61 protein-coding genes and 4 pseudogenes (1 of these 65 running past the window's edge) are annotated in these 54,179 nt (G+C 63.1%); 34 read left to right on the top strand and 31 right to left on the bottom strand.

All coding sequences use genetic code 11. The features are described from left to right. Nucleotides 1-157: 157 nt before the first annotated feature. On the bottom strand, nt 158-871 hold the full coding sequence (locus AC0L26_RS28090) for a GcrA cell cycle regulator (protein WP_473635497.1): 714 nt from the start codon (nt 869-871) through the stop codon (nt 158-160). A 73-nt stretch (nt 872-944) separates the two neighbouring features. Next, complete coding sequence (locus AC0L26_RS28095) at nt 945-1,247, bottom strand: hypothetical protein (RefSeq protein WP_473635498.1); 303 nt, start codon at nt 1,245-1,247, stop codon at nt 945-947. An 83-nt stretch (nt 1,248-1,330) separates the two neighbouring features. On the opposite strand from AC0L26_RS28095, the gene AC0L26_RS28100 reads away from it, so the two are divergent. Then, entirely contained in the window at nt 1,331-2,026 is a 696-nt protein-coding gene (locus tag AC0L26_RS28100) for an XRE family transcriptional regulator (RefSeq protein ID WP_473635499.1), read from the top strand. Between the two features lie 55 nt (nt 2,027-2,081). Here the strand turns inward: AC0L26_RS28100 and AC0L26_RS28105 are convergent, their stop codons facing one another. Continuing rightward, nucleotides 2,082-2,384: a hypothetical protein gene (locus tag AC0L26_RS28105; RefSeq protein ID WP_473635500.1), complete on the bottom strand. Its 303-nt coding sequence runs from the start codon at nt 2,382-2,384 to the stop codon at nt 2,082-2,084. 208 nt (nt 2,385-2,592) lie between these two features. On the opposite strand from AC0L26_RS28105, the gene AC0L26_RS28110 reads away from it, so the two are divergent. From AC0L26_RS28110 to dinB, 3 genes are all read left to right on the top strand, one after another. Further along, nucleotides 2,593-2,961 carry a hypothetical protein gene (locus AC0L26_RS28110; protein WP_473635502.1) on the top strand — a complete coding sequence of 123 codons (369 nt, stop codon included), beginning with the start codon at nt 2,593-2,595 and terminating at the stop codon, nt 2,959-2,961. A gap of 82 nt (nt 2,962-3,043) precedes the next feature. Beyond that, complete coding sequence (locus tag AC0L26_RS28115; protein WP_473635503.1) at nt 3,044-3,502, top strand: GNAT family N-acetyltransferase; 459 nt, start codon at nt 3,044-3,046, stop codon at nt 3,500-3,502. A 401-nt stretch (nt 3,503-3,903) separates the two neighbouring features. Further along, nucleotides 3,904-5,145 (top strand): DNA polymerase IV, encoded by a 1,242-nt coding sequence (gene dinB / locus AC0L26_RS28120; protein ID WP_473635504.1) that lies wholly within the window; start codon nt 3,904-3,906, stop codon nt 5,143-5,145. A gap of 77 nt (nt 5,146-5,222) precedes the next feature. Here dinB and AC0L26_RS28125 read toward each other — a convergent pair whose 3' ends face one another. The 3 genes from AC0L26_RS28125 to AC0L26_RS28135 form a co-directional block, all read right to left on the bottom strand. Beyond that, nucleotides 5,223-6,743: an FAD-dependent oxidoreductase gene (locus AC0L26_RS28125; RefSeq protein WP_473635505.1), complete on the bottom strand. Its 1,521-nt coding sequence runs from the start codon at nt 6,741-6,743 to the stop codon at nt 5,223-5,225. A 97-nt stretch (nt 6,744-6,840) separates the two neighbouring features. Then, entirely contained in the window at nt 6,841-7,734 is an 894-nt protein-coding gene (locus AC0L26_RS28130) for a DUF2182 domain-containing protein (protein WP_473635506.1), read from the bottom strand. Between the two features lie 8 nt (nt 7,735-7,742). Further along, a complete protein-coding gene (locus AC0L26_RS28135; RefSeq protein WP_473635507.1) occupies nt 7,743-8,375 on the bottom strand; it encodes a DUF1326 domain-containing protein in 633 nt (210 codons plus the stop codon). A gap of 525 nt (nt 8,376-8,900) precedes the next feature. Between AC0L26_RS28135 and AC0L26_RS28140 the strand changes: the two genes are divergently transcribed. Continuing rightward, complete coding sequence (locus tag AC0L26_RS28140; protein WP_473635508.1) at nt 8,901-10,058, top strand: sulfite oxidase; 1,158 nt, start codon at nt 8,901-8,903, stop codon at nt 10,056-10,058. 307 nt (nt 10,059-10,365) lie between these two features. Further along, the gene (locus tag AC0L26_RS28145; protein WP_473635581.1) at nt 10,366-12,561 is read left to right on the top strand and encodes an adenylate/guanylate cyclase domain-containing protein; all 2,196 of its coding nucleotides are present in this window, start codon (nt 10,366-10,368) and stop codon (nt 12,559-12,561) included. A gap of 11 nt (nt 12,562-12,572) precedes the next feature. On the opposite strand, the gene AC0L26_RS28150 is transcribed toward AC0L26_RS28145, so the two are convergent. The 4 genes from AC0L26_RS28150 to AC0L26_RS28165 form a co-directional block, all read right to left on the bottom strand. Next, nucleotides 12,573-13,091, bottom strand: a complete 519-nt coding sequence (locus tag AC0L26_RS28150) for a YHS domain-containing (seleno)protein (RefSeq protein ID WP_473635509.1) — start codon at nt 13,089-13,091, stop codon at nt 12,573-12,575. A gap of 13 nt (nt 13,092-13,104) precedes the next feature. Then, entirely contained in the window at nt 13,105-13,695 is a 591-nt protein-coding gene (locus tag AC0L26_RS28155) for an ankyrin repeat domain-containing protein (protein WP_473635582.1), read from the bottom strand. A 114-nt stretch (nt 13,696-13,809) separates the two neighbouring features. Further along, entirely contained in the window at nt 13,810-14,322 is a 513-nt protein-coding gene (locus AC0L26_RS28160) for an OmpA family protein (RefSeq protein WP_473635510.1), read from the bottom strand. A 10-nt stretch (nt 14,323-14,332) separates the two neighbouring features. Continuing rightward, the gene (locus tag AC0L26_RS28165; protein WP_473635511.1) at nt 14,333-14,992 is read right to left on the bottom strand and encodes a L,D-transpeptidase; all 660 of its coding nucleotides are present in this window, start codon (nt 14,990-14,992) and stop codon (nt 14,333-14,335) included. Between the two features lie 270 nt (nt 14,993-15,262). Between AC0L26_RS28165 and AC0L26_RS28170 the strand changes: the two genes are divergently transcribed. Further along, nucleotides 15,263-15,472: a hypothetical protein gene (locus tag AC0L26_RS28170; protein ID WP_473635512.1), complete on the top strand. Its 210-nt coding sequence runs from the start codon at nt 15,263-15,265 to the stop codon at nt 15,470-15,472. Nucleotides 15,473-15,721: 249 nt separating this feature from the next. Here AC0L26_RS28170 and AC0L26_RS28175 read toward each other — a convergent pair whose 3' ends face one another. Together AC0L26_RS28175 and AC0L26_RS28180 are read right to left on the bottom strand one after the other, a co-directional pair. Continuing rightward, complete coding sequence (locus AC0L26_RS28175; protein ID WP_473635513.1) at nt 15,722-16,312, bottom strand: flavodoxin family protein; 591 nt, start codon at nt 16,310-16,312, stop codon at nt 15,722-15,724. Next, nucleotides 16,282-16,706 (bottom strand): annotated as a pseudogene (locus AC0L26_RS28180) (ATP-binding protein); the annotation flags it as partial. The gene AC0L26_RS28175 and the pseudogene AC0L26_RS28180, both read right to left, overlap by 31 nt. Nucleotides 16,707-16,892: 186 nt before the next feature. Here AC0L26_RS28180 and AC0L26_RS28185 point away from each other — a divergent pair. Continuing rightward, nucleotides 16,893-18,612: pseudogene (locus AC0L26_RS28185) on the top strand (adenylate/guanylate cyclase domain-containing protein). A gap of 329 nt (nt 18,613-18,941) precedes the next feature. On the opposite strand, the gene AC0L26_RS28190 reads toward AC0L26_RS28185, so the two are convergent. Both AC0L26_RS28190 and AC0L26_RS28195 read right to left on the bottom strand, forming a co-directional pair. Further along, nucleotides 18,942-19,832: a sigma-70 family RNA polymerase sigma factor gene (locus AC0L26_RS28190; protein ID WP_473635514.1), complete on the bottom strand. Its 891-nt coding sequence runs from the start codon at nt 19,830-19,832 to the stop codon at nt 18,942-18,944. 10 nt (nt 19,833-19,842) lie between these two features. Continuing rightward, a complete protein-coding gene (locus AC0L26_RS28195) occupies nt 19,843-20,154 on the bottom strand; it encodes a hypothetical protein (protein ID WP_473635515.1) in 312 nt (103 codons plus the stop codon). Nucleotides 20,155-20,322: 168 nt separating this feature from the next. Here AC0L26_RS28195 and AC0L26_RS28200 point away from each other — a divergent pair, with 168 nt between their 5' ends. After that, nucleotides 20,323-20,688 (top strand): VOC family protein, encoded by a 366-nt coding sequence (locus AC0L26_RS28200; RefSeq protein WP_473635516.1) that lies wholly within the window; start codon nt 20,323-20,325, stop codon nt 20,686-20,688. A gap of 84 nt (nt 20,689-20,772) precedes the next feature. Here the strand turns inward: AC0L26_RS28200 and AC0L26_RS28205 are convergent, their stop codons facing one another. Next, nucleotides 20,773-21,510 carry a cation efflux transmembrane domain-containing protein gene (locus AC0L26_RS28205; RefSeq protein ID WP_473635517.1) on the bottom strand — a complete coding sequence of 246 codons (738 nt, stop codon included), beginning with the start codon at nt 21,508-21,510 and terminating at the stop codon, nt 20,773-20,775. Nucleotides 21,511-21,575: 65 nt separating this feature from the next. On the opposite strand from AC0L26_RS28205, the gene AC0L26_RS28210 reads away from it, so the two are divergent. After that, on the top strand, nt 21,576-22,001 hold the full coding sequence (locus tag AC0L26_RS28210; protein ID WP_473635518.1) for a MerR family transcriptional regulator: 426 nt from the start codon (nt 21,576-21,578) through the stop codon (nt 21,999-22,001). A 106-nt stretch (nt 22,002-22,107) separates the two neighbouring features. On the opposite strand, the gene AC0L26_RS28215 is transcribed toward AC0L26_RS28210, so the two are convergent. Then, nucleotides 22,108-22,812: an SDR family oxidoreductase gene (locus AC0L26_RS28215; protein ID WP_473635519.1), complete on the bottom strand. Its 705-nt coding sequence runs from the start codon at nt 22,810-22,812 to the stop codon at nt 22,108-22,110. Nucleotides 22,813-22,939: 127 nt separating this feature from the next. Here AC0L26_RS28215 and AC0L26_RS28220 point away from each other — a divergent pair. The 14 genes and pseudogenes from AC0L26_RS28220 to AC0L26_RS28285 form a co-directional block, all read left to right on the top strand. Continuing rightward, nucleotides 22,940-23,206: pseudogene (locus AC0L26_RS28220) on the top strand (LysR family transcriptional regulator); the annotation flags it as partial. A 44-nt stretch (nt 23,207-23,250) separates the two neighbouring features. Continuing rightward, a complete protein-coding gene (locus AC0L26_RS28225) occupies nt 23,251-23,586 on the top strand; it encodes a hypothetical protein (protein ID WP_473635521.1) in 336 nt (111 codons plus the stop codon). A 93-nt stretch (nt 23,587-23,679) separates the two neighbouring features. Continuing rightward, nucleotides 23,680-25,155, top strand: coding sequence for a multicopper oxidase family protein (locus AC0L26_RS28230; RefSeq protein ID WP_473635522.1), 1,476 nt, complete (start codon nt 23,680-23,682; stop codon nt 25,153-25,155). A gap of 25 nt (nt 25,156-25,180) precedes the next feature. After that, on the top strand, nt 25,181-25,621 hold the full coding sequence (locus AC0L26_RS28235) for a DUF411 domain-containing protein (protein WP_473635523.1): 441 nt from the start codon (nt 25,181-25,183) through the stop codon (nt 25,619-25,621). Nucleotides 25,622-25,655: 34 nt separating this feature from the next. After that, complete coding sequence (locus tag AC0L26_RS28240) at nt 25,656-25,790, top strand: hypothetical protein (RefSeq protein ID WP_473635524.1); 135 nt, start codon at nt 25,656-25,658, stop codon at nt 25,788-25,790. After that, nucleotides 25,787-26,242: a c-type cytochrome gene (locus AC0L26_RS28245; RefSeq protein WP_473635525.1), complete on the top strand. Its 456-nt coding sequence runs from the start codon at nt 25,787-25,789 to the stop codon at nt 26,240-26,242. The genes AC0L26_RS28240 and AC0L26_RS28245 overlap by 4 nt, the downstream gene beginning before the upstream one ends. Further along, nucleotides 26,239-26,784 (top strand): TlpA family protein disulfide reductase, encoded by a 546-nt coding sequence (locus tag AC0L26_RS28250; protein ID WP_473635526.1) that lies wholly within the window; start codon nt 26,239-26,241, stop codon nt 26,782-26,784. Before AC0L26_RS28245 ends, AC0L26_RS28250 begins: the two co-directional genes overlap by 4 nt. Before the next feature lie 23 nt (nt 26,785-26,807). Further along, nucleotides 26,808-27,425, top strand: a complete 618-nt coding sequence (locus tag AC0L26_RS28255; protein ID WP_473635527.1) for an SCO family protein — start codon at nt 26,808-26,810, stop codon at nt 27,423-27,425. 225 nt (nt 27,426-27,650) lie between these two features. Further along, nucleotides 27,651-28,778: a multicopper oxidase domain-containing protein gene (locus tag AC0L26_RS28260; RefSeq protein WP_473635528.1), complete on the top strand. Its 1,128-nt coding sequence runs from the start codon at nt 27,651-27,653 to the stop codon at nt 28,776-28,778. Beyond that, nucleotides 28,775-29,986, top strand: coding sequence for a ZIP family metal transporter (locus AC0L26_RS28265; RefSeq protein ID WP_473635529.1), 1,212 nt, complete (start codon nt 28,775-28,777; stop codon nt 29,984-29,986). The genes AC0L26_RS28260 and AC0L26_RS28265 overlap by 4 nt, the downstream gene beginning before the upstream one ends. A 101-nt stretch (nt 29,987-30,087) precedes the next feature. Then, nucleotides 30,088-30,345 carry a LysR substrate-binding domain-containing protein gene (locus AC0L26_RS28270; RefSeq protein WP_473635531.1) on the top strand — a complete coding sequence of 86 codons (258 nt, stop codon included), beginning with the start codon at nt 30,088-30,090 and terminating at the stop codon, nt 30,343-30,345. Nucleotides 30,346-30,705: 360 nt separating this feature from the next. Next, nucleotides 30,706-30,939 carry a hypothetical protein gene (locus AC0L26_RS28275; RefSeq protein WP_473635532.1) on the top strand — a complete coding sequence of 78 codons (234 nt, stop codon included), beginning with the start codon at nt 30,706-30,708 and terminating at the stop codon, nt 30,937-30,939. Nucleotides 30,940-31,310: 371 nt separating this feature from the next. After that, the gene (locus AC0L26_RS28280; RefSeq protein WP_473635583.1) at nt 31,311-31,550 is read left to right on the top strand and encodes a DUF982 domain-containing protein; all 240 of its coding nucleotides are present in this window, start codon (nt 31,311-31,313) and stop codon (nt 31,548-31,550) included. 362 nt (nt 31,551-31,912) lie between these two features. Next, entirely contained in the window at nt 31,913-32,101 is a 189-nt protein-coding gene (locus tag AC0L26_RS28285) for a DUF982 domain-containing protein (RefSeq protein ID WP_473635533.1), read from the top strand. Nucleotides 32,102-32,247: 146 nt separating this feature from the next. Here the strand turns inward: AC0L26_RS28285 and AC0L26_RS28290 are convergent. Beyond that, nucleotides 32,248-32,718, bottom strand: a pseudogene (locus AC0L26_RS28290) (DNA cytosine methyltransferase); the annotation flags it as partial. A gap of 328 nt (nt 32,719-33,046) precedes the next feature. On the opposite strand from AC0L26_RS28290, the gene AC0L26_RS28295 reads away from it, so the two are divergent. After that, entirely contained in the window at nt 33,047-33,355 is a 309-nt protein-coding gene (locus tag AC0L26_RS28295; RefSeq protein ID WP_473635534.1) for a hypothetical protein, read from the top strand. A gap of 244 nt (nt 33,356-33,599) precedes the next feature. On the opposite strand, the gene AC0L26_RS28300 is transcribed toward AC0L26_RS28295, so the two are convergent. After that, on the bottom strand, nt 33,600-34,475 hold the full coding sequence (locus AC0L26_RS28300; protein ID WP_473635535.1) for an NmrA family NAD(P)-binding protein: 876 nt from the start codon (nt 34,473-34,475) through the stop codon (nt 33,600-33,602). A gap of 90 nt (nt 34,476-34,565) precedes the next feature. On the opposite strand from AC0L26_RS28300, the gene AC0L26_RS28305 reads away from it, so the two are divergent. Both AC0L26_RS28305 and AC0L26_RS28310 read left to right on the top strand, forming a co-directional pair. After that, the gene (locus tag AC0L26_RS28305; RefSeq protein WP_473635584.1) at nt 34,566-35,513 is read left to right on the top strand and encodes a LysR family transcriptional regulator; all 948 of its coding nucleotides are present in this window, start codon (nt 34,566-34,568) and stop codon (nt 35,511-35,513) included. A gap of 396 nt (nt 35,514-35,909) precedes the next feature. Further along, nucleotides 35,910-36,131: a hypothetical protein gene (locus tag AC0L26_RS28310; RefSeq protein WP_352937911.1), complete on the top strand. Its 222-nt coding sequence runs from the start codon at nt 35,910-35,912 to the stop codon at nt 36,129-36,131. Nucleotides 36,132-36,150: 19 nt separating this feature from the next. On the opposite strand, the gene AC0L26_RS28315 is transcribed toward AC0L26_RS28310, so the two are convergent. The 5 genes from AC0L26_RS28315 to AC0L26_RS28335 are packed head-to-tail and all read right to left on the bottom strand — an operon-like array spanning nt 36,151 to nt 40,581. Continuing rightward, a complete protein-coding gene (locus AC0L26_RS28315; RefSeq protein ID WP_473635536.1) occupies nt 36,151-36,777 on the bottom strand; it encodes an NAD(P)H-dependent oxidoreductase in 627 nt (208 codons plus the stop codon). Then, nucleotides 36,774-37,205 carry a nuclear transport factor 2 family protein gene (locus AC0L26_RS28320; RefSeq protein WP_473635537.1) on the bottom strand — a complete coding sequence of 144 codons (432 nt, stop codon included), beginning with the start codon at nt 37,203-37,205 and terminating at the stop codon, nt 36,774-36,776. The genes AC0L26_RS28315 and AC0L26_RS28320 overlap by 4 nt, the downstream gene beginning before the upstream one ends. Next, entirely contained in the window at nt 37,202-38,029 is an 828-nt protein-coding gene (locus tag AC0L26_RS28325) for an energy-coupling factor transporter transmembrane component T family protein (RefSeq protein ID WP_473635538.1), read from the bottom strand. Before AC0L26_RS28325 ends, AC0L26_RS28320 begins: the two co-directional genes overlap by 4 nt. Further along, on the bottom strand, nt 38,030-39,805 hold the full coding sequence (locus AC0L26_RS28330; RefSeq protein WP_473635539.1) for an ABC transporter ATP-binding protein: 1,776 nt from the start codon (nt 39,803-39,805) through the stop codon (nt 38,030-38,032). Beyond that, nucleotides 39,805-40,581 (bottom strand): ECF transporter S component, encoded by a 777-nt coding sequence (locus tag AC0L26_RS28335; protein ID WP_473635540.1) that lies wholly within the window; start codon nt 40,579-40,581, stop codon nt 39,805-39,807. The genes AC0L26_RS28330 and AC0L26_RS28335 overlap by 1 nt, the downstream gene beginning before the upstream one ends. A gap of 292 nt (nt 40,582-40,873) precedes the next feature. On the opposite strand from AC0L26_RS28335, the gene AC0L26_RS28340 reads away from it, so the two are divergent. Beyond that, nucleotides 40,874-41,128, top strand: coding sequence for a type II toxin-antitoxin system Phd/YefM family antitoxin (locus AC0L26_RS28340; RefSeq protein WP_473635541.1), 255 nt, complete (start codon nt 40,874-40,876; stop codon nt 41,126-41,128). Then, on the top strand, nt 41,125-41,379 hold the full coding sequence (locus AC0L26_RS28345; RefSeq protein ID WP_473635542.1) for a Txe/YoeB family addiction module toxin: 255 nt from the start codon (nt 41,125-41,127) through the stop codon (nt 41,377-41,379). Before AC0L26_RS28340 ends, AC0L26_RS28345 begins: the two co-directional genes overlap by 4 nt. Nucleotides 41,380-41,433: 54 nt before the next feature. Here AC0L26_RS28345 and AC0L26_RS28350 read toward each other — a convergent pair whose 3' ends face one another. Together AC0L26_RS28350 and AC0L26_RS28355 are read right to left on the bottom strand one after the other, a co-directional pair. Beyond that, the gene (locus AC0L26_RS28350; protein ID WP_473635543.1) at nt 41,434-42,339 is read right to left on the bottom strand and encodes a LysR family transcriptional regulator; all 906 of its coding nucleotides are present in this window, start codon (nt 42,337-42,339) and stop codon (nt 41,434-41,436) included. Nucleotides 42,340-42,539: 200 nt separating this feature from the next. Next, a complete protein-coding gene (locus AC0L26_RS28355) occupies nt 42,540-43,820 on the bottom strand; it encodes an NAD(P)/FAD-dependent oxidoreductase (RefSeq protein ID WP_473635544.1) in 1,281 nt (426 codons plus the stop codon). 108 nt (nt 43,821-43,928) lie between these two features. On the opposite strand from AC0L26_RS28355, the gene AC0L26_RS28360 reads away from it, so the two are divergent. Next, nucleotides 43,929-44,603 carry a GntR family transcriptional regulator gene (locus tag AC0L26_RS28360; RefSeq protein ID WP_473635545.1) on the top strand — a complete coding sequence of 225 codons (675 nt, stop codon included), beginning with the start codon at nt 43,929-43,931 and terminating at the stop codon, nt 44,601-44,603. Between the two features lie 27 nt (nt 44,604-44,630). Continuing rightward, a complete protein-coding gene (locus AC0L26_RS28365; RefSeq protein ID WP_473635585.1) occupies nt 44,631-45,422 on the top strand; it encodes a pseudouridine synthase in 792 nt (263 codons plus the stop codon). Between the two features lie 72 nt (nt 45,423-45,494). Here AC0L26_RS28365 and AC0L26_RS28370 read toward each other — a convergent pair whose 3' ends face one another. The 4 genes from AC0L26_RS28370 to AC0L26_RS28385 form a co-directional block, all read right to left on the bottom strand. Then, on the bottom strand, nt 45,495-47,225 hold the full coding sequence (locus AC0L26_RS28370) for a Na/Pi cotransporter family protein (protein ID WP_473635546.1): 1,731 nt from the start codon (nt 47,223-47,225) through the stop codon (nt 45,495-45,497). An 84-nt stretch (nt 47,226-47,309) separates the two neighbouring features. Then, complete coding sequence (gene pstS, locus AC0L26_RS28375; protein WP_473635547.1) at nt 47,310-48,401, bottom strand: phosphate ABC transporter substrate-binding protein PstS; 1,092 nt, start codon at nt 48,399-48,401, stop codon at nt 47,310-47,312. Nucleotides 48,402-48,747: 346 nt separating this feature from the next. Beyond that, nucleotides 48,748-49,491, bottom strand: coding sequence for a 2OG-Fe(II) oxygenase (locus AC0L26_RS28380; RefSeq protein ID WP_473635548.1), 744 nt, complete (start codon nt 49,489-49,491; stop codon nt 48,748-48,750). Between the two features lie 112 nt (nt 49,492-49,603). Continuing rightward, nucleotides 49,604-50,497, bottom strand: coding sequence for a DMT family transporter (locus AC0L26_RS28385; RefSeq protein WP_473635549.1), 894 nt, complete (start codon nt 50,495-50,497; stop codon nt 49,604-49,606). 204 nt (nt 50,498-50,701) lie between these two features. Here AC0L26_RS28385 and AC0L26_RS28390 point away from each other — a divergent pair, with 204 nt between their 5' ends. Both AC0L26_RS28390 and AC0L26_RS28395 read left to right on the top strand, forming a co-directional pair. Then, a complete protein-coding gene (locus tag AC0L26_RS28390; protein WP_473635550.1) occupies nt 50,702-51,043 on the top strand; it encodes a hypothetical protein in 342 nt (113 codons plus the stop codon). Next, a complete protein-coding gene (locus AC0L26_RS28395; RefSeq protein ID WP_473635551.1) occupies nt 51,044-51,595 on the top strand; it encodes an RES family NAD+ phosphorylase in 552 nt (183 codons plus the stop codon). Nucleotides 51,596-51,704: 109 nt separating this feature from the next. Here AC0L26_RS28395 and AC0L26_RS28400 read toward each other — a convergent pair whose 3' ends face one another. Continuing rightward, the gene (locus tag AC0L26_RS28400) at nt 51,705-52,634 is read right to left on the bottom strand and encodes a LysR family transcriptional regulator (protein WP_473635586.1); all 930 of its coding nucleotides are present in this window, start codon (nt 52,632-52,634) and stop codon (nt 51,705-51,707) included. A gap of 98 nt (nt 52,635-52,732) precedes the next feature. Here AC0L26_RS28400 and AC0L26_RS28405 point away from each other — a divergent pair, with 98 nt between their 5' ends. Next, nucleotides 52,733-53,743 carry a zinc-dependent alcohol dehydrogenase family protein gene (locus AC0L26_RS28405; RefSeq protein ID WP_473635552.1) on the top strand — a complete coding sequence of 337 codons (1,011 nt, stop codon included), beginning with the start codon at nt 52,733-52,735 and terminating at the stop codon, nt 53,741-53,743. Between the two features lie 398 nt (nt 53,744-54,141). On the opposite strand, the gene AC0L26_RS28410 is transcribed toward AC0L26_RS28405, so the two are convergent. Then, nucleotides 54,142-54,179, bottom strand: partial view of a xanthine dehydrogenase family protein molybdopterin-binding subunit gene (locus tag AC0L26_RS28410; protein ID WP_473635553.1) — the end only. The gene runs 2,284 nt beyond the window's last position; the window shows 38 of its 2,322 coding nt (coding positions 2,285-2,322); the start codon falls outside the window, past its right edge; the stop codon is at nt 54,142-54,144.

Consider the following 54,179-nt stretch of genomic DNA (forward strand, 5'->3'; position numbering starts at 1 on the left):
GCCCGCGCCCCCCCCCCGCCCCCCCCCGCCCCCCCCCCCCCGGCCGCCCCCGCCCCCCCCCCCCCCCCCCGCCCCCCCCCCCCCCCCCCCCCCCCCCACCTCTCCCCCACTGCGTGGGGGCGAGGAACCCAAGATTGCCGTCCGTTTGGCGATCAGTTCACCCCGCATCCGCCAGAGCCGTACGGCGTTGATCGCAGAAGCGCGCCGCGTGGTAGGCGCAGTAGCTTTTCAGCGGCCGCGTGCGCAGGCCGCAGCACAGCATGTCCAGTCCCGGCCGGCTGCCGGGCGCATCGTTTTCGGGGTCTTCCTCCAGCGTCAGATCGAGCGGCGCGCGGCAGCGGTTGAACAGGCAGTCGATGAAGCGCATGGCCGCGACATGCGGCTGGCGCCCGACGGCGGCAACGGGGCGCGGCACCGGCACTTTGAGCGGCTCGCTGTCAGGCCCGTGGATCTCATGCACGAACTGGCGCTGCGGCAGCCAGACAGGCGGCGCCAGCCTGGCCGGCGTGACATGCCTTGCAGGCCCGCTTTGCTTTACCGGCTTCGCTTGCCCGGGCAGCTTCGCTTGCCCAGGCAGCCCTGCTTGCCCCGGCAGCCCTGCTTGCCCCGGCGGCTTGGCCGGCCTGGCGGATCTGCTCGGGCTGACGAGCTTCGCCGGGTTTTTTCTGGGCCGGCCGCCGGACCTGCCCTGAGGATTGGCAAAGCCGATCGCGCGCAAGTCGGCGTTGCGGTGAACGACGCCGATGACCGCGTTGCGCGAGGCCGGGCCACCACGCAGTGCGCTCAGCCGGTCGGCGATCCTGGCGGCGGACAATCCGTCCTTTAGCCAGCGGGCGATGCTTTGCAATTCTGTGTCGGTATAGGCGGGCATGGTGTCGATCCATCGAAAGGTTGCGTAGATGCCGAAGCTGCGTCCCTCTCCCCGTTCACGGGGGAGAAGGAGATCACCCACCTCGGCCGAGCTTGGCCGCGGCCGCCTCGCGGGTGGCGCCGGAAACCGCCCTGCCCGCTTGCCGGTCGAAGACGATGACCGTGCCGTCCTCGGTGCGGATGCACGAAAGGCCCGCATGACACGCGCCGAAATTCGTGGCCGGAGCCGTGAGGGGAACGGCTCCGGCCGTTCCGGTCGCCGCCAATGTCGGCAGGACGACCGGATCCGAGGCGTGAGCCTCGGGCTTCGTCCCGGCCGGGGAGGAGGACAGCCGGGACGGATGGGAAAGCGAGATGAGGCGACATGGCTTGCGCATGGGCCGCATATAAGCATAACTCTAAAAATAATGCAAGCCCTTCTTTTATGGACGAAACCGATTCTTATGTTTCAGATGGCGCCATGGCGAAAACCGCATTGTCGATCAAAGTCGGGGCAGCGATCCGCAAGGCGCGCAAGCAGCGTGGCCTGGTGATGCGCCACATTGCCGAGCACAACGAAACCGATGTCGCCGCCGTCGGCAATTGGGAAACCGGCCGCAACCTGCCCAAGACCGAGAACCTTTTGAAGACCGCCGCCTTCCTGCGCGTCGACCCGGTGGCGCTCGGCAAGGGCGAGGTCGTCTTCCTCGACGACGCCGACAATGTCGCCGATGCGGAGATCGTCACCGACGCCGCCCCCCTGCCCGCCGGCCCGATGGACATCGAGCTTCTGGGTGCGGCGGTCGGCGGCGACGACGGCGACTTCACTTTCAACGGCGAGGTCGCCGGCTATGTCCAGCGCCCGCCCGGCATCGCCCATTTGCGCAAGGTGTTCGCGCTGCATGTACTCTCCGATTCGATGGTTCCGCGCTATGAGCCCGGCGAGATGCTCTATTGCGGCGGCCGCGACGCCGTGCCCGGCGACCACGTGGTGATCGAAATGTTTCCCGAGGAAAACGAGCGCAACGGCAAGGCGTTCATCAAAAAGCTGGTCAAGCGCACCGCCGCCGAGCTGGTCGTCGAGCAGTACAATCCGCCTAAGACGCTGACCTTCAACCGCTACGCGATCAAGGCCGTCTTCCGCGTCATCCCGCTCAAGGAATTGCTGGGATATTGAGGGGTGGCGGAGCGGGTGTTATCTCCCCCACAAAGGGGGAGATGTTGCTATTCCCTCAAGCCCGCCTGGATCTCTCCAGGGGAACCTCGCGCTCATTGAGCATCCGCGCCTCGGCACGGCGCTGCTGCTGCTCGTCGATGAACGCCGCCTGGATCGCGATCGCCGTGCCCGGCAACCCATCGGCGCGACAGGCCTTGCAAATGAGGCGCCCCGAAAGGGCTGCCAGCGGCGTCTGCGCGCTCACGCCGTAACGCCTGAGCTCAGCTGGCTTCCACCATCTATTGCGGCCGCAATCCATACACTCGACCGCGATCGAGACAACCTCGGCGATCGTCGCTTCCTTGCCCGGCAATGCCATCGCCCCTAGTGCCTCCGTTCCTGTTTTGTTCACATTCTTATGGGTTTTTCCCAAGGAGTCGAGTCGGTTCCGCTCAAACCGATGAAAAAGTTTAACTTGTATCAGTTTTTAAGTTATGCTTATATTCGATAGCGACGGATAATAGTGCCGCGGACGAACGGATGGGCCGAGTATCCGTCGCGGCCGCCGCCCAGCCAAGGAAACGAGCATGGACGCCCTCTCCGCTCAATTCGCCCGCGATTGCGGCTATACCGGCGACAGCCCGGCCATGCTGGCAGCCTTGGCGGCCATCCGTCTCGACGGCATAGGCAAGGCGCGGCTAGGGCATGGCCAGCGCAAGGCGATGGTCGACCGGTTGAAGCACGGCGAGGCCTTGTTCCTGGCAGCGATCCGCCCGGCGCAGTCGGCCGAGGAGGCGCTGGAGGACGCCGCCCGCTTCATCGCCTCTTATCGCAACATGCCGCGCTGGCGCCAGGAAAGACGCGGCGCCGATCTCGCCCGTGCCAGGCAGCAGCGGCTCCTGGCGCGCTTCTTCCGCCGTTTTGGTCACCGCCTCTGGGCACAGCAGGCGGCGTAAGCCGGCGGTAGCCGACGCCATCCGCCGCCAATGGCTGGACCGCACTTGCCGTCGCCGACGCCACGCCGTAAATCTCCCCTCGATGAGCGAGATTGAATTCCGTCGCGCGCAAGCGCCCGATCTGCCGGCGATTGTCGCACTGCTTGCCGACGATGCGCTCGGCGCCGGCCGTGAAGACCCGTCGACGCCGCTCACGCCGTCCTATCTCGAAGCCTTCAGCGCAATCGAAGCCGATCCCAACCAGCTGTTGGCCGTAGCTGTCGAAGCCGGGCAAGTGATCGCAACCCTGCAGCTCAGCTTCATCCCAGGCATTTCGAGGAAAGGCGCCTGGCGCGGCCAGATCGAAGGCGTTCGCGTCGCCCGCCACCGGCGGTCCGGCGGCGTCGGCAAGCAGATGATCGAATGGGCGATCGAAGCGTGCCGTTCGCGCAATTGCAGCTTTGTCCAGCTCACCACGGACAAGAGCCGAGGCAAGGCGCACGCTTTCTACGAGCGCCTCGGCTTCACTGCGAGCCATCTCGGCTACAAGATGGCGCTGTAGGGGGCACCTTGAACATTCCGGAGTAGGTGCCGTCGGCGAAGCATCCAATCTCCCCCCTTGCGGGGGAGATGCCCGGCAGGGCAGAGGGGGGTGCTGTCCCTCCGGCCTGTCAAACAATCGCAGCCACGCCCTCGGGCTGGTTTCCGGTTGGGAATGACTGTAGTCGACAGTTTGCGATCCTTCCCGCCCCCCTCTGTCCTGCCGGACATCTCCCCCGCAAGGGGGGAGATCGGCCGTCATCGCAGCTTTCGCCAACCAGCAACGCTGGAAGGCAGGCGGATTGGGGGCAGACCTGCCCTCCACAGTCCTTGACAATCCGCCCCATTTGTTCTCTTTATGTTCCACACGAAACCACCCTCAAAACAATGCGGCGTTCGAACCGCCGCGGGCGAACGGGCCGGATGGAAGCCAACATCCTCCACGCGGATCTGGACGCCTTCTATGCCTCGGTCGAACAGTTGCTCGACCCGGCCCTGCGCGGTAAGCCGATCGCCGTCGGCGGCGGCGTCGTGCTGGCCGCGTCCTATGAAGCCAAGGCTTTCGGCGTGCGTGGCGGCATGCCGGGGCGGCGCGCGCGCGAACTCTGCCCCGGCCTGATTTTCGTCGGCGGCCATTTCAAGGATTACCAGCGGCTGGGCGATGCGGCTATTCAGGTGCTCGGCGATTTCACGCCGCTCGTCGAGCGGATTTCCATCGACGAGGCCTTCGCCGACGTCACCGGCTGCACCCATCTGTTCGGCCCACCGGCCGAGATCGCCGGCACGATCCGCCGCCGCGTGCGGGCCGAGCTCGGCCTGCCGATCTCGGTCGGCGTGGCGCGCACCAAGCATCTGGCCAAGATCGCCTCGCAAGTGGCCAAGCCCGACGGGCTGATGGTCGTCGATCCCAGCCACGAGCTGGAATTCCTGCACGATCTGCCGGTCGAGCTGATGTGGGGCGTCGGCCCGGTGACCAGGGAGCGGCTGGCCGGCATCGGCGTCAACACCATCGGCGAGCTGGCGAAGACGCCGGGCTGGTCGCTGGAGCGCCTGCTCGGCCCGGCGGCGGGCGAAAAGTTCAACGCGCTGGCTTGGAACCGCGATCCGCGCAAGCTAGAGACGCAGCGCCGGGCGCGATCGGCCGGCGCGCAATCGGCGCTCGGCAGCAAGCCCGCCGAGGAACAAGTCTTCGTGCCGGCGCTGCTGCATCTGGCCGACAGGGTGGCCACCAGGCTGCGAGCGAAATCGCGACCCGGCCGCACGGTGACGGTCCGTGTCCGCTTTGCCGACCTGCGCTCGGTGACGCGCTCGATCACGCTCGACCAGCCGATTTCGGCAACCGCCATGCTGGCCGAGATCGCCGAGGCGCTGGTGCGCAAGGTGCTTGCCGATCATCCGCACGAAAAGACCATCTCGCTCTTGGCGATCGCCGTCTCGCATCTTGAGAAGCAATCGGCCCTGCAGCTGGAACTGCCGCTCGGCCTCAACGACGACAGGCGCCGTCCCGGCACCAGAAAGGGCGCGGCGCGCTGGACCGCCGACCGCGCCATCGACAAGATCCGCGACCGTTTCGGCTGGGAGGCGGTCGGTTATGCCTCGGTCGCGCTCGGACTGTCGCGGTCGGTTCCCGACGCATTTCGCGAGCTGGCGGAAAAGGAATTGTGAGGCGGCTTGGCCGGTGTAGGGAAGTAGGGGGTGTGGGGGAGTACGGAAATTGGCCTTTGCCTTACTGCCCTACTCCCCTACTCGAGCGAAGCCAACGGCGACACCGCAGGTCCGTTCAAAGCCGTGCCGTCGATAGCGAAATGCGAGCCATGGCAAGGGCAGTCCCAGCAGCGCTCGAGGGAGTTCCAGTGGACATGGCAGCCGACATGCGTGCATGCGGCCGAGCGCTTGTAAAGCGTGCCGTCGTCATCGCGAAACGCGGCGATTTTGCTGAGCCCTTCGCGAACGATGGCACCTTCTCCCGCTCGCAGTCTGTCGGCGGAATCAATTTCGCCAGGCGCGACATACTCGGCAAAACTCTTGATCGCAGTCGCATTCTCCGCCAGGTAGTCGCCGATCGCGCCTGCCGTCTTGCGCGACGGCTCGTAAAGCTCGCGCCAGGGGCTTTCCCCCTTCAGAATCAGGTCGGAGATCAACAGGCCGGCGACGACGCCATGGGTGATGCCCTGGCCGGAATCCCCAGTCGCCACAAAGACGCGGCTGTTGCCAGGATTGCGGCCGATGAACCCCGCATAATCGACGGTCTCCATCACCTGCCCGGACCACCGGTTCGTTTCCACGCCGATATCGGGCGCCAGCCTTCTGGTCCAGGCTGCCAGGGCCGCGAAGCGGTCGCCGGCATCGTCGGCCTGCCCTGTTTTGTGGTCTTCACCTCCGACGATCAGGAAGTCGGTACGGCCTTCGCCAGGCTGAAGCCGAACGTAGTGATAAGGGTCCTCAGTGTCCCAATACAGCGCATCCGGTAGGGTATCGCGCGCGATCTCGAACGACATCGCGTAGGTCCGATAGGGCGCTTGCTTGGTATGGAGGGCGACCCGGTCGTTGATCGGCGAGTTGGTGGCGACAACGGCCGATTTGGCAGACACGGTAAAGCCCGAAGCCGTGGTTACGCGCACGCCGCCGTCAGTCTCCTCGACCTTTTCAACGATGGTATCGGCATAAAGCGCGCCGCCGCGCGCGCGGATGGCTGCGACCAGCCCGCGGAGATATTTGAGCGGGTGGAAGGTCGCCTGATTGGCGTATCGAAGGGCCTGTGCATCTGAAAAGCCCGCAAACGGCACGCCCCTGATCTTCTCGACGTCGACCCCGATTTTCAGAGCCGCGTCCAGCTCGCGCTTGATATCGGATGCCTGCCTGCCGGAAGCCGGAAAGAGAAAGCCATAGAGGCGCCGGAAATCGCACGCGATACTCTCCGTCTCCTGGATTGACTGGATACGGTCGATAGCAGCCGATTGGCTTTGATAAAAAATCCGCGCCAGGTCCTCACCGCGCAGTTTGATCAGTTCCGAAAAATAGTCATCGCAGACGGATGACAGGTGCGCAGTGGTGCGAGCCGTCATGCCGCTGCCGATCCGGCCGCGATCGACGACAGCTACCTTTTGTCCGGCGGCGGCCAGTTCGTACACGACCGACAGTCCGGCAATTCCAGACCCGACGACGACGACATCGACCTGTTCGCTCCGCCCGAGCGGGACCGCATCGGGCGCTACTTCGGTCGGCGCCCAGAGCGATACGGTCCTTTCGTCGCTCACATTCATCGGCGGAACCTCCCATCCCCCAACATTCGGGTAAACGAATACGAGGTTTCAAAGTTCCTCCACGCGTTTGAGAGCCCGCATAGGCGGCCCCTGGTCGTCAGACCAAAAGCGTTGCGCTGCCCCAGGCGATCAGGGCGATGCCGGCTGCGCGGCCGACCCACTGGCCGGCAGGAAACACTTTTTCAGCCAGCACCAGAATGGCGAGCGCGGCAACCCACACCAGGTTCATTACGCCACCCACGAACAACAACGCCATCAGCGTCCAGCAGCATCCGACACAGAACGCCCCGTGCAGGGCGCCCAAACGCAGCGCGCCAAACGTGTGGGGGCGCCAGTGTCGGGCAAGGAACGCCGTCGGCGTCCGGCAATGCGACAGGCAGGCATTCTTGAGCGGCGAGAGCTGATACAGGCCCGCGGCGATCAGGACGATGCCTGAAAGCCAGCGGCTCTGCGAACTCATCATCGCTGCGGAAACGAATGCCTCGCGTTCGAGCAGCCAGTGCAGTGCGGCTGCCGCGACGGAGAACCCCAGCCAGACCAGGAGATAGCCTGCCATGAATACACCGGTGGGCGCGAGCTTGTCCTGGATCTGACCCTGTGCGAGCGCATGGCGATGCACGCGCGCATAGAGCAGGATAGTCGGCGCCGCACTCGGGGACATCATGGCGACCATCATGACCCACCACATCGCAATCATCAGCGCCCAGATCGCGGCCCCCCAGACCCGCGGTTCCGTAGCCATGGCCATACCGCTCATGTCCATGCCAGACATATCCATGCCGGACATATCCATGCCAGACATATCGGAGGCCGCGTCGGCGGTTTGCTGGTGGGGGAATAGCGCGAGCCTCGACATCTCCCACGCATTCATGCCGAGCCCTGCCCCGGCGACGATATAAAGCCAGGCCAGCAGGCACAGCGCCACCACGCCCGCAATCGTGATGACGCGGTCGCGCCTAAGCAGGCGTTCCAGTGCCGACGCCCCGTCCATGCGGCGCGTCAGGCTCGTACCACCCCGTGATTGTTGAGATGCAGCCGCGCGAACTGGCCGTAACTGTCCTTCGTGTTCACCTGAACCGGCCCGCTGGTCGTGCTCGAGGCACTACCGATCTCGGCGACCGCATATTCGAAGCCGTCCGGCAACACGATCTGAGCGCGCGACTCCGCGCCCGTCACCTTGTTGCGGATCGGCTCGCCGACGGTTTCGATGTAGTCCTTGACGAAGATGCGGCCCCTGCGGCCGTCGATGTCGAGGTCGAGATCGATCTTGGTGAAAACTGGATCATTCATTTTTGTCACGGTTGACGCGTATACGGCGAACATCGTCGCGAACGGGTCAGTGTCCTGGCCGGTCATGATGCGCAGCAGCGCGTCACGCTGCCGGTCGGTTGCATTCTCGTCGACGAAAGCGATGCATTCGCCATTGCCTTCGTGGACCGCGCCAGGCCATTTGAAGATCGCAGCGATCCGCAGGCCGTCGAGAGCGGTTTCGCCATGATGGCCTTCATCGATCTGGATGCCGGCCACCGCATGGCAATGGCCCTTGTCGGGCAGCGCATTGAATTGACAGCCACAGCCATATTCGCAAGTGCAATTGACGAGTTCGCGTCCCCTGATCTCCCAAGATGTCATGCTGTCCCCCTGATCTCGAAATATTAGATCACCATCATACACCTGCGCCGGCTGCGCCGCCATCCTGTGGCGCCAAGGTTGATCGCGACAAGACGGCAGGCCAACGCGGTTTCTTGCCGAACTTGGGTGAACATCCGCCCTGGAGATGGCCAGGCCGATACCGGAACGGCAGTGATTGGGTCGGAACGGGCCTTTCCGACCGCGCCCCGAAGGTTCCGGAAGTGCTCAGAAACGGGCGTTCGGTAGCGATCCGAGCAACAACGATTTGGCAGAAAATCGGTCTGGAATGCTGCAATCATCATCATGTCCCGCCCAGGTTGTGGACACTTCCAAAGGCGCACTCTTTGCGCACGAAACGCGAGCTAGTGTTTCGCCAATGCTTCACATGCTTGACTTGCGTCGGTGATTGCCTGACCTATCCGGATACTTCCGGGTGGGCAGACCTCACATTGTGTCGCTATCCGTGATCAGGCTACGGCCTAAAGCACGCTGCAGCCCGTTCCGGATCAACCGGGAGGTAACAACATGCCTGATTTTCAGCGCAGAGAACTTCTTGTTCAAGGAAGCGCGGCTCTTGCCGCAATTGCCGCTCTCTATACCTCGCGTCGGGCTTACGCATCTCCAACACAGCCGAGCGAGGAAGTCATTCCGTGGCTGGATCAGCCGACCGAAAATCCTGACCCGGTAGGTATCCAGACGCAGCTCGTCTGGGAGGATTTGGATAGTTGGATAACGCCAAACGACAAGTTCTTCAGCATCTCGCATTTCAACCGACCAACGATCGACGAGAAGACGTGGTCCGTGGAGATCGGCGGCCTGGTCAAGAAGCCCTTGAAATTGACACCCGCCGACGTCAAGGCGCGGCCGCGGCAGGAGGTCGTTTTCACCGTGGAATGCTCGGGCAATCACGGATTTCCCTTTTTCACCGGCGGCATCGGCAATGCCCGCTGGGCAGGGACGCCGCTCGCCCCGATCCTCGAGGAGGCCGGCGTTATGGAGGGCGGCATCGAGGTCGTCTTTTTCGGTACTGACACAGGCGAGGTCGCGATACGCGACGTCAAGATGCGGCAGAACTTCGCGCGCAGCATGTCGCTCGCCGACGCGATGAACCCCGACAATCTCCTCTGCTATGAAATGAACGGAGCCGCCTTGCCGGCGCCCAATGGTTTTCCGCTGCGGCTCATTGCGCCGGGCTGGTACGGGATCGCCAACGTCAAATGGCTGGAGCGCATCGAGGTTCGCGACACCCGCTTCATGAGCCTTCTGATGGCCCGTGACTATGTCACCATCCGGGAGGAAGACCACAACGGCGAGACCGTATGGGTCGAGACTTCGGTCGGGCGAGCGCTGATAAAGTCCGCGCCTGCGAAGGCTACCCGGAAAGGTTCGGACTACCGCGTCCTTGGGGCAGCCTGGGGGGCGCCGATCGACCGGGTCGAAGTGCAAATCGATCAAGGGCCTTGGGCACCAGCGACCATCGACCACAGTGAGGAGGCCGAGCACGCCTGGAAGATCTGGTCCCTGGATTGGGCAAATCCCGCCCCTGGAGAACACACGGTGACCTCGCGCGCGGTCAGCACCACGGGACAAATTCAACCGGCAATGGACGATCCCTTGATTGCCAAGAAACACACATACTGGGAAAGCAATGGCCACGTGACGCGCCGCGTGCGTGTCGACTAATAACTTGCTGCCATGTGGCAATTGCGTTTGGATCTGCCTGATCCGGAAGCTTGCGGAGAGGGCTGGCGCGCCTATCAAAAGGGCTGCGGCGGGCACACCGCCGGGCGACTTTGACCACGGCTTCGATTCCCTTCTTCTTCGACACCAATTACGACGCGCTTCTGCTGCCGAGCTGCAGCGGCGAAAATCGGCGGCCATCCTCTAGTTATAGCCATAACACGGTCTCGCATACTCGCGTCCGGAGCAGGACTAGAATAGGGTGAAAGGCAAAGCCGCTACGACCGACCAGGGAAGGCGCACGGCACGTATGGACCGACGGCTTACGGCAATACTTGCTGCCGACGTGGTTGGCTACAGCCGCCTCATGGGCGAGGACGAGGTAGGCACGCTCGAGGGACTGAAGAGCTGCCGTCGCGAACTGATCGACCCGGAGATCAAGAAACACCACGGCCGCATAATCAAGCTTATGGGCGACGGCGCGCTCGTCGAACTCGCCAGCGTTGTCGATGCCGTCCAGTGTGCTGCTGTGATCCAGCGCCGGATGGCCGACCGCAACAAGGGTATCGCCGAAGCCCGGCAGCTCCGGTTTCGCATCGGCGTCAATCTCGGCGACGTCATCGTCGAGGGCGACGACATCTATGGAGATGGCGTGAATATCGCGGCGCGCCTGGAAGCGATGGCCGAGCCAGGCGGTGTTTGTATCTCCGGTACGGCGTTCGATCACGCGGTGCACAAAGTGGATGTCGGCTTTGCGGATCTCGGAAGGCAGCGCCTCAAGAATATCGCCGATCCGGTTCGCGCCTATCGGGTTCTGCTCGATCCCGGAGACGCGGGGAAGATCTTAGCGGCGCCACGCCGGCCAGGTTCGCCCATCATGATTTTGGCAGGAGTAGCAGCGCTGCTCATCGTCTTGCTTGCAGGCATTTTTGCATGGCAATGGCAAAAGCTCTCCGCGCTCGAAAAGCCATCCATTGCAGTACTGCCGTTTACGAATCTGAGCGGCGATCCTGGCCAGGACTATTTTGCCGACGGCATCACCGAAGATTTGATCACCGACCTTGCGAAGCTTTCCGGGCTCGATGTGATCGCCCGTAACTCCGTCTTTGCTTACAAAGGAAAACCCCTCGTTTTGGCAGATGTTGGGCGTGACCTCGGCGTGCAATTTGTCGTTGACGGCAGCGTGAGGCGGACCGGCGATCAAATCCGCCTCAACGCGCAGCTCATCGATATCGCTACTGGCGACAATCTATGGGCTAATCGGTTCAATCGCGGCATCGCGGACGTGTTTGCAGTCCAGGACGAGATGAGCCGGGAAATCGCCAAGGCGCTCGGCGTCCAAGCTTCGGCAGCCGAGAGCGAGCGAATGGCACGCCCGCCGACTGCAAATCTCGAAGCCTATGATACCTACCTGCGTGCGGAGCGGGAGGCGCGCACCGGTCGAGGCGACGGATTGCGCGAGGCGCTTGCGCTGTATGAGAAGGCGCAGAAGCTCGACCCCACCTTCGCCGAGGCCTTCGCCGCCGACGCACGGCTGAGTGTCTATCTCTGGCGCACTGCCTCCGATGATATCATTCAGGGCGCGCTTGCGCGAAAGAGAGCATATGAGAAGGCAAGCCGTGCTTTGGAGCTCGATTCGAAGTTTTCATCGCCCTACGCCGTTCTCGGAATTATGCAGGTCATGGATCGCCGCTATGAAGATGCGATCACCTCGGCGGAGCGTGCTGTCGCATTAGGCTCCGGAGACGCTGCGACGCAAATTGCCGTTAGTTATATCCAGCTGTTCGCCGGCAATCATAACAAAGCGGCATTAGCCGTCGAGACGGCATTGAAGCTTGATCCCAATCTGGCTCCGATAGACCGGGAGGTTGTCGGGGTTGTCTTGCTTTTGCTCGGGGACACCAGGAAAGCCGTTGAGACTCTCGAGCGCGCTCGCGACGATGCTCCAGAGGCGGGCAGCCTTAGGATTCTGCTCGCAGCGGCCTATGCCCGCGCCGGCCGCTCAGAGGACGCCAAAGCGGCGATTGCGGACGGCCTCCGGCTGGTGGCGAGGACCGAATCCTTGGCTCGACTGCGGTCGTTGGACGCGTTTAGGAATCAGTACGCCCATCTTCGCAACGCTGAAGATTTGGCGTCGATCATCGACGCCCTACGCCAGGCAGGACTGCCAGAATGGCCGTTCGGCTTCACCGCTGATGAACAGCACCGGTTGAACGGCGCGGAAATCGCATCTCTTGTTGTTGGCAAGACCTTGAAAGGCAACCTCGAACCCGACGGGCTTCCAGCCATTATGCAGATAGAACAGGACGGCACCGCAGTCTTCCGCACGATGACACGGATGCTCACCGAGAGGGTCTACGTCGATCGCGACCTCTTATGTGAGCAGAGCGAAAATATGTTTGGGCGCCCCATCTGTGGTCCCGTCTACAGACGCAGGGACGCTGCCGGCAACGGGTATTCTTATGTCAATGCAAGTATGGTGTTTCACTTCGTGACAGTGAATTGAGCTCGCAAGTCTCAGGGGTTATTGATCAAGTTCCAATCCGGCTCATCAGCCGCCAACTTTGCTTCGACGACCGGCCATTTAGCATCGCCCTTCGCAACAAGATCATCGGCATTGTCCGCAAAAGCCGCCGCGTTCCCTTCGTCGTAGATCAGGTAGAGCTTGCCATCGATGATCTTGAACGCTTCCGGGTCGACATTGACGGTGACGGATTCATGGAGTGCGACCTCGCCCGCGCAATACCCACCATATTGAGGAGCGTATTTGGCCGGCTCGCTCATGAACATTTCCTTGTGTTCCTTGCTGGCGAAATGCCACGGCGTGCCAAGCCACTCATAGGAAAAATCTTCGGAACCCTTCACGGCCTTGCCATCGGTGAAATATGCGACCGTGTCGTAGCCCATGATCGCCACGCCGCCGAAGTAGCCGGTATTCACCGAGTCGGCGAAGGCAGAGCCTGCACCGGCCATCAAGGTGAGCGCACATACGACTGCCGACGCCGAATTGCGAACCAGTCTGATCGATATGTTCATCTGCGTTCTCCGTTCAATCGTGGATAGCTTCGCACTTCGCAGCGTTCGCTTCGCCAAGGACTTTCGCTTGGCACATCGCGCCATGCCGTTTGAATAATTTTATGATGTCGGTATTGCCCTTCCAGAACGCGCGGGTGGTCGGCCAGTAGCCGTGAGCTTCGGGATGGTTCACATCCGCGCCTTTGCCGATAAGGAACTCTGCGACTTCAACGTGGTTTTCCTCACCCGCTACTATCAACGGCGTGACCCCAGACTTGTTGGCCGAGTCTTCCAGCACCGCCCCCTTCTCGAGCAACAGCTTGGCGATTGGGAGGCTTCCGGAAAAGGCAGCCGCATGGAGAGGGGTAAACCCACCGGAATTGCGTGCCATGACATCGGCGCCCTTGCTCAGCAGGAATTCCGCAATGGGAAGCTGATCGTCGAGAGCAGCAGCGATGAGGAGCGTTGCCTGGTCGCGTGCCCGGCTGTCGACGTCGGCACCGCCTGCCAAGGCTTGCTCCACGGCACTCTTGTCGCCGGCAGCGATGGAGTCGAACAACAGCTCACCTGCGACTACCCTTGTAGCCGCAAATACCAGCATAGTAAGTGCCAGCAGTCCGCGCATCATGTAGAATAGCATATTAGCTTCGAGTCATACAAGCTGCATTGGGCTCATCGGGGCAGATGCCGCCGTCGGGTGTGAGACTCTGCTTCGGGTCACAAGCAGAACAGCAGCCCCCTACGGCTCGTCCCTCACATCGCGCAGATTAGACACAACGCGGCGGTTCTGCGACCTGCAGGCGGTGTCGGGGCACTCGCGGACGAGCCTGTCCTTGCCGTAGCCCTTGGCCCACATGCGGTTGCGGTCTATGCCGCCGGCGGCGAGGTAGTCCATCACCGCATCGGCGCGCTGCTGCGACAGCGCCGTTTCACTTGCGCCGGGATCGTCGGCGAAACCCTGCAGCTTGAGCAGCCAGCGCGGATGCTTTGCTAACCAGGCGATCTGGGTGTCGAGGGTGGCCTTGGCGACAGAATCGAGCGCGGCCGAACCTTGCGTGAAATAGGTGCGGCGGCCGACATTGAGGATAAAGTCCTCCTCGCTGCCCGGCTGCACGTTCTGGAAGCCGGCAATCTCGGCGTTGGTGACGTCGGGCGTGGAAGGGGCCAGCGTGTTGCTAGTCGAGCAGGATGCGACCAGCACCAGCAGGCCGGCGGCGAGCAGCCGGCGCGTGTTTTCAATCATGCAGTTCATGATGCGCCAATCATTCAACAGTGGTGGAAGCGGGCGCCTGGTCGGCGATGTGCGGCAGGACCTCAACCGCGGTGCCGATCGGGCAGCGCTGGTAGAGGTCGATGATGTCTTCCGGGAACATGCGGATGCAGCCGCTGGAAGCGTCGGTGCCGATGCTCCATGGCTCCAGCGTGCCATGCAGGCGGTAGCCGGTGTCGGCGCCGTTGCGGTGCAGATAGAGCGCGCGCGGCCCTAGCGGATTGTTGGACGCGCCGCCTGCGACCATGTGCGGTAGGTCCGGCCTGCGCTTACGCATTTCGGGGGGCGGGACCCATTGCGGCCACAGCGCGCGGCGGTCGATCGTCGCGCGGCCGTACCATTTGAAGCCGTCCTTGCCGACGCCGACGCCGTAGCGGATGGCGGTCTTGTTTTCCATGATGACGTAGAGGAAGTGGTGGCGGGTATCGACCACGACGGTGCCGACCGGCTCGCTGCTGAAATACTTGACGATCTGGCGATGCCATCTCTTGTCGATCTTGGCGAAATTGGTCTTGCGATAGACAAAATTGTTGTCGCTGGCGGTACCGGCGAAAAAGGATTTTGCCGCCGCGGCTCGAGCAATATTGCTGGTTGCACCCACCGCGACCAGCGCCAGGCCGCCGAGCACGACACCCCTGCGTGATAAAACCATCGGCAATATCCCCCTATGCCAAAAGCCTGGCGGACCATAGTTGAGAATTACTTCGCCTCAAAGGGGAAAATGCTGCGTTGCTTCAGTCCGCCGTGTCCGGACGTTCATCATTGCCGAGTGCGGACGGGTCGGCCAGGTGATTGGCAGATTGCTCGACTAGCGTGGATACAGGTGGGTTGCAGTCGACCTCGACGCCCAAAAATGTAGAGCGGTCCCGGAAAGAACGTCTACCGGTCTTTTTCGGCAACGTTGCGCGAGGATTCGGTCCGCGTGATCAACGGAACGACAGGCGATTTCGAACCGCAGAAGAAACGGGTGCTCGTCATCGTCGTGCCGAGCGAGAAGCGCCACCGGCTCCGTTTCGACCGTGAAGAAAAAGGGGCCGTTCGTGGGATACGACAACGGCGCCGCGTGATCATCGGCGAGGCGCTCGAACTCGATCGGCCCGGCCCACCATTCGTCGGCACCCGGGGCGAGTAATTCCGCCGGTGACACCCGTTTACTTCCCTGCCTGCCGTACACTCCGAACGAACGTGCGGTATCGGGCTGGGAAGATAGTTGCTCCACCGCCGATTGAATACCCGCGCCGAGCACGAGGAGCTCTTGCGATTTCAGGACGCAAAGCGGTAACCGGCCGAGACTCAGGTGTTCCGAAAGTCGGGTGGGAAGATTGGTCATGTTTGGGCCCCTCGTGTCTCACCACGCGAGGAGGCAAGAGATGTGCCGGTATCACCTGCTCCCGACCCACTGCCGGATCTCGTCAGCCAATTGCTCGAGAACGCCCATCGTCCCGGCGGGGAGCGGGTCCGGAAACCGTTGCTCGGGATACGCGAGCGTTCCCCCCAGATGGACCGGCTGGGCGCAGGGCATCTCGTGCTGTTCGAAAAACTTGATCATGTTATCCGCGCATAGGCGCACACTCGGATCGTCCGCGGGATCGGTGGCGCCGTTGACGATGACCGCTCCGAGTTTTCCTTTGAGCTGTTGTTCGTCGCGCCACAGGGGATCCGATCTGTCGAGCAAGACGACGCCCAGGGCCGGCGGCATTCCGAAGCAGGTGGGAGTAGCCATCAGAATCACGTCCGACTCTTTCATGAGTGACAGAACACGATCGATCCCGTCGCCGTGGTATCCGAACGTTTGATAACACTGCTCGCACCCGAGACAGTCGATACGCTCATCGGCCAGACGCACCTGTTCCACGACCTTCACCCGCCGATCTCTCTCGAGCGAACGAAGAACCTCGCCGAGCATCCGCGCTGAGTTACTGGACGCGCGTGGGCTGCAGTCTATTCCAATGATGGTCGTCGCTTTGTCCATGTGAGTATCCCTAGTAAGGCGCGACAGTTCGATACCGAATGGCACGGGGCGAAGTTTTGAGTATCCTCACCGATGGCTTCAAAGTAGACGATACCCGCTTTTACCTTTGAATTTTCCGGATCACAATATTGCCCCCCTAAGGTCGGTGAACTGATCCGATCGAGGAGCGCGGTGGTCATCTTGGCGTCACCGAAGACCAGGGCCATTCCCCGAAGGTCAGGTTGGTGACGATGACCGAGGTCTGCTCGTAGAGGCGGCTGACCAGGTGGAATAGCAGTTGGCCACCGGACTGGGCGAATGGCAGATAGCCAAGTTCATCGAGCACGACGAAGTCTTTGCGCCCGAAATAATCGGCCATGCGTCCCTGCCGGCCGGCTCGGGTTTCGGCCTCGAGCAAACAAGCAGCGGGATGGGGTCGGACGCGCGTCAGTGGCCTGTGGCAGGAGAGCTGGGGCGTCGCGCGAGCCATAGTCTCAAGAGGCGTGATTTGTGGTATCATAGGCTGGTAAGACCGGAGGCGCCGGTCCTGCCTGCCTCTGGCCTGCGGCTTGCGAGTCGTGAATCTTTACTGAGGCTCAACATGGAGCGGAAGCTCGCTGCCATCCTTGCCATCGATGTTGTCGGGTACTCGGCGCTCATGGAGGCGGATGAAGCGGGCACCTTCGACCGGCTGAAACGTGGCCGCAAAGAGCTGTTCGAGCCGGAAATCGCGACGCGACACGGGCGAATCTTCAAGCTGATGGGAGACGGCCTGCTGGCGGAATTCGGCAGCGTGGTGGATGCGGTCGAATGCGCGGTCACGCTTCAGCGCGGCATGGCGGAGCGCAACGCGAGCGTCGCCGAAGACCAGCGCTTCGAAGTCCGGATCGGAATCAACCTTGGAGAAGTGATCGTCGAAGGGGACGATCGCTATGGCGAGGGCGTGAACGTGGCGTCGCGTCTCCAACAACTCGCCGAGCCCGGTGGCATCTGCGTTTCGGAGAAGGTGTCCAAGGAGGTCAGGCAGAAGCTGGCGTTTGCGTTCGAGCCCATGGGCGAGCAGCGGGTGAAGAATATAGCCGAGCCGATATACTGCTATCGCGTGAACCTGCACGTTCCGAGAGCCGCTCCGGTCGGCCGACTGGCATCACTCGAATTGCCCGACAAGCCCTCGATCGCCGTCTTGCCTTTCACCAACATGAGCAACGATCCGGAGCAGGAAACCTTTGTCGACGGCTTGACCGAAGACCTGATCACCGACCTGTCCCGCTCAGCCGGCCTCTTCGTCATCGCGCGCAACTCAACCTTTGCTTACAAGGGGCGGTCGGTCGATGTGCGTATGACCGCGCGTGACCTTGGGGTGCGCTATGTGGTTGAAGGCAGCGCCCGGCGCGCCGCGGCGCGCGTGCGCATCAATGCGCAGCTGATCGACGCGATCGGCGGCGATCATATCTGGGCCGAGCGCTACGACAGCAGCCTCGAGGACATCTTTGCAGTGCAGGACGAGGTCACGGCCAAGATCGTTGAAGCCCTTGTCGGCCGATTGGCCGGACAGCCGGCGCGCAAACGGCCGACGAGTCTCGAAGCCTATGACCTTTGCGTGCGAGCTCGCGGCGTCAGTTTTCAGACCGGGCTAGGCGCGCGGGAAGCGCGCATGCTCCTGGAAAAGGCGATCGGACTCGATCCCGACTATGCCGAGGCACATAGCTTGCTGGCCCTCAATCTTTGGCTCGGCTGGCTGTTCTGGAACGAGCCAAAGGAAACCAACCAGCCGCGCGCGCTCGCGGAAGCGCAGCGGGCAGTGGCGCTCGATCCTAACGATGCCGGGAACCGCTGGGGGCTGGGCATCATACTTGGTCACGAACGGCGCTTCCCTGAATCGGATGCCGAGTTCGAGGCGACCTTCAAGCTCGACCCCAATCATGCCGATGCCTGGGCGATGCGCTCGGATCTCATCACCTTAAGGGGCGACGCGGTCAAGGGCATCGAATTCGTGAAGCGGGCGTTGCGGCTCAATCCGCACCCTCCAGGGTGGTACTATTGGATGGCGGGCCAAGCCTATTATGCGCTCGGCGACTATCAATCTGCGGTCGATGCCTTACGCAAGCCGGAAACCTACCGCACCACGTCGCGACGCATCCTAGCGGCAGCTCTCGCGCAGCTCGGGCGCCTTGACGAAGCCCGCCAGGAGGCGGAATTCTTCCTGATGAGCGATCCCTATTTCAGCCATCAGGCACTGGGCAACATCGCAGCCATTCGACGACGAAGAAGTGCTCCAGCGCTTCGTCGAAGGTTACCGCAAGGCTGGCCTTCCCGACTAAGGAGCGCATCGCTTTGGATCGCGGGCTGCTCTGGCCGTCTTTTGGCTGTGAGGCAATGCCCGTGGGTTCCATCGTTGATGGCGTGCGAGTACGACGTTGGTGATGGATCCTGCAATGTGCGCTTTCGAGAAAAGCAGTTTTCGTGACCGACATGCGGCGCAAAGCGGTCATTCAAAGCTCCACCAGGGAAGTCGCCTCCGGGTCACGGCGGAAAGTTCCACCCGCGACCGCAGGCTGTGCCAGATGCCAGCTCGATAAATAGGGCAGCCGGCGGCGCAACCTTGGCCACGTCGCTTTCGTACGCCATCTCCCGCTATTCCAACCTCCCCTCACCCCTCCATCGCCTTGATCTCCGCGTCGACCAGGCACCAAGACGCGTAGCGGAAGTCGCGGATCCGGACGATCTGCTCATCCCGCCATTCGACCAGCATGAAGCCGCGCACGGCGCCGCCCGGCTCGCCGGGGTTGCGAATCAGGATTGCCGGCCGGCCGTCGACGAAGCCCAGCGACAGCGCCCAGTCGGTTACGCGGTCGTAATTGCCGAAATAGGTCGACACTTCGGCCTTGCCGCGCAGGCGGAGGCGGTTGACGACTTCGAGCTGGATATCCTCGGCGATCAGCGCCCTGACCGCGTCGAAGTCACGCGCGTTGAACAGGTCGACGTAACGGCGCAGCCGCCGTTCGTCATCGGCGTCGAGCCTGGGCGTGGCGACCTGCTCCGGCTCCGCTGCCAGCAGGCGCAGTTGCGCCCGCCCGCGATGCAGCGCCGCCTTGGTCGCGGCCAGCGTCGCGCCGGTCACCTCGCAGGTCTCGTGCAGGGAAAGGCCAAGCACGTCGACCAGGATCACGGCGCCGCGCTGCGCCACCGAAAGCTGCATGAAGCTACGCAGGCCGGCCGCCGTGGCGACCCGCGCGTCGGCATTGCCGGAGGGATCCTCGATCCTGGTCATGTCGGTCTCGGCCATGCGCGACCTTTCCCGGTGGCGCCGGCGCAGATAGTCCTGAGCAGCATTATGGGCGATGCGAAACAGCCATTGCTCGGGCCGTTCAACCGTCATGCTGCCATCGACCGCCTGCAGCGCCTTCACCAGCGTGTCTTGCACGATGTCCTCGCCGTCGATCACCGAGCCGGCCATGCGGGCGCAGTAGCGGTGCAGCCTCGGGCGGAGCTCGGAGAGCATCGCCTCCAGCGCCGGCCGGTCGAGTTTCCGTGGGATCATGGCGTCCATTCTATCCGGCTTTACCGTCCTCAAGCACATGATAGTTGCCGATGATCTTGGCAGGCGATCGCTTGACGGGGGTGGAGCGTCGTTCCGCATGGTTTTGCGTGAACGCCTCGAAGGCCGCAAGCCCGGTCAGCGCGGATGTGTCATTTTCCTCGCCGACGACATGGATGAATTCGCCGTCGTCGAGTTCGAGCACGAGATAGCGCACGCTCCGCGGCGCCGTCTCATCCAGCGCTTCGAACACCTTTGCCACCAGCGCGCGGTTCTCTTCCAGCCCGGTGTCTTTCACGCTGTAGCGAATGAGTTTGTAGCCCATGGTCGTCTCCTGAATGATTGACCTGAGCAGAAGACGTTTCGCGTTCCCGAAAAGATTCTCGGCACGCCCGAAAAGATTCTCGGCACGCTATGAATCTTTTCGGCCGCCCGGATCGTCTTCCACCTGTGGGCGGCCGCGCGGCAGCCATCAACGAGAGGAGAAACGACCATGCACATCCAGTTTGCCGAACTGCCCGTGTTCGACCAGGACCGCGCCAAGGCGTTTTACACCAGGCATCTCGCCTGCCAGGTCGCCGCCGACGAGAAGATGGGCGATAGCGGCTGGCGCTGGATCGAGCTGACATTTCCCGGCGCCGTCACCAACCTGCATTTCGTCAGGCGCGCCAACGATACGCCGGGCGCTGACCCAGTGCTGGTGCTGGTCGACGAGAATGTCGAGGCCACGATCGCCGCTTTGAAGGCGGGCGGCGTCGAGATCATCACCGAACCGCAGGAAGCGCCTTGGCAGCCAGGCCGCACGGTGGCGGAATTTCGCGACAGCGAGGGCAATCGCATGGTGATCGGCAGCCAGTGAACGCGGCCGGCCACTGGGCGGACAACTAGATTCTGACGCGGCCATTTGAACGGGCGGAGAAAGTAGTGAGCGGACGATGGCCTGTCATTCTGCAGCAACCTGACCAGAGCGCTGTCCTTCGTGATACTCGCTCCACGCCTGTCGCAGGATTTGCACTGAAGACGTAAGGAAAATGCCTGCCATCAGCGCCGCCACCGCCAGATCGGGCCATGCCGTCGATGTGCCCCAGACACCCAGTGCCGCTGCCATAACCACAACGTTTCCGATCGCATCATTGCGGGAGCAAAGCCAGACCGATCGCACATTCGCGTCGCCGTCCTTGTAGGGTCGGAGCAGGAGCACGGAACCAAGGTTTGCCGCCAGCGCAAGAAAGCCGATCGCACCCATTACTTCAGCACTCGGAAGTCCAAGGACAAGTGTCTGATAGACGGTCGAACCAAAGACCCAGATAGCCATAACGGAGAGCGACAGGCCCTTTAACAGCGCAGCCGTCGCTCGGGTGCGCAGGCTTGCCCCGATCACGGCGAGGCTCAACCCGTAGGTGACGGTATCAGCGAAAAAATCTAAGGCATCCGCCTTCAGCGCCTGCGAGCCGGCAAGCTGACCAGCCACCATCTCCGTCAGGAACATCGCCCCATTGATGCCGATGACTGTCCAGAGCATGCGCTTGTAGCGCGGGTCCATACCGTCAAAGATTGGCACGCCCCCAGAGCAGCAAGCCTCCTCAACCCCGTGGCGAGCGGCCGTCATGCTCGCTGGAAAGACCAACGGCGTCGGGGCGCAGGATGCGTTCGTTTCGTGATTGCAGCAATGGTCAGCCATGCGGTGTCTCCTTTTGCGCAGGCACCGTAGTCCCTATAGTGACTAGAGGTTCAAGAGGCTTTTTCATGGATTTTTCGATTGGCGAACTCGCGCGACGCACCGAAGTGAAGGTGCCGACCATACGCTACTATGAACAGATCGGCCTGTTGCCGCCGCCGCCTCGCACCGAGGGGCAGCAAAGGCGCTATGACAGAAACGCCGCGGCGCGACTTGGCTTCATCAAGCATGCGCGTGAACTTGGCTTCGATATCGAGGCAATCCGCGCGCTTCTTTCGCTGCAGGACAACCCAGATCAGTCTTGCAGCGTTGCCGACAGGATCGCAAAAGCACGCCTTGCTGAAGTCGAGGAACGCATTGCCAGCCTCAATGCTCTACGAGCGGAATTGCAGCGGATGGTCGAGGAATGCGCCTCTGGCCGAGTGGCTGAATGCCGCGTTATCGAAACCTTGGCCGACAGTAGTCACGGGCATGGTCGCCTAGTTGAAACCTGATTGAGTGCATGTCCGCAAAGGGTCGAATTCCGGCCGGTGGATACGGGCCGCTTGTAGCGTCATTTTGCCCCTGCCGTAATGCCCCAGCCAGGGCGGCGAGGTGGCGTCAGATCGCACGGATGATGCCACCGTCGACGCGAATGTTCTGACCGGTAATGTATCCGGCCCCTTCGGAAGCGAGGAAGGCAATCGTCGCGGCGATTTCATCGCTGGTGCCATAACGCTGCATCGGCACGCTGTCGCGGCGCTCCTCGGTGGCGGGAAGGCTGTCGATCCAGCCGGGAAGGACGTTGTTCATGCGAACGTTGTCGGCGGCGTATGTGTTGGCGAAGATCTTGGTGTAGGCGGCAAGCCCCGCCCGGAACACGGCCGAGGTCGGGAACATCGGGCTCGGTTCGACAATCCACGCCGTCGAGATGTTGATGATGGCGCCGGCTTTTTGCTTGACCATGTGCGGCGCGACGATGCGCGTCGGCCGGATGACGTTCATCAGGTAGATGTCGAGGCCGGTGTGCCATTGGTCGTCGGTGATTTCGAGGATCGGCGCACGTGGCCCATGACCTCCGCTATTGACCAGGACATCGATGCGGCCCCAGCGATCGAGCGTGAGATCCGCAAGACGTTGCAGATCGTCGTTCGACTGGTTGGAGCCGGTCACGCCAAGCCCGCCTAGCTCCGTGGCCAACGCCTCGCCCTTACCGGATGAGGACAGGATGGCGACCTTGAAGCCATCCCCCGCCAGGCGCTTTGCAGCCGCAGCGCCCATGCCGCTGCCACCGGCAACGACTACAGCTACTTTTTCTACACTCATCGTATCTTCCTTCTCGGGTGACAGGAATCTGAACGCGATGTCTTCGAGGCTGAAGGAGTGATATAACCGGTATTCCCGGCTGGTTCGAACCAGAAAGTCTGAAATCAACCTGTAGAAAAACTCCTGGATGCCCGAAGCCTTCTATAGCTTGCCGGCGCTCAATGCGCTTCGCGCCTTCGAAGCGTCCGCGCGCCATCTCAACTTCCGCATCGCAGCCGAAGAGCTGAACGTGACGCAGGGTGCTGTGGCGCAGCACATCCGCGGGCTGGAGGCCGACCTGGGGGTAAAGCTATTCGAGCGGCTGCCGCGCGGCCTCGCGCTCACGAGTGAGGGTCGCGCCTATGTGCCGAACATTCGCCGTGCCTTTGCGGCGGTCATGGCTCACCTGCGACCATCCGAATCTGGACACGGTGCAGAGGCAGGACTACTGTCTGCCCAATGAGCAAGCTCGCCCGCATCTGTGCCGTAGTCTTCCTCGCGACCTTCGCCGCGGGCACGGCGGCGCACGCCGCGGCTTTGACCGACATGTCCCTGAAGATGTCGATGGCAAAGATGGACGGCGGTATGCCTGATTGCAAGGACTGTCCCGGCGATGACGGTCAGACGTCGGCGTGCGACCAGTTCTGTGTGACCTCGCTCGCTGCGATCTGCACGCCTGCCGCGGCCGAGCTTCCGCATGTCGCGGGCATCGCGTCTTTGCCCCCCGCGCAACCGTCGGACGGCCGCACGGGGCCACCTGAACCCTATCCTCCCCGAACCACCTTCCTGAGCTGACGCGGCCCGGCGGCATCCGCTCCCGGCCGCCCGTCGACGCGCCCGGCTTCGTCCGGCGCGTTACATTGAGCCTATTTCAGGATGGTTGAATCCATGTCCGATTTCCGCGTGCCGGCGCTGACGCGCCGAGCTTTCCTCGCATCGGCCGCCGCTGTCTCGGTGGGCGCGATGCCTCCACTGCAACCGAGTGCCCATGCCATAGGCATTCGGGAATTCCGGCTCCGTGCGGCACCGGGCCGCACCCAGATCGCGCCCGAGCCGCATGGCGATACCGCCGTCTGGTGCTACGACGGCCGGCTACCCGGCCCGGAAATCCGCGTCCGCCAGGGAGAGCGCCTACGGATCGCGGTTGGGAACGCTCTCGGCGAAGAGACGACCGTGCACTGGCACGGCGTGCGAGTCCCGAACGCCATGGACGGCGTGCCGCACCTCACGCAGGCGCCGATCGCGCCCGGCGAGATCTTTGCCTACGAGTTCGATGCCGTCGACGCAGGCACCTTCTGGTACCATCCGCACCATCGCAGTTTCGAGCAGGTCGGCCGAGGCCTTTACGGCGCGCTGATCGTGGAGGAAGCCGATCCTGTCCGGGTCGATCGCGAAGTCACATGGGTGCTGTCCGACTGGCGGCTGACCAAGACCGTCGAGATGCGGGAAGACTTCGGCAACCGTCACGACATGATGCACAACGGCCGGGTCGGCAACACGGTGACGGTCAATGGCGGCGCGCCGGACGCTTTCCCGGTCAGGAAGGGAGAACGAATCCGCCTGCGCCTCATAAACGCCGCCAACGCCCGCATCTTCGGGCTCGACTTCGGGAGCCACGAACCCGTCGTCATTGCGCTGGACGGGCAGCCCGTCGAGCCGCATGCGCCGGAGGGCGGGCTGATCGTGCTGGGACCCGCGATGCGCGCCGACCTCATCCTCGACATGAGGGCTGACGCCGGAAGCCGGGTTTCCGTGATCGACCGCTTCTACGAAGGCCTTGAATACCGTCTGGTCGATCTCGCCTACCACGATCAGCCGCTCCGAGACACGGCTCCCGACTGGCCTGTTGCCCTGCCACCGAACCCGCTGCCGGAGCCGGACCTCGTGTCAGCTGCCCGCCACGAGGTGACGTTCAACGGAGGGATGATGGGAGCCATGGTCATGCAGGAGATGGGCGGCAGCATGGGCGACACGCGCGAGCATTCCTCCGGCGCCGTGGGCAGCATGGGCGGTTCAATGAACATGATGCACTCGAGCGGCATCTGGTTCGTCAACGGCGTCACGGCGGAAGGCCATGTCATGGACCCCATGCTGAAGCTGGCGCACAACCGCAGCCATGTCATCGCGATGACCAACGCGACGGCATGGCATCATCCGATCCACCTGCACGGCCATTCCTTCCGGGTGATCTCCCGCAACGGCAAGCCGACGCGCCACCGCGAGTGGCAGGACACGGTGCTCATGTCGCCACGCGAGCGGGTGGAGATCGCATTCGTTGCCGACAATCCGGGCAACTGGATGCTCCATTGCCACATACTCGAACACCAGGCCGCCGGGATGATGGGCGTCTTCCGCGTCGCCTGACCAATCCCTCAAAAGGAGAACCGAAATGCGTACTATCCTGAATGCCGTCGCCCTCGCTTCCTTCGTCTGGGCTGCCGTCCCGGCGCTCGCGGGCGAGAAGGACGTCACCCTCTACAAGAACCCGCAGTGCGGCTGCTGCGAAGGCTATGCCGAGTACCTGCGGGAGAACGGCTTCGACGTCACCGTCAAGGCGACGCACGACCTGGCGGAAATGAGCCGCGAGGCTGGCATCTCCGACGAGTTCCAGGGTTGCCACCTGTCGTTCGTGGACGGCTACGCCGTCAGCGGCCACGTCCCCGTCGGCACGGTCGAGAAGCTACTCACGGAGCGGCCCGACATCAAGGGCGTCACGCTGCCCGGCATGCCAATGGGCTCGCCGGGAATGAGCGGCGCCAAGGAAGCGCCGTTCGAGATGCTGGAGATCACCAAGTCTGGCAGCGTGGGCGGCGTATACACCCGGGAATAGGCCTGCAACGAGACGCGGATAGGAGCTGACAACGATGGACGGCGGAATGATGGAAGGCATGGGCGGCATGATGCTGGGCATGAGTGTGGGCTTGCTCCTGCTCGTCGTTGCCCTCATTCTCGTGGCCGCGGCCTTGGTGAAGTACCTGTTCTTCAGCGGCCGCAAATGAGCAGGCAGGCTGTTATCCTCGGCTTCGCGGCGCTCTTGGGGGTTGCCGCCCTCACCTTGATCTGGTCGTTCGGAACAAGCTCGGGCGAGGCCGCGGCAATCGCGCGGGGACGGCAGCTCTATTCCGCGAACTGCGCCTCCTGCCACGGGGCCAGCCTCGAAGGCCAGTCTGACTGGAAGAGAACGCTGCCGTCGGGACGCCTGCCCGCCCCGCCGCACGATGCGTCCGGGCACACCTGGCACCACCCGGACGGGGTGCTGTTCCGGATCACCAAAGAGGGTCCAGCCGCCGTGGTGGGCAACGGGTACGCTAGCGACATGCCGGGATTCGAGGACACTTTGAACGACGAGAAAATCCGCGCCGTTCTCGCCTTCATCAAGAGCACATGGCCGGAGCGGGAGCGCGCCTACCAGTCGGAGATGAGCCGCCGCGAGCAGGAGAAGACGCAGTGAAGACGATCCTGTCGGCGCTAGTACTTGCCGTCCTTGTGGCCACGGGCAACGCGCACGCGCAGCAACCGACAGTGATGCCGCTGCACGAGGAGCCGCAGCCCTTGCCTGAGCTCATCTTCGCCGACGAGTCGGGACAGCTGCAATCTCTCGAAGATTGGCGCGGCAAGATAGTGCTGCTCAACGTCTGGGCGACCTGGTGTGCGCCCTGCCGGGCCGAAATGCCCACGCTCGACCGCCTTCAGGAGCGGCTCGGCGGCGAGGGATTCGATGTCGTCGCCCTTTCGGTGGACCGAGCGGGAGCCGGCGCAGTCCGGAAGTTCTTCGACGAGATCGGGGGCAAACTCCCCGTCTTCATCGACCAGAACGGGACCGCGATCCGCACATTGGGACTGTTCGGTCTGCCGGCCACGCTTCTGATCGGCCCGGACGGAAACGAGCTCGCGCGGCTCGCCGGACCCGCCGAATGGGACACCCCCGAGATGGTTTCCTTCTTCGAAGGGATCATCGTACGAGAACTCGACCAAACCGGAGAACGGAGATGAACCGAAGAACACTTTTCGCCGCGATGGCCCTCACGCCCGTCCTCGCGCTTCCCGCATATGCCCATCATCCGGGCGCCGATCTCGACAGGCTGATGGGCAGCGAGGAAAAGTATTTCCAGGCGATCGACGCTCCCGCAGCGCCGGGATTCGATCTCGCCGACGACGAAGGCAATCCGGTCCGCCTCTCGGATTTCGCGGACAAGGTCGTTGTGCTCAATTTCGTGTTCGCGAGCTGCACCGACGTCTGCCCGTTGCACTCCGACCTGATCGCCCGCGTCCAGGCCATGGTCAACGAAACGCCCATGAAGGACCTGGTGCAGTTCCTGACGGTGACGACAGACCCGAAGTCAGACACGCGCGAAGTCATGAAGGGATATGGCGAAGCGCACGGGCTGGACCGACGCAACTGGACCTTCCTGACCACCCGCGAAGGGCAGGCGGAGGACGCGACGCGCAAGCTGTCTGAGCAATACAACGTCCGTTTCGATCCGCTCGAAGGCGGCCAGCAAATGCACGGGGTGGTCACGCACGTGATCGACCGCCGCGGGCGCTTCGCGGCCAAGTTCCACGGTCTCAGGTTCGATCCGCTCAATCTGGTCATGTACGTCAATGGGCTGACGAACAGTGTGAATCGCCCGTGACCAATTGACTTGATCCAGGACTAGTTGAAGAACAACACGGCAACGGCGCACGGATCGCTCATGAGCCGCCGCGCCAGCGGGGCTGGGACAGGATCCCTGCTTTTCGACATCTCCGATCACCACCTGATGCCGCTTCGCTCCGCCCTTTCAGGCGTCGCTCCGATTGCGAAACAGTCCATTTGGTGCTAATGCAAATAATTCTCATTTGCATTTGTGGTGGCGATCATGTCCGAAGTCAGCGCTTGGTTCCGCGAAAAGATCAGCAGGCGTGGGCTGCTGTGGGGCGGCTTGGCGGCGGCCGGAGGCTCGGCGATAGCGGGAACGGCGGCTGGCCAATCGGTCCATTCCGGCCATGGGGCAGCGTCAGCCGCGGGCGCTGCACCGCCTCCAGCGCATTTGGCCGCCCACGGATCGATGATCACAGTCGGAGACGTGGACAATGAGCGCAACGGTTTCGATCCATCCCGGATGGTGACGGACTGGGAAACGGGATCGGTGTCGACGCTTCCCGACGGACGAATCCTTCGGACTTTCGAGATCGAGGCGGTCGACAAGGAAATCGAAATCGCGCCGGGCATCATGTTCCCGGCCTGGACCTACAACGGACGCGTTCCCGGGCCTGCGCTCAGGGCGACCGAAGGCGAGCACCTGCGGATCGTCTTCCGCAACTCCGGCTCGCATCCCCACTCCATGCACTTCCACGGCATCCACGCCGCAAGGATGGACGGCGTCCCCGGTGCAGGATTGATCGGTCCGGGAGAAGAATTCGTCTATGAGTTCGATGCCAGGCCGTTCGGCTGCCATCTCTATCACTGCCACGCGCTGCCCCTGAAGCGGCACATTCACAAAGGCATGTACGGACTGTTCGTCATCGACCCGGATCCGGCCCGCCATCCGGAGCTTGCCGATGTTGCCCGTTCCCGCTTGCTCGGCACGCCCGAGAACGCCGAGTGGCAGGAATTCGCCATGGTGATGAACGGCTTCGACACCAACTTCGACAACGGGAACGAAGTCTATGCGGTGAATACCGTCGCACATGCGTACATGAAGCGGCCGATCACGATCGTCCGTGACCGCCCAGTCCGCATCTATCTGGCCAATGTCGTCGAGTTCGATCCCATCAACTCGTTCCACTTGCACGCTAACTTCTTCGACTATTTCGAACAGGGGACGACGCTCACACCGACCTTGAGGACGGTCGACTTGATCACTCAGGTGCAGGCGCAGCGCGGCATCCTCGAGTTTACCTACAAGGATCACGAGACCGGTCTCTACATGTTCCACCCGCATCAGTCGGAGTTCACCGAACTCGGCTGGACGGGCATGTTCGACGTGGTGGAGGCGGTCGCATGAACGAGGTCTCGCACATCGCCGCCGCCGATCCGACCGCTCCCGTCGACTCCGGAAAATCGCGCGCCGCTTTGCTGTGGCTGATCCTGCCGCTGGCCGCCCTCGGCCTGGCGATCACCTGGCTGCTGGTCTCTGACCCGCTCAGAAACTTCGGGAGCGGCGCTCCGCCTGTGGAAAGCCTGACTTTCGAGCGGACGATCCTTTCGTCCGACGGCATCCGCGTCCTCGTCCGCGCCGGCGGCTCGGAGCCGATGACGATCGCCCAAGTGCAGGTTGACGACGCATACTGGCAGTTCACGCAGGAACCCGCAGGACCGCTCGCCCGCGGCGCCACGGCATGGATCCACCTGCCCTTTCCCTGGGTTCTGGGGGAGGCGCATGCCATCAACATTGTCACCGATACCGGGGCGACGTTCGAACATGAGATTGCAGTCGCTGTGCCGACCCCGACACGGGGCGCAGGGATGCTTGCTTCCCAGGCGCTGCTCGGTGTCTTAGTCGGCCTCGTTCCGGTCGCGATCGGAATGCTGTTTTATCCGGCGCTGCGCGGAGTCGGCCGAAACGGCATGAATTTCCTGCTCGCCCTGACTGTCGGCCTGCTGGCGTTCCTGTTAGTCGACGCCACGGCTGAAGCTTTCGAACTGGCCGCCGAGTCCGCCGCAATATTCCAGGGACAGGCGATGGTCGTCCTCGCAGCCGCTGCGAGTTTCCTCCTGCTGATGGCGGCCGGCCGCCGGGACGGAGTGCCGACCGGACTTGCGCTCGCCACCTTCATCGCGCTTGGAATCGGCCTGCACAATCTTGGCGAGGGACTGGCCATCGGCGCTGCGTTCGCGGCGGGCGCGGCCGGATTGGGCACTTTCCTGGTGTTGGGCTTTATGCTGCACAACATCACCGAAGGCATCGGCATTTCCGCGCCGATGCTGAAGAAGCGCCCGCCTCTGTGGGCCTTCGTTGGCTTGGCGCTTCTGGCGGGCGGTCCCGCCGTCATCGGACTTTGGATCGGAAGCTTGGCCTATGCGCCGCAGTGGTCGGCGCTGGCTCTCGCGGTCGGAGCGGGAGCCATTCTGCAGGTCGTCGTCGAGGTCACTGCGTACCTGATGAGGTCGGACGGGAGAGGTCCTGCGGCGCTTACAGCGCCAGCCACGATGGCGGGATTGGCCGCAGGCGTTTCGTTCATGTATGTGACCGCTATGCTCGTCAAAGTCTGATCTGCCGCGGCGGCTACCCGCCGCACCCACAGTGAGACAACGCCGGATCTGGTCATTGTGCCTATCTTTTCACTGGCGACCCCTCCAGCCCAGGAGCCGCATTGCGTTCGCGGTCACCAGGACCGTCGCGCGAGGCGGCCGTCGCGGGCCAGGGCATCGCACTTGCCAGCCGCTTTCTTGTCGCGGCTGACCTCGCCGCCGGCCGGCTGGTCCAGTCTCTTGGCGTGGAGATGCGCGGCACGCAGGATTTCTACGTCGTGGTTCCACGCAAGCAGCGGCACCCCGAGCCGACGCAAGCCGTTCGGCAATGGCTGTTGAACGAGGGGGATAAGGCACCGCTGAACGTCAGGCGGGGCTAACGGAAAGGAGCCGATCGGAGCCACCGTTAGTGCCTGTGTTCTCGGTGGCTATGTTCGTGGGGATGATCCGTATCCGCGCTCGTGTAATGCGCAAGATCAGATGGCATCAGCCGCCTAATCCTGGGAAAAGCTGATAATTGCCGGGAAGAGCCGCCAGAAGCCCGGAAAACAAGGCATTGAGCGGGAACGGGCGAGGACAGAAAGCCGGGTAGCCAGAAGGCGACCGCGCAACTTCACTTGGCACCAAAAGGGCATCGGCCCGGGACGCGCAGGGGGCAGTCTAATACTACGAGGCGATAGTCGTCGCCCAAGCGGACTGCTAGGCTGCGGAACCCCGGAATAGATGCGGAGTTGTAGGACATGGAAGAGAGCCAAATGCAGGACATTGCCAACACTCTCATGCGCGTCGTCGAGCCGGACATGAGCCCCAAACAACTGATCAAGGCCGTCAGGAGCCGGCACCCTAAGGCGTCCAAAAAGGATATCGCGCGGGCAGCCTTCTTTTCGATCATAGCGAACGCTGAAGAGGATTACGGCAAGACAAGAAACCTCCAGGCATTCGCTATCGCAGAGCGCGTCGACGACACCCAGTAATCTGCCAGTTCCGAAAGTCACCTGTTCCTTCGCTGGAACAGTTGCTTCAGACGATAGTTTGGACTTTGCAGCATTCTCGTAGACAAATCCTGTCCGATCGGATTGCCGATCAGCCAGCGTCCTTCCTCGCCGGGGGGCCGCTGGCTTTTTCGTTTACGGAACCGAAACGACCAAGGCTCTTCGGACGTCCCGTCCCTGCTCGTTGGCGCCAAGCAGGGGTGTTCAGCCCCGGCGGCATCGGGCATCGGCGCTCTAAATTCACGATGATGATGCAACCACCGCCATGTCTTCGCGTTTACCGCCTTCGATCCTGGCGAGCGACAAAAATGACGGCGTTTATTCCTACTACAATTTACCTGAATCACAGGCCGATGGTGGTCGCCTCGATAGCAGCCGCTGCTAAGGCGCTTCAGCAACCATGGCCATCCATGGACAAACCGTCCCGACTTGAAGCAATCCGAATGATCGAGGAATGCCTGGCCGGACATTGCAGTCACCAAGCTGCCTACGCCGCCTTCGAGGCAGCCGCATCTGAACAGGGCCTCCTTGAAAGAAAGCCGCATAGCGTGGGTCTCAAGAGACTTGACCGGGTAGCTGAAGATCTGATGTGAGGTCATTCCCATTCTCCCATCATCCGAACAAGGCGGGCTGCGCCGGCGGAGCCGCGCTCGGCGAGGCGAGTTGGGAGAGTGCGAATCGCATAGCTTGCTCGGCCTCGGTGGCGTCGGGCAATGGGCTTTGGATTCGCCGGGATGCGGCGTTCATAGCGGCACCTCTTGAAAAGAATTTGTGTCGGGCACAAATTTTTCCGCGGCCGCGTAGCGGTCATTCATCGAAACCTAGGCCGGAGTGCCGGCCCAAGAGCCAAGGAGGTCACTATGCTTGCGAAGCCGTTCGAAAAGCCTGTCCGTGTGTGGGTCGGACTTGGTTTTCCTCGGCAACTCAACACTGCGTTGATGCCTATCAGTTCGCAGTGGAATGGTGCGGAAACAGCCCAGAACAGAAAGCCGCAATTCGCGCCTGTAAGGCCGCGCTGACCGGCGATATCGATGCCGAGACCGCGCGCAGCGAGTTCGTCGCCTTCGCGCGAAAGAAAGACATCCTGTTCGAGGATGGAGACATCCCGCCGGTCAGCATCAAGGCGCACCCGAGTCACGTCTGATTGGGTGTACGGTGAGGAGGCCGTGGGGCGGCCTCCCTGAACTCCACCTCGTCCGGAGACCTGCGCTTCGGGGCGGCGTCCGCCATCAAGGCGTCGCCGTAGTCAGCGGCGTTCAACTTCCGCCATTCAGGATCGAAGCCGAGTCAACGGATCGTCTCAATCCAAGCATGGAAATACTCGCCCTTGCGCGATTTGATCGGCTTGCCCGTGCGATGGGCGACCGGACCCCAGCCGACGAACTCCCACACGTTTTCGATGATGATGCGCTTCACCCGAAGCTCGGTCAGCCATGTGATGATGTGCTGGGGATCGGAACGCTGCTGATCCGACTTCGGCTTGCCACCGCGCGCAACACTGTGGTGCGTGCACGTCGGCGAGGCCATCAGGAGGTCAAGGTATCCCTCCGGCACCAGCAGATGCGGGCGAACAGTGGCGATGTCCCGCACAAAGTGCCGGGCTTCGGGGTGATTGAGGGTGTGTGTTTCAATGGCCGTCGGCCAGTGATTGACGCAGACGAGTTCCATCTTGAGACCGAGTTCGGCTAGGGCGCGCTGGCACCCGGTCGACGACCCGCCCGCTCCACACAAGAGGTCGGCCACCAACAATTTGCGCTTCATGCCGCCCTCCCCTTGGAAAGCCCGAGTGTGCTAGACTTTCCTGAGGGGTGGAGGGCTCCAAAATGGTCGATTGGTGCAACGACAGATGCGATCTGGTCGAACTGGCGTCGTTCGGGCTTGCTGCATTGTCCCTTTTTGTTTTGTGGCAAACCCTGCGACACATGCGGATCTCGTCTGAGAAGCAGAGCCGGGCCTATGTTGCTATCAAACGTGGTCGCATTGTCAGATTACCCCGCCACAAGCGGGATCCGATACTTCGGTCCTGGTTTTCCTGATCGAGCTCGAAAATGTTGGCCAGACACCCGCTCATCGATTGACTGCTGACGCGATGATCTTCGTGGCAGTGGAACCGAATGCCAAAGCTTGGCGGATTATCACAATTGATTTCGCCGAGGAATCTCTCGGCCCGTCGCACATGCGCGAACTCGAAAATGAGGTGACGCCTAGGACTTGGCAGAGACTGCAGGACGAATTGAAGGCAATGCCCGAAGGCAAGCTTTTCTTCTTCGGCCGATGCGAATATCTCGACGTCTTCGGCAAGCGGCACTTCACTGACTTCTGCCTTCAGCCTCCTGACAGTTGGAAATCCGGCGAGTGTGAGTTGCTGATGTCGAACAGTGGAAATAGTGCCGATTGAACATGGCATGGTTGCCATCATGCTGCCCTCGCCCTCGTCATTTTGAACCGCGGACAGGCCCCGCCTGGGCTGACTTGAGCAGCTGATTTCCGCCGGGAGCGCAGTAGAGGCAGACCAAATCCTTCAGCGTTTTGACCGGCTGAGTTAGTGCCAAGTGCAGTTGCGTGGAGGTGCCAAGTGATTTTGCGCGCTACAGCTCGCCAATCTTATATTCGCCGCCGCGAACGCCTCACGATGAGAATGCTCAAGCGTCAGCGCGCAGCTGCGTGACCATACGCTCGACCGCGGCTGTCAGCGATGTCGCGCCACGCCAGTGCTCGGTACCGGCCTGGCGCGCGAAGCGGCCGTTTGCAATGCCTTCGTACATGCCGAGCAGGGCGGCGATAACCTCCGTGGAGAGCCCCGCCTCGGCCAGGACCGCTTCGCGCTGTTCCGGCGGCACGAGCACCGGCTCGACTGGACGGCCGAGCACTTTCGCAAAGGCAGCCGCCACATCGCTGGCGCTCCAGTCCTCGGGTCCGGCCAGTTCCACGATGCGCGTTCCAACCCAGTTCTGGGACATGAGCCGGGCGGCGGCGCGCCCGACATCGGCCGTGCTCACCATGGGAATTTTCCGGTCGGGTTCCAGAAACGATGGGAGCACGCCTTCCGAGACGCAGACCCCAGCGACTTCCGACCAGGTTTCGACAAAATAGCCCGAGCGCAGAAAGGCCGTGGCCGGCGCGGTGCCGGCTAGCATCGCCTCGATCTGATGCAAGGTGGCGATGATCCCGGTGCCCGTTTCATGCTGCGCGCCGATCGACGACAGGATAACGCTCCTGGACAGATCGGCACGACGGACCGCCTGGGCAAGTGCCGCGCCGATCTCCGCTGTCCGCCCAAACGGATCGCCGGCGACCGGCGGAGGGTTGAGGAGAAACGCCGCCGTTGCGCCTTTCAAGGCAGCGGCAACCTGCTCTGCGTTGTCGAGGCTGGCGACGGCGACTTCGGCGCCGAGCCCCGCCCACGCTTTGCCCTGCTCCGGACGGCGCACGACCACGCGCACGGGCTCGCCGCCCGCCATCAGCGCACGAGCCGTTTCGCCGCCGGCCCGCCCATTTGCTCCAAAAACCACATGCATGATCTGTACTCCTTGATGTTCGCGATTGATGAGAGCCCAAGACTACGGAATGGCTAAGTATGCGACAAATGCATGTGCTATATAGTCGACATGCACCAAGTGAATTTACGTCGCGTCGACCTGAACCTGCTGGTGGTGCTCGAGGCGCTGCTTGACGAAAGAAGCGTCACGCGGGCCGCCGTCCGTCTGAATATGAGCCAGCCGGCGGTGAGCCGTGCGCTGTCGCGGCTACGAAAGCTGTTCGGGGACGCCCTTCTGGTGGAAGGGCGCACAGGTTACATGCTCACTGCCCGAGCCGAAGGGATTCGGCCGGCGTTGCGCAGCACACTGGCCGACATCGCTACGATGCTCGGGGCGAACCCGTTCGACCCGGCAACGGCAACCGGTCATGTGCGGCTGCTGATGATGGATCTTGAGACTGCCGCGTTGGCGCCTCATCTGCTTGCTCGTCTCGCCGTCGAGGCGCCGGCGCTCGACCTGGACGTTCTGCCGCCCAGCGCAACGGCAATCGAAGCACTGGAAGAGGATGCCGTGGATGCGCTCGTCGGCGTTATCGACGATGCGCCCGCGGGCATCCGCCGGCGCGGTCTTTATCAAGACCATTTTGTCACGCTGATGCGCGCCGGGCATCCCGCAGCGGCCCAAGAGCTGACGCTCGACCGATATCTGGAATTGGGTCATATCGTGGTGAGCGTCACCGGCGTCGGACCGGCGTTCGTCGACGTGGCGCTCGCTGGTGTGGGCCGCCGACGACGGGTGAGCGTGCGCGTGCCGAGCTTCCTTGCGGCAGTGGAAATCGCTGCCCGCTCCGACCTGATCATGACGCTGCCGTCGAGCCTGGCACAGATGGTGGGGGGCCGTTTTGTCTCGCTGCCCCCGCCGCTCGATCTTGGCAGCTTCACGATGAGCCTTCTCTGGCACGCGCGCCGCCAGGACGAGCCTCGGCACGTCTGGTTGCGGCATGCCATCGCCGCCGTCGCAACGGCGCTGAGCGCGTCCATCGCCAAAGGCAGCGTCCGTTCGCAGCCTGCTCCTTGACGAGTGGCGGGCAGTGCCCCGGACAAGTTTGTCCCGAATGGATCAAGCGCCTGATACAGGCTCGGTGGTCTCGAGGATGGAGAAGGTTCCTTCCATGTCGGGCTCCTCGCCCGAACAGACGCACAGCACTTCGGCGTCGCCCTCCCAACCGACAGATAGGCGTGACCCATGGTGGAATCGATATAGATGCATGTTGCGCGGGCAGCGTTTCGAGATGGCCCGCCTGCCTGCCGGGTCGACCCCGCCGTATTATTTCGTGACCGCGTTGCGCTGGAACCTTCCCTCGCACCACGCGTTCGGGGCGCTGTATTCGCCATGCCTCATATTTAGGCAAAACGGGCAACAGGCGAATACCGGTGGGGAGGCAAAAGCATGGGTTGGGGAGGAGCAGTCGTTATGTCGAACCGTGAAATCGGAACGTCCCACACATTGAACCGGCGCGTCGCTGACCTTAGGGCCAGGATGCAGAGCGCCCGGATCTCCGGGCATGAGATAAAAACCTTTCAGAAGGTCGCCGCCGTCATAGGAGGAGGAGAAGGCGCCCTGCGGCTCGATGCCGACGACCTGATTGCCGCATCTTTCGTTGTCGAGATGCTGGACGATTCCAGGCCGAATTGACGATCATAGACCTTGGCAATCAGCCGGGCACCATGTCGGAGGCCACGGAGACGGCGCGTCCAAGGCTGGCGACCGCTTTTCTGACGCGCTGCAAATGCGCCTGGCGCTCGGCCACGGAGACTGTGTCCATCCGGTAGAGCGCCAGGAATTTGGTCGAGCACAGCGGATGGCAGACGGAGCGGAAGCCGCGCAGCAAGGTGCGCCGGCCGGGCTGGCCCATGATCCACGACATCAGCGGCGTCGCGCCGCATGTCGTCATCACCAGCACCTGGCGTATGTGCCGCAATTTGGGACGCGGACCGCGCTGCGCCGTCGGCATCTCGAAGGCGAAACCCGGCACCAGCACCCGCTCCAGCCAGCCCTTCAGCATCGCCGGCAGGCCGTACCACCAGGTCGGATAGATGAAGATCACCGCCTGCGCCCAGCGCAGCTCCTGCGCCCGGTCATGCACCGGTTCGAGATTGGCGGCATTGTCGTGATACCCGCGCCATTCGTCGGCGCGCATGACCGGATCGAATCCGGTCGCGTAAAGGTCGAGGAGATGAACCTCATGGCCGCGGTCGGCAAGTGTCTCCAGCACTGTGTCGCGTACAGCCCCGTTGAAGCTGTCGGCGCAGGGATGGCAATAGACGACGAGGACTTTCATGCTGTGCTCTGGGGGCTGTGGTGATCCTCCACGGCGCTTGCCGTGTCGAAATATTCGCGCCACGACAGGATGCGCCTGTCGCCGTCGAGATCGATGAGGATGGCATCCCAGGTCAAGCTGCGGGCGCCGTCGCGCCGTCGCGTCACTTCCCATAGCCATTCCAGCGCCACCCGCCTGCCGTCGGCGGAGGCAAAGGCCGAGGTGACGGTCACGGAGAGATCGCCATAGTCGCGATGGAAGTCGGCGATAGTGCGCGCCAACCTCTCGTAGGGAATCCGGTTGCCTGGCGCCGTCAGCACCCCGTCGGGATGCCAGTCGGCGGCAGCGGCCGAAAAGTCGCCGGATTTCCACGCATCCGCCTGGCGTTCGAGCATGCCAAGTGTGGCGGCATCGCAATCGACCTTGGCATCGGGAGCCAATATGGTCACAGCACGGAACCTCCCAGTCCAAAGACGAGTCGGCCGGCCAGCGCCCCGCAAAAGACGGCGAAGCAGGCGCCGATCACCAGCTTCTCGCCGACCGACAGCTTTTCACGCGCCGGGTGCAAGCTGGTGCGGTCGGCCGAGCCGTTGAAGGCTTTCGCCTGCAGCGCGATTTCCATGAGTTGCGCCTTGGTCAGCGAGATCATGATCAGCGGCACCAGCATGCGGCCGAGCGCGATCAGCTTGCGCAGCATGCCGATGCTGTCGATGTCGATGCCGCGCAGCCGCTGCGCCTCCTTGATGCCCTCCAGCTCCTGGAGCAGCAGCGGCACGAAGCGGAACGTCGTCGAAAACAGGAACGCTATGCGATAGGGAACGCCGACGCGCACCAGCCCGAGCACGATGTCGTTGGGCTCGCTGGTCATGAACACCAACTGAAATGCCAGCATCGGGATCAGCACGCGGCAGCACACCACCAGGCCGAACAGTAGGCCTTCGACATAGAAGATGTTCAGCGAACCGAAGAGCGGCACGCCGGGCGGCACAGTGAACACCGGCGTCTTGCCGAACGGGCTCCACAGGCCCTGGATCACCGTGATCAGCACCAGCGCCGGCAACACGATCAGAGTGAGCTTGCGGATGGTGGCGGCGGTGATGCCGGCCGAAAACATCAGCCCGACGATGACGGCGAGGAACGCTGCCTGCAGCAGGATGCTGTTCCAAACGAAGATCAGCGTGCTGGCGAGCAGAAGCAGTGCGAACTTCACCCGCATGTCGGCTCGTGCGATGGTGGTTTCGGCGGACAGATGCTGGAGTGCGTAGCTGACCATCTAGGCGACCTCCAGCCGGGCGCCGAGCATCGCCGCCAGATCGTCCGGACCAAGCGGACGAGCGGCGGCAAGGGCGGGTACATGCCCGGCGAAGCGCACCGTCTGCGGCGGCACGAGACCAGCGGCTTCCATCGCGTCGCCGTCGTAAAAGACATCGCGCAGCGCGCCGTCGCGGACGATTTTGCCACCATCCATCACGACGAGGCGGTCGACGAAGCCTGGCAGCAGATAGAGATGATGGGTGATGAGCACGACCGTCTTGCCCATCCCGTTCAAGGCCTGCAGCATTTCAAGGATGGCCAGCGATCCGCGCCAGTCCTGGCCGGTCGTCGGTTCGTCGAAGATCAGTATCTCAGGTTCGAGCGCCAGCACGGCGGCGATGACGACGCGCAGCCGGTCGCCGCGGCTGAGCGACATCGGATGCTGATCGGTGGCCCAGCCAAGCTCCATCGCCGCAAGCGAGCGGGCAACGGCGGCATCGATGTCCGCCTTCGGGCGCTTCATCATCGACAGCGCGAAGCCGACTTCCTTGGCCACCGTATCGCAGAAGACCTGGGCATGCGCATTCTGCGAGACATAGCCGATGCGCTGCGCGAGATCGCTGACGTTGAGCGCAGCAATGTCGTCGCCGGCGACGCGCACGGTGCCCGACGACGGCGACAGCAGATGCAGGAAATGCCGCACCAGCGTGGATTTGCCGCTGCCATTGCGGCCGACAATGCCGAGGAATTCGCCATGGGCAACCGTCAGATCGACGCCGCGCAGCGCCTGCGTGCCATCGGGATAGATATGGGTCAGGCCCTCCACCGCCAGCGCAGTCCCGACCTTGGAGACATCGCTCCGCGTCTCCACCGGGGCGGCTGAGAGAGAGATCGTCAACGGATTTGCCTTGATCGCTGCCTTGGCCGCGGCCAGCGTCACCGGCCGCGCCGCGGGTGGGCTATGGCCACGCGCGGGCGCATTGCGGGCAAGCACCTCGAAGCTGCGCACGATGTCCGGCGGGCGCACGCGATGTTCGGCAAGCATCCCGGTGGCGGCAAAGACGGTCTCAGGCGGTCCCTCGGCCGCGATCCTGCCCGCGGAAATGAGCAGGATACGATCGGCGATTTCTGCCAGTTCCTCGCTGGCGTGGCTGGTGATGACGACGGTCAGGCCGTTCTCGCGGTTCAATCGCCGCAGTATGGCGAAGACTTCCGCTGCGGCGATCGGATCAAGCTGCGAGGTCGGTTCGTCGAGCACGATGATGTCGGATGACAGTGCCAGCGCCGCGGCAATCGACAGCCGCTGCTTTTGGCCGCCCGACAGGTTCGCTGGATGCCTGGTCTCCTGCCCGGTGAGACCTACTGCCTCCAGCGCCTCGCCGACGCGCCGGGCGATTTCCGGCGTCGGTATTTTGAGGTTCTCCAGCGCGAAGGCGACTTCGCCTTCAACCGTGGTCGCGGTGATCTGCGTTTCGGGATCCTCGAACACCATGCCGACCAACTGCGCCAGCCGGCTGGTCGGCGTCTCGATCGCATCGAGGCCGGCGATGTGGACGCTGCCAAAGAATTCGCCGCCGAAGAACTGCGGCACGATCCCGTTCAGCGCCAGACAGAACGTCGTCTTGCCGGCGCCGGTCGGGCCGATCACGCCGACGATCTCGCCGCGGCCGATCGTCAGGTTGATCTTGTCCAGTGCCGGGCGATTGGCGCCAGGATAGCGGTAGCTGACAGTGTCGAAGCGGATGAGCGGACTATCGGTCCGCTCATCCTCACCCGATGAATTGATCGGTGGCATCAGTAACCCGCCAGCTTCGCCTTTGCGATGGGAGACCGGCGAATGGCGGCGATGAGCGCGAAGGCGACCACCGCTCCAACGGCGGTGAAGACGACGCGTTCCGCGAAGATGATGAAGATCAGCGGCGGCCACACTTCGGCCGGCCACGGATTGGTGGCGAAGGACGGCACCCAGTTGAGCTGGATGCCCGCTGTCGAGCCGAAGAAGAACACGACGAAATAGGCGCAATAGAGCGACAGGCTCGCCGTGCCGTTGCGGATCTGGTCGATCGCCCAGTTCCTGATCTGCGGAATGGCGATCAGGATCAGCGCCACATCGACCGTGAAGACGTTGCTCAGCCACAGCCAGAAACCGATGCCGAAGGACAGCGATTGATAGAGGTAGATCAGGTTTGCGGCGAGCGTGACGATCCAGGGCACATACCAGAGCGAGCGGTTTGGATACATGACCATGCCGACGGCAAAGGCGCTCATGGCGCCCATCAGCGGACTCCAGGGTCCGAGGTTGGTGTAAGGCGCGATGACATTGCCGACGACGATGCCGATGACCGAAGCGATCGGTCCAGCGATCGGCCCGAGCAGCAGGCCGAGCAGCGGATGGATGACGTCGTGCAGCGGCCACCCTCCCCCCATGCCGCCGACCACGATCGAGGCCGGGATGAAGGCAAGCACGGCGACAAGTGCCGCCAGGATGGCCGTATAGGATACGGGCGCGCCTCCGATCGAGACACCACCTGTCGTGACCAGACTGCGAGGTTGCGGAGCATCGGCTGTCATTGTTGTTCCCCTTTGTTTGAGCAGCGTTTTCGCTGGTCGCAACGCGTCGCCTGCGCGGCGTTGCTCTCTTTTTATGCAAGTCGTTGCCCCAAAACCGCTGCGCACTTCTGGGCGACATGCTTTGTGTTCCCATGGGGAATGTGACCGAAAATGCGTGCGCCTCAAAGCATCAAAGAGCGCGCGCCCCGATGCCTAAAAGGCAACGGACCATTGGGCGCGGGCCTGAAGTTCGACACTGACAGCGTCCGGCGATCCCCCTTGCATATTGTACTCAAATACGTACATATACACCATGCGTACCACCTCTTACAGTGATCTACGGAAGAACCTTGCCGCCATGCTCGACAGCGTGACAGCGGATCATGACCCTGTGGTTATCACGCGCGACAAGGGCAAGCCTGCAGCGGTGCTGATGTCGCTGGAGGATTTCGCCTCCTATGAGGAGACGCGCTACCTGCTGCGCAGCCCGGCGAACGCCGAGCGGCTGCTTGGCGCGATCGCCGATCTCGACGCGGGCAAGGGAAGCGAGCGCGAGCTTTCGGAGTGAAGCTCGTCTTTCACGAGCGGGCCAGGGAGGATTACCTGCACTGGCAGGCCAATGACCCGAAGCTGTTGGTGCGCCTTAACGGCCTTATCAAGGAATGCCTGCGCACACCTTTCGCCGGCACCGGCAAGCCGGAGCCATTGCGCGGGCCGCTGTCGGGCTGGTGGTCCCGGCGCATCACACAGGAGCACCGGCTGGTGTACCGGCCGACCGAGGACGGCCTGCTGATCGCACAGTGCCGGTTCCACTATTGACACCGTTGCCGTCAGTGACGGGACGCTACCTCTAACACACAGCGCCTTTCACCTTCACAATCCGCTCTGGCTGGCGATCAGGCTGCTCAGCCGTTCGAGCAGGTGACTGGGCAGCGGCGCCAATCGACCGCGAGCGCGGTGCACGACGCTGAGCCGCTGGCTGAAGCGGGCAAGTTCGGCGATCGGAATGAAGGTGACCGCCCGGGAAAGATGGCTGTGCAGCACGTCGATCCGGTTGAGAATGGCGATGCCCTGATCGAGCATGGCGAAATGCTTGAGCAGCTCAAAACTGTTGGATTCCAGCACTGGCTCGAGCGACAGGCCGGCAGAGGCGCAGGCATGGTCGAAGTGATCGCGCAGCGTGACGCCGACCTGCGGCATGATCAGCGGAAACCGCCTGAGGTCGCCAAGGCGCAGCACGGATTTCGAGGCAAGTTCATGGTCGGGCAGCACGACGGCGCCGCAATGGCTCCACATCGACTCGGCAACGGTTAGGTTGGGTGTGTCGGGAAGATCGAACGCAAAACCCAGGTCGATCTCCCCGGCCGCGACCTGCCGGGCGATGTCGCCGGCCGCCAGAACGCTGACCGAAAACCGTGTGAAGGGCCGTTCGCGGCGATACTCGGCCAACGCATAGGACAGCATGTCGTTGGCGAGCCCGCCCACCGTGGCGATCGATGCGCTGGCGAAACGGCCGTCCTTCAGCGTCTCGATCCGTTCGATCGCCCTTTTGTGATGCTTCAGCGTTTCCCTGGCATGGGTGATCAGCACCTCGCCGGCGGCGGTCGGCCGCATCTGACCTGGCAGGCGCTCGAAAATCGGCGTCCCCAGCTGTTGTTCCAGCGCGATGATTTGCCGGTTGATGGCCGACGCCGCGACGTTGAGCGTCACAGCCGCCTTGCGGATCGAGCCGCAGCGGGCCACTTCGTCGAGATAGCGAAGCAAACGAGAGTGGATCAAGGGATCTCCGGCTGGTGTTACGCTGCTTGGGCCGCAGTGCATCAAGACGGAACACCGTCAGCCGCGTCAAGGCCCGCACGTTTCGCCCGAGGCTGGTTGCTGGTGCTCTACGGCGCCTCCCTCTGTCCCGCCGACCTCTCCATCTCACACAGGGAGACAGAACTCCTTTTTTCTCAAAGGGATACAAGCCAGACGTGAATCTATGCGAGAGGCATTCTCGCCGTATCGAAGGCGCATTGGCAAATTCCCCAGCCGGGAAAGCGGTCCGGGCGCAGCCATGGCTGCGCCGGGTAGCCATCTCCCGAAAGCACCGCGTCCACCAGCCAGCGCGCCGTGGCCGGTGCTGCATGCATGCCGATGGAGCCCATGCCGCCATGCACGAACAGGCCTTCGATATCAGTCTTGCCGGCGACCGGCAGACCGTCGGAGAGCATCGGCCGGTTGCCGGGATAGACGTTGCTCACCCGCGGCGAGCCAAGGCCGGGCAGCATGCGCAGCGTGCGGCTGGCGATCCGGCTCGCCATATCGGTATTGCGAACCAAGTCGCGAAAAGCCGGCTGGAACGATGCGCCGAGCCGCGCATCGCCGCCACGCATCGGATTGAGGCAGATGGCCTCGACGGCCGGCTGGTCGTCCCGCTGTTCGGCGACGTCGGCAAGGCCGGCGAGGCTCATCCGCTTTCCCAGTTCCTCCTGGTCCGGCCATGTCAGCTCCTCGACGATCCACGGCAGTTCGAAGTCGAGTTTGCCCAACTGGATCAGCCAGCCGCGACCGGCTGTGAATGGCAGGCCGGGCAGCGGACCGTCGCCGACGGTTCGCCGCAGCAGGTCGCCCATCCACAGCCCGTTGGCGATGAAGACGAGATCGGCCGCTATGATCCCCTGATCGGTCAGCACGCCCTGGACCTTGCCGCCCTTCGAAAAAATCTGCGCGACGCGAAGCCCTGTCCGGATCACCGCACCGGCCTCGCGGGCGGCGTGGGCGAAGGCATGCGTTGCGCCCATCGGCTCCAGCGTCCAGGCGCGGCCGACGTGATAGCCGCCCGCCACCTTGAAGCCGATGCGCGGGTAATCCCGCGCGAGCTCCGCGCCGGTGATCTTCTCCATGGCGACACCGGCGGCCCGGTAGCGACCGGCGACCACCCCGGCCGCCTCGAAGCTGGCCTCGTCCTCCGAGATGAGCAGGTGGCCGATCTTGCCGAACTCGAACGGCACCGCTCCTTGCGAGATCTTTTCATAGATCGCCGCGCAGGCGTCGAGCATTTCGACCACTTCTGTCTGCGGGCCGCTGAGCAAGGTGCCGGTGTTGCGCCCTGAAGATTCGGCGGCGATCACCGTCTGTTCGAGAACGACCGTTTTGACGCCCCTCGACGCCAGCTCGTAAGCCAGCGTGCAGCCGGCGATTCCACCACCGATAACGACGGCATCGACCGGTCCGCTGTTGGAGCCCGGTTTCTTGTGTGGATCCGATCCGGGCGACATGGAGCTCCCCTGCCGATACGCGGCAACCCTGTATACTGGTATACGAGAATACAGATATCCGCACAAGCCGCTTTCTGTTACGCAAGCTCCAGGTGATAGGAGAATCGATTGCGCGGACTTGGCGATGGCGTGATGCAGAAACCGCTGACGGTCGCGGAGCAGGTGGCCAACGTGCTGCGCGAATCGATCGCCGACGGCAGCCTGGCGGCCGGCACACCGCTGCGCCAGGACGATCTTGCAGAGCGCTTCGGCTTCAGCCGCATGCCGGTCCGCGACGCGCTTCGCCAGCTCGAGGCCGAAGGCATCGTTTCCATTCATCCGACCAAGGGCGCGCATGTCGCCAGGATGGATGTTACCGAGATCAGGGAGATCTTTGCGGTCCGCGCACTGCTCGAAAGCGAGGCGCTGCGGCTCTCGGTGCCCAACCTCGGCATCGAGACGCTCGACGAGGCAGGCCATGTGCTCAACCAGATCGATGCCGAGCCGAATGTCGGCCGCTGGGGAACGCTGAACCGTGCCTTTCACCTGGCCCTTTACAGCGCCTGCGGCAACGCCCGGCTCCTCGGTCTCATCGAAGCCCACCACAATGCGGCCGACCGCTACGTTCGCATTCTCCTGTCCAACCTCAACTATCGCAGCCAATCGCAGGAGGAGCACCGCGACCTGTTGACGAGCTGCCGGCACGGCGATGCCGCCGCGGCCGTCCGCATCCTGCGAAAGCACCTCAGCGAGGGGATGGAAACGCTGGCCCAGGCTGGAGACGGGCCGGCGGGAAAGTCCTGACCTTTGCCGCAACGACCACGCAAGACGATGACGCCGCGACCGAATGTCGGCCGGCAACGCGCCGCGCCTAGTGCCGGGGCCAGCACTCCCCGAGTAAATCCCTCCGGCGTCAGCCTTTGCCGTGCGCTGTCGAAACTCGGTCTGTGCTCGCGCAAGCAGGCGGAAGTTCTGGTCGCCGAAGGCCGCGTCCGGGTCGCCGGCAAAATCGTGCGCAACGGCTCGATGCGCGTCGATCCCGGCCGCGACCGCATCGAGGTCGACGGCAGCCGCGTCATTGCCGAGCGCAAGGTCTATCTGATGATCAGCAAGCCGCGCGGCCTGGTTACCACTCGCGACGACCCGCAGGACCGCGGCACCGTCTATGACTGCCTGGCAGAACTCGATCTGCCCTTCGTGTCGCCGGTCGGCCGCCTGGACAAGGCCAGCGAGGGCCTGCTTTTGATGACCAACGACACGCGCTTCGCGCAGCGCCTGCTCGATCCCGCCTCGCACGTCGCCAAGATCTATCACGTGCAGATCGGCGCCCTGCCCGACCAGGCCATGCTGGCGCAGTTGCGCGCCGGCGCGACGGTGGATGGCGAGGATTTGACGGCGCGGTCGATCGACATCCTGCGCAGCGGCACCAGCACCGCCTGGCTGGAAATCGCCCTCGACGAAGGCCGCAACCGCCATATCCGCCGGCTGCTCGGCGCGTATGATGTGGAAGTGCTTCGTCTTGTGCGGGTGGCGGTCGGCCCCTTGCAGCTCGGCGACCTTGCCAAAGGTAAGGCCCGCCACCTCACGGCCGAAGAGCTGGCGTTGTTCGCGGCCTCGGCCTGAGCGAAGGCGCATCGCTCCCTTCTCCCTTGTTGCGGGAGAAGGGAAAGGGGCAGCCCCGCCCGGCCTTGACCGCTACTCCGCCGGAACCGGGCTGAGGCCGGTGTCACCCATCGAGTGCGGCTTGGCCTCCTTGCGTGCCGAGGCACGGGCGAGCACGCTCTGCCGGTTGACCGATTTGCGCTCGGCATCGATGCGGCGGATCAGGATTTCCGCCCGCTCGATCGAACCGAGCAGAGCCAGGATCGTGCCGCGCTCGGCGGCGCCTGCATTCGGACCGAGCGCCAGTGTGCGGGCGCGCAGTTCCTCGACCTCCGGGAGATTGACATGGCCGGCCGGCATCTGCGGGTGGGAGATGCCGTAGGTCGGCAAGATCTCCCGCAGCGAAGCATCGAGCTTGCTCAACGCGACGTCGACGATGGCCTGCGCCGGGCTGCTGAACTTCTCACGCCTGACGCGGCGTGCCACCTGATGCATCGATTCCGTCAGGGCAGCCGTGAAGTCCGCCTCCTCGATCAGGCTGGCGATCAGGTCGAGCTGGTCGTAAGGCAGATCCTCTTTCATCAGCTCGGCGGTGTAGGCGCGGATATCGCGGCTGAGAATGTCGGTTGCGAGATAGTGCTCGCCCGGATCCGACGGCGCCTTCTTGGCCGAGCGTGCGATGTCGAGGAACATTGCGCCGGCCTCGAGGTGACGGGCCGTCTCCTGCTGAACGGCGGGAACGGCCTTGGCAAAATCGCCGGCCAGCTTGCGGTCGAGGAATTTCGGCGTCGAGAAATCCTCCGTGTCCTCGGCATCCGTGTGGCCGACACGCGACAGAACCCGCTCGAACACACCGATGAACGGGAACAGCAACAATGTATTGAAGATGTTGAAGAAGGTCGAGTAAAGGCCAACTGCGACCGGCACCAGGGGAAAGGTCTCCTTGCCGTCGACGATCACCGGAATGGCGGGATCGCCGCCGAAGAACTGCATGGCCCATTCCAGGACCTGCATCGAGACGAAGAACAGCGGGATGGTGATGCACACGCCGATGATGTTGAACGAGATGTGCGCGTATGCGGTCCGCTTGGCATTTTTCGAAAGATTGAGCGAAGCCATCCACGAGGTGATCGTGGTGCCGAGATCCGCGCCGAGCGAGAAGGCGACGGCCGTGGTCCAGTCGAGAATGCCGGCGGCCCCAAGGCCCATCACAATGCCGATCGTCGCCGAGGACGAATGGATCATGGCGGTCACGCCGGCGGCGATGAACACGCATTTGAGAAGGTTGAGATAGGAGTCGGCCGTGAGGCTCTGCAGCAGGGCCATGACTTCGGGCAGATTGCGAAGTGGACGCAGGCCGCCGGTCATCAGGTTGAGGCCGTAGAAGATGAGCGCGAAGCCCATGCCGGCGAGCGCTATGTTCTTGACCTTTTCACTTTTGGCGAAGCAGTAGATCAGCGAGAACACCCCGGCCAGGATCAATCCGAGCGGACCGAGCGGCAGGGCGATCAGCCCGTTGCCGAGCGTGGTGCCGATATTGGCGCCCATGATCACGCTGATCGCCGGTCGAAGCGCGATGACGCCGGCGTTGACCAGGCCGACGACCATGACGCTCATCGCCGTCGACGACTGGATGACGCCGGTGATCAGTGTTCCTGCCAGCACGCCCTTGATCGGCGTTCCGGCGGCCTTGGCGAGAAAGGCGCGCATCCGGTTGACCGAAAGCGCCTGGATGCCGTTCGCCATGAAGTCCAGGCCGAGCATGAAGATGCCCAACCCGCCGATCACCGGCACGAGGATGTCCTTGAAGATATCTATGTCCATGTGACGCAGTCCCCAACAAGCCGTTACCACGGCGCGATATGACGTTAAGTTCAGATGCTGCGCGAGGCAGCCTAGCTCTTCCGCTCAGTTTCCGACGGGCACTTGCCTTGCCCAGTATTGTTCGACCTGGTCGACGAGCGCCTTCGGCAGCGGCACATAGCCGAGCGCGGTGGCGTCGCCGGCGCCTTGCGCGAAGGCGAGCCGGAAAAGGTCGTGCACCCGGCGATAGCGATGTTCCGAACGGCCAGAGACCTGAACGACCGCGAACACCGCCGTGCTGATCGGATAGGCGGCGTCTCCGTCCCGATCGGTCAGCGAGGCGAAGAAATCGGTCGTTTTCGCCCAGTCGACGGATGTCGCCGCAGCCTGAACGCCGTCTGGCTCCGGCTTGACGAATTTGCCGGATTTGTTCTCGATCAATGCGTAGGAAAGGCTTGCGCGCTGGGCCTGGCCGGATTCGGCATAGGCGATCGCGCCCTTCGTGTCGTGCACGGCTCGAATGAGGTTTTGAGTGCCTTCCGCGTCGGCGCCGAGCGGCCACGAGATCAGCGTATCGGCGCCGTATTTGGCCTTCCACTCCTCGCTGACCGCCGACAGATACTCCGTGAAGACAAAGGTCGAGCCGGAACCATCCTTGCGATGAAGCACGCTGATTCTGAGATCGGGCAGCGTCAGATCCGGATTCGCCGCCTTGATCGCGGGATCGGACCATGACTGGATCTTGCCGAGATAGATGTCGGCCAGAAGCGGCCCCGTCAGGCGAAGGCTTCCCGGGCCAATACCGTCGAGATTGACGACGACGGCGATGGCGCCCATCACGATCGGAAACTGCTGGCGGCCGGTTTTCCTGAGCTCGGCAGCGTTGATCGGTGCATCCGTCGCCGCAAAGTCCATGTCCGGCTGATCGAGACGCAGGACGCCGGCGAGCGAGCCGACGATTTCATAGTCGACCTTCCAATCGGGCGAAACATAGTCGCCGCCATCGGCGCGGGCGCTCTCGTAGGCGGCTGCCCATTTGCCGATGATCGGGGCGGCCAGCGTCGATCCGGCGCCGCGAATAGGCTCAGCCTGTGCAGCAGCCCCGACCATCAAGGCAACAGCCAGCGTGATGGCGCCACTTCCGGTTATTTTCGCCCATTTGCGCCGAAGTGACGCAAAGCTTAGTGGAAAAATCATGGCGACCCCCGACTATACTGCGCAAACAAATAGCTAATTTTCAGTCTTGGCAGATATCAACAGTCGTCCGCCCAGCGAACGAACGCCGGTCGAGAAACAACATCGCCCATCGTATGAACCTTGGTTAACGATTGGATGACAGAGATCTTGTGGGGCAAATCTTTTTTATTCGGATTTTCCGCGATCGCCGCGACTGCCTGAAGAATTATTCGGCAAGCCCGTGCGCGATCGGCCGTTTGCCGCTCGGCGACTTGCCACGGGCAAGGCACGCCATCTCACCGCCGACGAACGGATAATATTTGCGGCCTGAGCTGCGCGTCGCCTCTACCCCCAGCCCATCCGAAGCTTACTTCGCGTCGTGAAAGATGATGCCGACGGTGTGGCGCGTGCCGGAGCGAAGCCGGCTGACGCCGTGCCTGAGATTGACCCGGTAACTGCCCTTGCTGCCTTGCACCGGACGATTGTGGACCGCGAAGGCAACCGCGTCGCCCTGGCGCAGCGGCACCACCTCGGCGCGGCTCTGCATGCGCGGGCGCTGTTCGGTCAGCACGAACTCGCCGCCGGTGAAATCCTTGCCAGGTTCGGACAGCAGGATCGCCACCTGCAGCGGGAAGGCAAGATCGCCGTAGAGATCCTGATGCAGGCAGTTGAAGTCGCCGGGACCATATTGCAGCAGCAGCGGCGTCGGCCGCGTCTGGCCCTGCTCGTGGCATTGCTCGAGGAATGCGGCGTGTTTGTCCGGGTAGCGCTGGGCGATGCCCATGCGCTCGTTCCAGTCGTTGGCGACCGCGGCAAGGCGCGGATAGAGCGCGGTGCGCAGGCCGCCGATCAGCTCGGGCAAGGGATAGCGGAAATAGCGGTATTCGCCCTTGCCGAAGCCGTGCCGCGCCATATGGACATGGCTGCGAAAGTGGCTTTCGTCAGGATAAAACCCGGCGATCTCCCGGCACTCTTCCGGTGTCAGCAGCTTTTCAATGACCGCGCAGCCATAGCCGCTCATCTCCGCGGCCAATGCCTGCCAATCATATCCAGCGACGCGCGTCTCTGCCGATCGGACCGCTGCCTTCGAACCTATCGAATGAATGGTCATGGCTTTGCCTCCTGTGGCTTCGTCCTGACATCAGATGGGTGAAACAGCGCGAGCAAACCACCCGTTTCCTGCCAACGGGCCGCGCATAGTGGGGGTGTTGCGTCTCACAATCTCAAGCACCGGTGGCGCCGTTTTCGGGCGCCGGCCTGATCGCTCCGTCCCCCGAAGTGGCGAGGTAAAGGGCGGCGCCGAGCATGATCGTCGCCCCAAGCATGCCGACGAACGATGTCCGCTCGCCCAGGAAAAGTGCCGCGCCCAAGGCGCCGAACACGCTTTCGGCGCTGACGATTACCGCTGCGTGGCTGGCCGAGGTGAAACGCTGGGCAATCGTCTGGATGCCGAAGCAGACGGCTGTAGAGAATACGCCGAGCACAAGCAGTTGCGGCCAGGCATCGAACGCATTGGCAGGCGACAGATTGCCGTGGAAGAAGCCGAGCGGCAGGCTGATCACCGCCGCGCCAAGGAGCTGCGCCGCCATGGCGGCGAACGGGCGTCCATAGGTCTGCGCATGGCGACCGAGCTCGACCATCCAGAGCGCGTAGCAGCCCGCCGACAGCATGACCGCCACATCGCCCTGGTTGAAGCTGGCGATGCCGCCGGACAAGAGCAGCGCGCCGACTAGCGTCAGGCCGGCGGCGAAGCCGACAGCCGCTGTCAGCCGCTCGCCGATCAGCAGCCACGCCGCGAAGGGCGTCATCACAGTCGCCGTGCTGACCAGAAAGCTGGCATTCGTCACCGACGTGCCAAGATAGCCGATCTGCTGCAGGACGATCGCGATTGCAAACAGCACGCTGACCCTTGCCAAGCTCGCGCGATAGAGGCCGCCTGGCGGTCGCCGGGCTTCGGTGGCGATCAGCGGCAGCACCAGGATCCAGCCGATCAGGCAGCGCATGCCGACTGCGCTCAACGGGTCGAGATGATCCAGAATGGTCTTCTGCGGAACATTGCCGAGGCCCCACAGTGCCGCAGCGACCAGCAGAAGAAGATTGGCGTGCAGCTTCGACATCGTTTCCCCTCGCTTTGACGCGGGGAAGGTGGCCGAAGCCAGCTTACGGATCGCCTACGCTGAAAAATGACCGCCGGCACAAGGCCTCTTTGCTTCGCTCCCGAGCGCAAACCCTGCCTTGACAGTAACATTGCGGTTTCATATTTTATTTCTGTGAAACGCGTTTGCGCATAGTCTCACAAGAGGAGCCTGGAAAAGAAGAGCATGGCGTTGCGGGCAGTCCCAAGGTTTCTCGACGAATTGAGCACTCTTGGTGGCCTCAGGGGGACCGATATTGCAAACATCACTGAGGTGTCGAAAGCCACGGTTTCCCGATGGAAGGCCGGAGACATCAAGCCGCAGCCGCGAAGCGAGCTTATCCTGTCGGACCTGCATTACATCGTCGGCCGCCTGCAGGAATTCTACGAGCCAAGCGAAATAAGGACATGGCTTTATGCCCGGCACCCCCAATTGAACGGAGAAAGAGCGATCGACCTTATTCACGATGACCGTAGCATCGACGTCCTCAAGGTCATCGATCGGCTTGAGAACGAGGTCTTCCTTTAATTGACCGCCGGGCGGAAACGACGCGACAGCCAACTCATTGACGCCGTCGAGGCGATCGCTCCGGTCGAATACTCCGGAACGGTCTGGCGCGTCGTGCGCCAAGGCCGCGATCCGACCCAGTGTTCGAATTCCGGTGGTCGTTGGGATGATGGCATATTCGACGTGCTCTACACCTCCGAAAGGCGGGAGGGCGCGTTGAGCGAGATGAGATTCCACCTTACGCGCGGACAACCGGTGATCCCCTCACGCGTCAAGTACAATCTTTTTGAGATTGATCTGGCGTTGGGACGAGCTCTCAGACTGCTCGACCTGGCTGCATTGCAGGTACTGGGTTTGGATACTTCGCGATACGGGCAACTTTCCTATCAAGATAAGAACGCTGAATATCCCAGGTCGCAGGATATCGGCGAGGTTGCGCATTTCCTCGACTATGACGGCCTGATCGTCCCGAGCGCCCGACATGACTGCCTGAATGTCATTGCCTTTTGCGATCGGCTGCCGCCTGAAGCGATGACAACAAAACCCGACCACGGCGAAATCGACTGGACATAGCGCTTGGCGCCGTCGCAGCGCAATCCGTCGCGGCGGGGAGAAAGGATCAGCTTGCTCGGCTTTCTGAACGACGAACGCCCCAGCAGCGGGGAGATCGACAGTTGCAGCCTCACCTCCGCCACGGCGGCTCTGGCGCAAAGCGCTTGCCGATCCAATCGGCGAAGGCGCGTGTCTTGGCCGCTTGCCCCTTGGCTGAAGGCATCACGATATAGACCGCGCCCTCGTCGGCGAGCGTCCAGTCCTCCAGAACAGGCACCAGCCGTCCGTCGGCGAGTTCGCGTCCGACCAGCCAATCCGTGCTCATCATCAGCCCGACGCCCTGCACGGCGGCGTCGACCAGCACCTCGGCATCATCGGTGACCAGCGGCCCGGAAACCTCGATACGGACGCGACGGCCCGTGCTGTCGGTCATCTCCCAAGCGGGAAAGGTCTGGAACCCTGTGAAACCCAGGCAGCTATGCTCAAGAAGCGCTTGCGGCGTGGTAGGCGTGCCCCGGCGAGCGAGGTAGGACGGCGCGGCGCACAGCAGCCGCCGCCGTGTCGCCACCTTACGCGCCACCAGTCGCGAGTCCTCCAGCGCGCCGAGACGGACGGCGACGTCGAAATTCTCGGCGACGAGATCGACAAAACGGTTGGAGAACTCGGCCTCGATACGAACATCAGGAAATTCGGCGAGAAATTGCGGCAGCAGCGGTCCGATCCACATGCGCCCGAACGATCCGGGCAGCGCCAGTCGCAGCACGCCGCGCGGCCCGCCGCCGGCATGCGCCGACGCAGCCGCCTCGGCCTCGTCTACTGCGGCCAGGATGGCGCGGACGCGGACGAGGAACTCCGCTCCCGCCTCGGTCAGCGACACGCTGCGCGTCGTCCGGTGCAGCAGCCGCACGCCCAGCCGATCCTCCAGCGAAGCCAGGCGCCGCGACAGGACCGTCGCGTCGCGCCCGACCCGCGCCGCCGCTTTGGTGAAGGAGCGCGCCTCGGCGATCGCCGCGAAGGCGGCCATTTCGGCGAGCGCTATCGGCTCATGGGATTGCTGCATCATACGCAGAACTCAAATGTAAAAACCAAGGATTACGCAGAGATAGCGCAGCAGGTAGATTCACTCAATCCCCGTCAACCGGGCCACGGAGTGAGACCATGAAAGCCATCGAACTGACTGCACCCCGACTGGACGCCTTTCGCGCGGCCACCGTTGCCACACCAGAACCGCAGCGCGGCGAAGTGCTGATCCGCCTGCGTGCCGCGAGCCTCAATTTCGTCGATGTCGCGGTAGCAAGCGGCAACTATCCAGGTCCCAGCTTTCCGCTCATTCCCGTCGTCGACGGCGCCGGCGAGATCGTCGGCATCGGCGAGGGCGTGTCGAGGCTCGCCGTTAACGACCGCGTTATCGCCCATGCAAAACCGCGCTGGATCGGCGGCCGCCCGCGGCCCCATGAGACGACCGAGATGCGCGGCCTGACCCTGCCCGGATCGCTCGCCGAGTATGTCGCGCTGCCGGCCAACGCCGTCGTGCCGATGCCGGCGCACCTGTCCTTCGAAGCGGCGGCGACGCTGCCGATCGCCGCGACCACCGCCTGGAACGCGATCCGAGCCGCCGATGTCGGGCCGGGATCGGTCGTCGTCCTGCTTGGCACCGGTGGCGTCTCGATCTTCACCTTGCAGTTGGCCAAGGCAGCCGGCGCGACGGTCGTCATCACCTCGTCGTCGGACGACAAGCTGGAGCGCGCCAGGGCGCTCGGCGCCGATCATCTGATCAACTACCGCACGACACCGGACTGGGATGCCAAGGTGCTCGAACTCACCAACGGCCTCGGTGCCGACCTGATCGTCGAGACCGGCGGTGCCGCCACCTTCGCCCGCTCGGTCAACGCCACGGCAACCGGCGGCACGGTGTTCACCATCGGCTTCGTCACCGGCACCGAGACCACCGCAAACCTGCTGCCGATCATCGTGAAGGCGCTCAAGGTGGTGGGCAACAACACCGGTTCGGTGTCCGACCTGCACGACGCCGCCCGCGCCATCGCCGCTGCCCGTATCGAGCCGGTCATCGACACAGTGTACAGCCAGGACCAGGCAGCCGAGGCCTACGCACACATGGCGGCCGGCGGCCGGCATTTCGGCAAGCTTGCCTTCGCGCTGGAGTGGTGAGGAGGCGAAAGCGGCCGAGCGCGCAATCTCCCCCCTCGAGGGCAGGCAATCGCATATGGCAGCGCCAGCCCCCTCTCCGGCCGCTGCGCGGCCACCTCTCCCCCATTCCATGGGGGCGAGGAAACGCCAACCGCCGAGGTCGCGGCCTTGAAAAGCTTGGGTTCCTCGCCCCCACAAAGTGGGGGAGAGGTGGCTCGGCGAAGCCGAGACGGAGAGGGGGAGCGCCATATGCGATTGCCCTGCCTCGAGGGGGAGATGTCGCCAAAGGCCACAGAGGGGGGTGGGGTCGACTGGAAGCGGCCCCTTGTCGCCGACAGAGAAGGCCGGCGCTTCACGCGAGACGACCCCCTCTGGCCTGCCGGCCATCTCCCCCGCAAGGGGGGAGACTCGCCTCCACCTCAGATCAGCTTCTCCAGCGTGATCGGCAGATCCCGAA

The organism is Mesorhizobium sp. WSM4823, assembly GCF_055811195.1.

Bases quoted from the DNA above. Each gene is read 5' to 3' on its own strand.
- AC0L26_RS28090 (WP_473635497.1), bottom strand. From the start codon at position 871: ATGCCCGCCTATACCGACACAGAATTGCAAAGCATCGCCCGCTGGCTA.
- AC0L26_RS28095 (WP_473635498.1), bottom strand. From the start codon at position 1,247: ATGCGCAAGCCATGTCGCCTCATCTCGCTTTCCCATCCGTCCCGGCTG.
- AC0L26_RS28100 (WP_473635499.1), top strand. From the start codon at position 1,331: ATGGCGAAAACCGCATTGTCGATCAAAGTCGGGGCAGCGATCCGCAAG.
- AC0L26_RS28105 (WP_473635500.1), bottom strand. From the start codon at position 2,384: ATGGCATTGCCGGGCAAGGAAGCGACGATCGCCGAGGTTGTCTCGATC.
- AC0L26_RS28110 (WP_473635502.1), top strand. From the start codon at position 2,593: ATGGACGCCCTCTCCGCTCAATTCGCCCGCGATTGCGGCTATACCGGC.
- AC0L26_RS28115 (WP_473635503.1), top strand. From the start codon at position 3,044: ATGAGCGAGATTGAATTCCGTCGCGCGCAAGCGCCCGATCTGCCGGCG.
- dinB (WP_473635504.1), top strand. From the start codon at position 3,904: ATGGAAGCCAACATCCTCCACGCGGATCTGGACGCCTTCTATGCCTCG.
- AC0L26_RS28125 (WP_473635505.1), bottom strand. From the start codon at position 6,743: ATGAATGTGAGCGACGAAAGGACCGTATCGCTCTGGGCGCCGACCGAA.
- AC0L26_RS28130 (WP_473635506.1), bottom strand. From the start codon at position 7,734: ATGGACGGGGCGTCGGCACTGGAACGCCTGCTTAGGCGCGACCGCGTC.
- AC0L26_RS28135 (WP_473635507.1), bottom strand. From the start codon at position 8,375: ATGACATCTTGGGAGATCAGGGGACGCGAACTCGTCAATTGCACTTGC.
- AC0L26_RS28140 (WP_473635508.1), top strand. From the start codon at position 8,901: ATGCCTGATTTTCAGCGCAGAGAACTTCTTGTTCAAGGAAGCGCGGCT.
- AC0L26_RS28145 (WP_473635581.1), top strand. From the start codon at position 10,366: ATGGACCGACGGCTTACGGCAATACTTGCTGCCGACGTGGTTGGCTAC.
- AC0L26_RS28150 (WP_473635509.1), bottom strand. From the start codon at position 13,091: ATGAACATATCGATCAGACTGGTTCGCAATTCGGCGTCGGCAGTCGTA.
- AC0L26_RS28155 (WP_473635582.1), bottom strand. From the start codon at position 13,695: ATGCGCGGACTGCTGGCACTTACTATGCTGGTATTTGCGGCTACAAGG.
- AC0L26_RS28160 (WP_473635510.1), bottom strand. From the start codon at position 14,322: ATGAACTGCATGATTGAAAACACGCGCCGGCTGCTCGCCGCCGGCCTG.
- AC0L26_RS28165 (WP_473635511.1), bottom strand. From the start codon at position 14,992: ATGGTTTTATCACGCAGGGGTGTCGTGCTCGGCGGCCTGGCGCTGGTC.
- AC0L26_RS28175 (WP_473635513.1), bottom strand. From the start codon at position 16,312: ATGGACAAAGCGACGACCATCATTGGAATAGACTGCAGCCCACGCGCG.
- AC0L26_RS28190 (WP_473635514.1), bottom strand. From the start codon at position 19,832: ATGATCCCACGGAAACTCGACCGGCCGGCGCTGGAGGCGATGCTCTCC.
- AC0L26_RS28195 (WP_473635515.1), bottom strand. From the start codon at position 20,154: ATGGGCTACAAACTCATTCGCTACAGCGTGAAAGACACCGGGCTGGAA.
- AC0L26_RS28200 (WP_473635516.1), top strand. From the start codon at position 20,323: ATGCACATCCAGTTTGCCGAACTGCCCGTGTTCGACCAGGACCGCGCC.
- AC0L26_RS28205 (WP_473635517.1), bottom strand. From the start codon at position 21,510: ATGGCTGACCATTGCTGCAATCACGAAACGAACGCATCCTGCGCCCCG.
- AC0L26_RS28210 (WP_473635518.1), top strand. From the start codon at position 21,576: ATGGATTTTTCGATTGGCGAACTCGCGCGACGCACCGAAGTGAAGGTG.
- AC0L26_RS28215 (WP_473635519.1), bottom strand. From the start codon at position 22,812: ATGAGTGTAGAAAAAGTAGCTGTAGTCGTTGCCGGTGGCAGCGGCATG.
- AC0L26_RS28225 (WP_473635521.1), top strand. From the start codon at position 23,251: ATGAGCAAGCTCGCCCGCATCTGTGCCGTAGTCTTCCTCGCGACCTTC.
- AC0L26_RS28230 (WP_473635522.1), top strand. From the start codon at position 23,680: ATGTCCGATTTCCGCGTGCCGGCGCTGACGCGCCGAGCTTTCCTCGCA.
- AC0L26_RS28235 (WP_473635523.1), top strand. From the start codon at position 25,181: ATGCGTACTATCCTGAATGCCGTCGCCCTCGCTTCCTTCGTCTGGGCT.
- AC0L26_RS28240 (WP_473635524.1), top strand. From the start codon at position 25,656: ATGGACGGCGGAATGATGGAAGGCATGGGCGGCATGATGCTGGGCATG.
- AC0L26_RS28245 (WP_473635525.1), top strand. From the start codon at position 25,787: ATGAGCAGGCAGGCTGTTATCCTCGGCTTCGCGGCGCTCTTGGGGGTT.
- AC0L26_RS28255 (WP_473635527.1), top strand. From the start codon at position 26,808: ATGGCCCTCACGCCCGTCCTCGCGCTTCCCGCATATGCCCATCATCCG.
- AC0L26_RS28260 (WP_473635528.1), top strand. From the start codon at position 27,651: ATGTCCGAAGTCAGCGCTTGGTTCCGCGAAAAGATCAGCAGGCGTGGG.
- AC0L26_RS28265 (WP_473635529.1), top strand. From the start codon at position 28,775: ATGAACGAGGTCTCGCACATCGCCGCCGCCGATCCGACCGCTCCCGTC.
- AC0L26_RS28275 (WP_473635532.1), top strand. From the start codon at position 30,706: ATGGAAGAGAGCCAAATGCAGGACATTGCCAACACTCTCATGCGCGTC.
- AC0L26_RS28280 (WP_473635583.1), top strand. From the start codon at position 31,311: ATGGTGGTCGCCTCGATAGCAGCCGCTGCTAAGGCGCTTCAGCAACCA.
- AC0L26_RS28295 (WP_473635534.1), top strand. From the start codon at position 33,047: ATGATCTTCGTGGCAGTGGAACCGAATGCCAAAGCTTGGCGGATTATC.
- AC0L26_RS28300 (WP_473635535.1), bottom strand. From the start codon at position 34,475: ATGCATGTGGTTTTTGGAGCAAATGGGCGGGCCGGCGGCGAAACGGCT.
- AC0L26_RS28305 (WP_473635584.1), top strand. From the start codon at position 34,566: ATGCACCAAGTGAATTTACGTCGCGTCGACCTGAACCTGCTGGTGGTG.
- AC0L26_RS28310 (WP_352937911.1), top strand. From the start codon at position 35,910: ATGTCGAACCGTGAAATCGGAACGTCCCACACATTGAACCGGCGCGTC.
- AC0L26_RS28315 (WP_473635536.1), bottom strand. From the start codon at position 36,777: ATGAAAGTCCTCGTCGTCTATTGCCATCCCTGCGCCGACAGCTTCAAC.
- AC0L26_RS28325 (WP_473635538.1), bottom strand. From the start codon at position 38,029: ATGGTCAGCTACGCACTCCAGCATCTGTCCGCCGAAACCACCATCGCA.
- AC0L26_RS28330 (WP_473635539.1), bottom strand. From the start codon at position 39,805: ATGCCACCGATCAATTCATCGGGTGAGGATGAGCGGACCGATAGTCCG.
- AC0L26_RS28335 (WP_473635540.1), bottom strand. From the start codon at position 40,581: ATGACAGCCGATGCTCCGCAACCTCGCAGTCTGGTCACGACAGGTGGT.
- AC0L26_RS28340 (WP_473635541.1), top strand. From the start codon at position 40,874: ATGCGTACCACCTCTTACAGTGATCTACGGAAGAACCTTGCCGCCATG.
- AC0L26_RS28355 (WP_473635544.1), bottom strand. From the start codon at position 43,820: ATGTCGCCCGGATCGGATCCACACAAGAAACCGGGCTCCAACAGCGGA.
- AC0L26_RS28365 (WP_473635585.1), top strand. From the start codon at position 44,631: ATGACGCCGCGACCGAATGTCGGCCGGCAACGCGCCGCGCCTAGTGCC.
- AC0L26_RS28370 (WP_473635546.1), bottom strand. From the start codon at position 47,225: ATGGACATAGATATCTTCAAGGACATCCTCGTGCCGGTGATCGGCGGG.
- pstS (WP_473635547.1), bottom strand. From the start codon at position 48,401: ATGATTTTTCCACTAAGCTTTGCGTCACTTCGGCGCAAATGGGCGAAA.
- AC0L26_RS28380 (WP_473635548.1), bottom strand. From the start codon at position 49,491: ATGACCATTCATTCGATAGGTTCGAAGGCAGCGGTCCGATCGGCAGAG.
- AC0L26_RS28385 (WP_473635549.1), bottom strand. From the start codon at position 50,497: ATGTCGAAGCTGCACGCCAATCTTCTTCTGCTGGTCGCTGCGGCACTG.
- AC0L26_RS28390 (WP_473635550.1), top strand. From the start codon at position 50,702: ATGGCGTTGCGGGCAGTCCCAAGGTTTCTCGACGAATTGAGCACTCTT.
- AC0L26_RS28400 (WP_473635586.1), bottom strand. From the start codon at position 52,634: ATGCAGCAATCCCATGAGCCGATAGCGCTCGCCGAAATGGCCGCCTTC.
- AC0L26_RS28405 (WP_473635552.1), top strand. From the start codon at position 52,733: ATGAAAGCCATCGAACTGACTGCACCCCGACTGGACGCCTTTCGCGCG.